General features: G+C 48.5%; 50 protein-coding genes, 1 tRNA gene, 1 rRNA gene and 3 pseudogenes (1 of these 55 running past the window's edge). 48 read left to right on the plus strand and 7 right to left on the minus strand.

What is annotated here, in order from left to right; genetic code table 11:
• The 5 genes from DXA55_RS06680 to DXA55_RS06700 all read left to right on the plus strand — a co-directional run.
• Nucleotides 1–92, plus strand: a 23S ribosomal RNA gene (locus DXA55_RS06680); the annotation flags it as partial.
• Nucleotides 93–174: 82 nt separating this feature from the next.
• A tRNA-Asn gene (locus DXA55_RS06685) sits at nt 175–246 on the plus strand.
• A 108-nt stretch (nt 247–354) separates the two neighbouring features.
• Complete coding sequence (locus DXA55_RS06690) at nt 355–1,122, plus strand: class I SAM-dependent DNA methyltransferase (protein ID WP_022462420.1); 768 nt, start codon at nt 355–357, stop codon at nt 1,120–1,122.
• Between the two features lie 9 nt (nt 1,123–1,131).
• On the plus strand, nt 1,132–2,007 hold the full coding sequence (hslO, locus tag DXA55_RS06695; RefSeq protein WP_022462421.1) for an Hsp33 family molecular chaperone HslO: 876 nt from the start codon (nt 1,132–1,134) through the stop codon (nt 2,005–2,007).
• A gap of 89 nt (nt 2,008–2,096) precedes the next feature.
• Nucleotides 2,097–4,007 carry an NAD(+) synthase gene (locus tag DXA55_RS06700; RefSeq protein WP_117804862.1) on the plus strand — a complete coding sequence of 637 codons (1,911 nt, stop codon included), beginning with the start codon at nt 2,097–2,099 and terminating at the stop codon, nt 4,005–4,007.
• A gap of 131 nt (nt 4,008–4,138) precedes the next feature.
• Here the strand turns inward: DXA55_RS06700 and DXA55_RS06705 are convergent, their stop codons facing one another.
• Nucleotides 4,139–4,612, minus strand: a complete 474-nt coding sequence (locus DXA55_RS06705) for a hypothetical protein (protein WP_022462423.1) — start codon at nt 4,610–4,612, stop codon at nt 4,139–4,141.
• 208 nt (nt 4,613–4,820) lie between these two features.
• Here DXA55_RS06705 and DXA55_RS06710 point away from each other — a divergent pair, with 208 nt between their 5' ends.
• From DXA55_RS06710 to DXA55_RS06790, 18 genes and pseudogenes are all read left to right on the plus strand, one after another.
• Nucleotides 4,821–8,324, plus strand: a complete 3,504-nt coding sequence (locus DXA55_RS06710; protein ID WP_117804853.1) for a PD-(D/E)XK nuclease family protein — start codon at nt 4,821–4,823, stop codon at nt 8,322–8,324.
• Between the two features lie 79 nt (nt 8,325–8,403).
• Nucleotides 8,404–12,090, plus strand: a complete 3,687-nt coding sequence (addA, locus tag DXA55_RS06715; RefSeq protein WP_117813460.1) for a helicase-exonuclease AddAB subunit AddA — start codon at nt 8,404–8,406, stop codon at nt 12,088–12,090.
• Between the two features lie 107 nt (nt 12,091–12,197).
• Nucleotides 12,198–12,899: an ATP-binding protein gene (locus DXA55_RS06720; protein ID WP_117509979.1), complete on the plus strand. Its 702-nt coding sequence runs from the start codon at nt 12,198–12,200 to the stop codon at nt 12,897–12,899.
• 124 nt (nt 12,900–13,023) lie between these two features.
• A complete protein-coding gene (locus DXA55_RS06725) occupies nt 13,024–13,584 on the plus strand; it encodes a hypothetical protein (RefSeq protein ID WP_117813462.1) in 561 nt (186 codons plus the stop codon).
• A 275-nt stretch (nt 13,585–13,859) separates the two neighbouring features.
• Nucleotides 13,860–14,747 (plus strand): ROK family protein, encoded by an 888-nt coding sequence (locus DXA55_RS06730; protein WP_117813556.1) that lies wholly within the window; start codon nt 13,860–13,862, stop codon nt 14,745–14,747.
• 68 nt (nt 14,748–14,815) lie between these two features.
• Nucleotides 14,816–15,532: a GntR family transcriptional regulator gene (locus tag DXA55_RS06735; RefSeq protein WP_022461968.1), complete on the plus strand. Its 717-nt coding sequence runs from the start codon at nt 14,816–14,818 to the stop codon at nt 15,530–15,532.
• Nucleotides 15,533–15,677: 145 nt separating this feature from the next.
• Complete coding sequence (locus DXA55_RS06740) at nt 15,678–17,459, plus strand: class I mannose-6-phosphate isomerase (protein WP_117813558.1); 1,782 nt, start codon at nt 15,678–15,680, stop codon at nt 17,457–17,459.
• 50 nt (nt 17,460–17,509) lie between these two features.
• On the plus strand, nt 17,510–19,906 hold the full coding sequence (locus DXA55_RS06745) for a hypothetical protein (RefSeq protein ID WP_117813464.1): 2,397 nt from the start codon (nt 17,510–17,512) through the stop codon (nt 19,904–19,906).
• 389 nt (nt 19,907–20,295) lie between these two features.
• Entirely contained in the window at nt 20,296–21,051 is a 756-nt protein-coding gene (locus tag DXA55_RS06750) for a LacI family DNA-binding transcriptional regulator (RefSeq protein WP_242998387.1), read from the plus strand.
• Nucleotides 20,988–21,302, plus strand: coding sequence for a substrate-binding domain-containing protein (locus DXA55_RS17635; RefSeq protein WP_330415143.1), 315 nt, complete (start codon nt 20,988–20,990; stop codon nt 21,300–21,302). Before DXA55_RS06750 ends, DXA55_RS17635 begins: the two co-directional genes overlap by 64 nt.
• A 103-nt stretch (nt 21,303–21,405) precedes the next feature.
• Nucleotides 21,406–22,292 (plus strand): annotated as a pseudogene (locus DXA55_RS19210) (ABC transporter permease).
• Nucleotides 22,293–22,304: 12 nt separating this feature from the next.
• On the plus strand, nt 22,305–23,237 hold the full coding sequence (locus tag DXA55_RS06760; protein ID WP_117509975.1) for a carbohydrate ABC transporter permease: 933 nt from the start codon (nt 22,305–22,307) through the stop codon (nt 23,235–23,237).
• 95 nt (nt 23,238–23,332) lie between these two features.
• Nucleotides 23,333–24,784, plus strand: coding sequence for an ABC transporter substrate-binding protein (locus tag DXA55_RS06765; RefSeq protein WP_117509974.1), 1,452 nt, complete (start codon nt 23,333–23,335; stop codon nt 24,782–24,784).
• 110 nt (nt 24,785–24,894) lie between these two features.
• Nucleotides 24,895–26,184: a glycoside hydrolase family 125 protein gene (locus DXA55_RS06770; RefSeq protein WP_055219311.1), complete on the plus strand. Its 1,290-nt coding sequence runs from the start codon at nt 24,895–24,897 to the stop codon at nt 26,182–26,184.
• Nucleotides 26,185–26,579: 395 nt separating this feature from the next.
• The gene (locus DXA55_RS06775) at nt 26,580–27,098 is read left to right on the plus strand and encodes a VanZ family protein (RefSeq protein ID WP_055226594.1); all 519 of its coding nucleotides are present in this window, start codon (nt 26,580–26,582) and stop codon (nt 27,096–27,098) included.
• A gap of 66 nt (nt 27,099–27,164) precedes the next feature.
• Nucleotides 27,165–28,859, plus strand: coding sequence for an AAA family ATPase (locus DXA55_RS06780; RefSeq protein ID WP_117509972.1), 1,695 nt, complete (start codon nt 27,165–27,167; stop codon nt 28,857–28,859).
• A gap of 128 nt (nt 28,860–28,987) precedes the next feature.
• Nucleotides 28,988–29,566, plus strand: coding sequence for an AzlC family ABC transporter permease (locus DXA55_RS06785; RefSeq protein WP_117509971.1), 579 nt, complete (start codon nt 28,988–28,990; stop codon nt 29,564–29,566).
• A complete protein-coding gene (locus DXA55_RS06790) occupies nt 29,521–29,844 on the plus strand; it encodes a branched-chain amino acid transporter permease (RefSeq protein ID WP_117509970.1) in 324 nt (107 codons plus the stop codon). The genes DXA55_RS06785 and DXA55_RS06790 overlap by 46 nt, the downstream gene beginning before the upstream one ends.
• A gap of 87 nt (nt 29,845–29,931) precedes the next feature.
• Here the strand turns inward: DXA55_RS06790 and DXA55_RS06795 are convergent, their stop codons facing one another.
• Together DXA55_RS06795 and DXA55_RS06800 are read right to left on the minus strand one after the other, a co-directional pair.
• Nucleotides 29,932–30,501 (minus strand): phosphoribosyltransferase family protein, encoded by a 570-nt coding sequence (locus DXA55_RS06795; RefSeq protein WP_117813466.1) that lies wholly within the window; start codon nt 30,499–30,501, stop codon nt 29,932–29,934.
• A 26-nt stretch (nt 30,502–30,527) separates the two neighbouring features.
• Nucleotides 30,528–31,586 carry a benzoate/H(+) symporter BenE family transporter gene (locus DXA55_RS06800; RefSeq protein WP_117509968.1) on the minus strand — a complete coding sequence of 353 codons (1,059 nt, stop codon included), beginning with the start codon at nt 31,584–31,586 and terminating at the stop codon, nt 30,528–30,530.
• A gap of 326 nt (nt 31,587–31,912) precedes the next feature.
• On the opposite strand from DXA55_RS06800, the gene DXA55_RS06805 reads away from it, so the two are divergent.
• The gene (locus DXA55_RS06805; RefSeq protein ID WP_117761905.1) at nt 31,913–33,247 is read left to right on the plus strand and encodes a carboxylesterase/lipase family protein; all 1,335 of its coding nucleotides are present in this window, start codon (nt 31,913–31,915) and stop codon (nt 33,245–33,247) included.
• Nucleotides 33,248–33,409: 162 nt separating this feature from the next.
• Here the strand turns inward: DXA55_RS06805 and DXA55_RS06810 are convergent, their stop codons facing one another.
• Nucleotides 33,410–33,670, minus strand: coding sequence for a DUF1292 domain-containing protein (locus DXA55_RS06810; protein WP_022461956.1), 261 nt, complete (start codon nt 33,668–33,670; stop codon nt 33,410–33,412).
• A gap of 207 nt (nt 33,671–33,877) precedes the next feature.
• Between DXA55_RS06810 and DXA55_RS06815 the strand changes: the two genes are divergently transcribed.
• The 16 genes and pseudogenes from DXA55_RS06815 to DXA55_RS06890 all read left to right on the plus strand — a co-directional run bounded on the left by DXA55_RS06815 (nt 33,878) and on the right by DXA55_RS06890 (nt 48,130).
• The gene (locus tag DXA55_RS06815; RefSeq protein ID WP_022461955.1) at nt 33,878–34,699 is read left to right on the plus strand and encodes an alpha/beta hydrolase; all 822 of its coding nucleotides are present in this window, start codon (nt 33,878–33,880) and stop codon (nt 34,697–34,699) included.
• 27 nt (nt 34,700–34,726) lie between these two features.
• Nucleotides 34,727–35,254 (plus strand): cysteine hydrolase family protein, encoded by a 528-nt coding sequence (locus tag DXA55_RS06820; protein ID WP_117813468.1) that lies wholly within the window; start codon nt 34,727–34,729, stop codon nt 35,252–35,254.
• A gap of 19 nt (nt 35,255–35,273) precedes the next feature.
• Complete coding sequence (locus DXA55_RS06825) at nt 35,274–36,146, plus strand: alanyl-tRNA editing protein (protein ID WP_117813470.1); 873 nt, start codon at nt 35,274–35,276, stop codon at nt 36,144–36,146.
• A pseudogene (ybaK, locus tag DXA55_RS06830) lies at nt 36,146–36,627 on the plus strand (Cys-tRNA(Pro) deacylase). The gene DXA55_RS06825 and the pseudogene ybaK overlap by 1 nt, the downstream one beginning before the upstream one ends.
• A 198-nt stretch (nt 36,628–36,825) precedes the next feature.
• Nucleotides 36,826–37,494 carry an A24 family peptidase gene (locus tag DXA55_RS06835; protein ID WP_147341999.1) on the plus strand — a complete coding sequence of 223 codons (669 nt, stop codon included), beginning with the start codon at nt 36,826–36,828 and terminating at the stop codon, nt 37,492–37,494.
• The gene (locus tag DXA55_RS06840) at nt 37,491–38,528 is read left to right on the plus strand and encodes a hypothetical protein (RefSeq protein WP_242998389.1); all 1,038 of its coding nucleotides are present in this window, start codon (nt 37,491–37,493) and stop codon (nt 38,526–38,528) included. Before DXA55_RS06835 ends, DXA55_RS06840 begins: the two co-directional genes overlap by 4 nt.
• Nucleotides 38,525–39,702: pseudogene (locus DXA55_RS06845) on the plus strand (CpaF family protein). The gene DXA55_RS06840 and the pseudogene DXA55_RS06845 overlap by 4 nt, the downstream one beginning before the upstream one ends.
• Complete coding sequence (locus DXA55_RS06850; protein ID WP_055265537.1) at nt 39,699–40,499, plus strand: type II secretion system F family protein; 801 nt, start codon at nt 39,699–39,701, stop codon at nt 40,497–40,499. Before DXA55_RS06845 ends, DXA55_RS06850 begins: the two are co-directional and overlap by 4 nt.
• A 71-nt stretch (nt 40,500–40,570) precedes the next feature.
• Entirely contained in the window at nt 40,571–41,869 is a 1,299-nt protein-coding gene (locus DXA55_RS06855; protein ID WP_117761921.1) for a type II secretion system F family protein, read from the plus strand.
• Between the two features lie 50 nt (nt 41,870–41,919).
• On the plus strand, nt 41,920–42,087 hold the full coding sequence (locus DXA55_RS06860; protein WP_022461946.1) for a Flp1 family type IVb pilin: 168 nt from the start codon (nt 41,920–41,922) through the stop codon (nt 42,085–42,087).
• A 137-nt stretch (nt 42,088–42,224) separates the two neighbouring features.
• Nucleotides 42,225–43,775: a DUF5702 domain-containing protein gene (locus DXA55_RS06865; protein WP_117813472.1), complete on the plus strand. Its 1,551-nt coding sequence runs from the start codon at nt 42,225–42,227 to the stop codon at nt 43,773–43,775.
• A gap of 166 nt (nt 43,776–43,941) precedes the next feature.
• Nucleotides 43,942–44,679, plus strand: coding sequence for a hypothetical protein (locus DXA55_RS06870; RefSeq protein WP_147326115.1), 738 nt, complete (start codon nt 43,942–43,944; stop codon nt 44,677–44,679).
• Nucleotides 44,680–44,779: 100 nt separating this feature from the next.
• On the plus strand, nt 44,780–45,346 hold the full coding sequence (locus tag DXA55_RS06875; RefSeq protein ID WP_117813474.1) for a prepilin peptidase: 567 nt from the start codon (nt 44,780–44,782) through the stop codon (nt 45,344–45,346).
• Nucleotides 45,273–45,638, plus strand: coding sequence for a hypothetical protein (locus tag DXA55_RS06880; protein WP_330427110.1), 366 nt, complete (start codon nt 45,273–45,275; stop codon nt 45,636–45,638). The genes DXA55_RS06875 and DXA55_RS06880 overlap by 74 nt, the downstream gene beginning before the upstream one ends.
• A gap of 16 nt (nt 45,639–45,654) precedes the next feature.
• On the plus strand, nt 45,655–47,148 hold the full coding sequence (locus DXA55_RS06885) for a DUF6382 domain-containing protein (protein ID WP_117761925.1): 1,494 nt from the start codon (nt 45,655–45,657) through the stop codon (nt 47,146–47,148).
• Between the two features lie 307 nt (nt 47,149–47,455).
• A complete protein-coding gene (locus DXA55_RS06890) occupies nt 47,456–48,130 on the plus strand; it encodes a rhomboid family intramembrane serine protease (RefSeq protein WP_226906363.1) in 675 nt (224 codons plus the stop codon).
• Here the strand turns inward: DXA55_RS06890 and DXA55_RS06895 are convergent.
• Entirely contained in the window at nt 48,105–48,788 is a 684-nt protein-coding gene (locus DXA55_RS06895; RefSeq protein ID WP_158565049.1) for a two-component system sensor histidine kinase NtrB, read from the minus strand. The two genes, DXA55_RS06890 and DXA55_RS06895, sit on opposite strands and share 26 nt — an antisense overlap.
• A 203-nt stretch (nt 48,789–48,991) precedes the next feature.
• On the opposite strand from DXA55_RS06895, the gene DXA55_RS06900 reads away from it, so the two are divergent.
• On the plus strand, nt 48,992–49,408 hold the full coding sequence (locus DXA55_RS06900) for an HIT family protein (RefSeq protein WP_172680766.1): 417 nt from the start codon (nt 48,992–48,994) through the stop codon (nt 49,406–49,408).
• Between the two features lie 59 nt (nt 49,409–49,467).
• A complete protein-coding gene (locus tag DXA55_RS06905) occupies nt 49,468–49,992 on the plus strand; it encodes an RNA polymerase sigma factor (RefSeq protein ID WP_158568377.1) in 525 nt (174 codons plus the stop codon).
• A gap of 3 nt (nt 49,993–49,995) precedes the next feature.
• On the opposite strand, the gene DXA55_RS06910 is transcribed toward DXA55_RS06905, so the two are convergent.
• Complete coding sequence (locus tag DXA55_RS06910; RefSeq protein WP_055219136.1) at nt 49,996–51,063, minus strand: undecaprenyldiphospho-muramoylpentapeptide beta-N-acetylglucosaminyltransferase; 1,068 nt, start codon at nt 51,061–51,063, stop codon at nt 49,996–49,998.
• A gap of 83 nt (nt 51,064–51,146) precedes the next feature.
• Between DXA55_RS06910 and DXA55_RS06915 the strand changes: the two genes are divergently transcribed.
• The 3 genes from DXA55_RS06915 (at nt 51,147) to DXA55_RS06925 (ending at nt 54,897) form a co-directional block, all read left to right on the plus strand.
• Complete coding sequence (locus DXA55_RS06915; protein ID WP_117813479.1) at nt 51,147–52,100, plus strand: DUF4367 domain-containing protein; 954 nt, start codon at nt 51,147–51,149, stop codon at nt 52,098–52,100.
• Nucleotides 52,101–52,158: 58 nt separating this feature from the next.
• Complete coding sequence (locus DXA55_RS06920) at nt 52,159–52,656, plus strand: DUF6147 family protein (RefSeq protein ID WP_117813481.1); 498 nt, start codon at nt 52,159–52,161, stop codon at nt 52,654–52,656.
• 618 nt (nt 52,657–53,274) lie between these two features.
• Nucleotides 53,275–54,897: an MBL fold metallo-hydrolase RNA specificity domain-containing protein gene (locus tag DXA55_RS06925; protein ID WP_117813483.1), complete on the plus strand. Its 1,623-nt coding sequence runs from the start codon at nt 53,275–53,277 to the stop codon at nt 54,895–54,897.
• Nucleotides 54,898–55,081: 184 nt separating this feature from the next.
• On the opposite strand, the gene DXA55_RS06930 is transcribed toward DXA55_RS06925, so the two are convergent.
• Nucleotides 55,082–55,324 (minus strand): TIGR03905 family TSCPD domain-containing protein, encoded by a 243-nt coding sequence (locus DXA55_RS06930; protein WP_022461364.1) that lies wholly within the window; start codon nt 55,322–55,324, stop codon nt 55,082–55,084.
• 304 nt (nt 55,325–55,628) lie between these two features.
• On the opposite strand from DXA55_RS06930, the gene DXA55_RS06935 reads away from it, so the two are divergent.
• The 3 genes from DXA55_RS06935 to DXA55_RS06950 form a co-directional block, all read left to right on the plus strand.
• Nucleotides 55,629–56,327 carry a 5'-methylthioadenosine/adenosylhomocysteine nucleosidase gene (locus DXA55_RS06935; protein ID WP_022461363.1) on the plus strand — a complete coding sequence of 233 codons (699 nt, stop codon included), beginning with the start codon at nt 55,629–55,631 and terminating at the stop codon, nt 56,325–56,327.
• 340 nt (nt 56,328–56,667) lie between these two features.
• On the plus strand, nt 56,668–57,453 hold the full coding sequence (locus DXA55_RS06945; RefSeq protein WP_117813487.1) for a hypothetical protein: 786 nt from the start codon (nt 56,668–56,670) through the stop codon (nt 57,451–57,453).
• A 175-nt stretch (nt 57,454–57,628) separates the two neighbouring features.
• Nucleotides 57,629–57,671 carry the 5' end (the start) of a D-2-hydroxyacid dehydrogenase gene (locus DXA55_RS06950; RefSeq protein ID WP_117813489.1) on the plus strand. The gene runs 914 nt beyond the window's last position, so only the first 43 of its 957 coding nucleotides appear in the window; the start codon lies at nt 57,629–57,631; its stop codon lies beyond the right edge, outside the window.

Below are 57,671 nucleotides of genomic sequence, written 5' to 3' on the forward strand. Positions count from 1 at the left end.
ACCCCTTGAAGACGACGAGGTAGATAGGGCAGGGGTGGAAGTGCCGTAAGGCATGGAGCTGACTGTTACTAATCGGTCGAGGGCTTGACCTGAATGGTTGTGTTCACAAGATGGAATGATAGATGTGTAGTGTATGCGGTTTTGAAGGTATATCAAATATCTTCAATTAAATAATCCTCGATAGCTCAATGGTAGAGCATTCGGCTGTTAACCGAAGGGTTGTTGGTTCGAGCCCAACTCGGGGAGTGAATGAGACCTGCAGGGATCCTGCAGGTCTTTTCGTATATTGAGTTGCCCTGTGTGATGTGATACAATAAGGCGTAGCTACTGTAAACGATGAAGGAGAAAAGAAAGATGAATGAAAGTTATACCAGTTTTGCCCAGGTATATGACATGTTCATGGACAACGTGGACTATCCTGCCTGGAGCAAATATCTGATTCAGCTTTTAAAAGAATATCAGGTGGAAGACGGACTGGTGCTCGATCTTGGCTGTGGAACGGGAAACATGACCGAGCTGCTCGCCAAAGAGGGCTACGATATGATCGGCGTGGACAATTCTGAGGATATGCTCGAGATTGCCAGTGAAAAACGCGCCGAGTCCGGCTTAAACATTTTATATCTGCTTCAGGATATGCGGGAATTTGAGCTCTACGGAACCGTGAAGGCGGTTGTGAGCATCTGCGATTCCATCAACTATATTCTGGAGGAAGACGATCTGCGGGAAGTCTTCTCACTCGTCAACAATTATCTGGATCCGAAGGGCATGTTTATTTTTGATTTGAATACCAAGTATAAATATGAACAGATGGGTGAGACTACGATTGCGGAAAACCGCGAAGAGGCAAGCTTCATCTGGGATAATTACTATGACCCGGAGGAAGAGATCAACGAATATGAGCTTGCCATTTTCATCCCGGAGGGAGAAGATTCCGATCTGTACCGTAAATTTGAGGAGGTACATTATCAGAGAGCGTACGATCTTGCGACGATCCGCCGCTTATTGGAAGAGGCAGGCATGGAGTTTGTGACGGCCTACGATGCATTCACAAAGGATGCGCCGAGACCGGAGAGCGAACGTATTTATGTCGTAGCAAGAGAAAAAGGAAAAAGTGAGAAATAGGAGAGAAACATGGATTATATTGTAAGAGCAACAGCGGCAGACGGACAGATTCGTGCGTTTGCAGCGACAACAAGAGAAACCGTAGAGACAGCACGCCAGGATCACAACACGAGCCCGGTTGCAACCGCAGCGCTGGGCCGCCTTCTGACGGCAGGTGCAATGATGGGCGTTATGATGAAGGGAGATAAAGACCTTCTGACCCTGCGCATCCATGCCGGCGGACCGCTGAACGGCATTACCGTAACAGCAGATTCCAAAGGAAATGTAAAAGGTTACGTCGGAAACCCGGACGTCGTGATTCCGGCCAACAAAAAAGGAAAACTTGACGTGGCAGGTGCTGTCGGCGTCGGATTCATGGATGTCATCAAAGACCTGGGACTGAAAGAGCCGTACGTCGGACAGTGCGTTCTGCAGACGAGTGAGATCGCAGAGGATCTGACCTACTATTTTGCAACGAGTGAGCAGGTTCCGTCCAGCGTCGGACTCGGTGTGCTGATGAACAAAGACAATACCGTCCGTCAGGCCGGCGGCTTTATCATTCAGCTGATGCCGTTCTGCGATGAGAAAGTCATTGAAAAACTGGAGCAGCGTCTGGCAGAAGTCAATTCCGTTACCGCATTCCTTGACGAGGGCCTGACTCCGGAGCAGATTCTTGAAAAACTGCTTGGAGACATGGACCTTGTGATCAACGATACCGTGCCGACCCAGTTTTACTGCAACTGCAGCCGTGAGCGTGTATCGAAAGCGCTGATAGCGGTCGGAAGAAAAGAACTGAACGAGATGATTCAGGAAGCAAAACCGGTGGAGCTGAAATGCCATTTCTGCAACAGCGCCTATGAATTTTCTACCGAGGATCTGAAAGAATTATTGCGTAAGAGCAAATAACAGTACTGTTTCAGGCGAAACGGAGGCTGTGAGAGCTTCTGTTTGCAGAAAATCTGTAACAGGGAACCAGATAGTGGAGGAAGAAAGAGATGAAACAGGGATTCGTAAAAGTTGCCGCCGCTTCCTGTGCGGTAGTGGTAGCGGATGTCAGAGAAAATACGAGAGTCATTCTGGAAACGATTCATAAAATGGAGGGCGAGGGAGCAAAGGTGATGGTGCTCCCGGAGCTGGCTCTTACCGGCTACACCTGTAGTGACTTATTCTGGCAGAGTCAGATGATTGATGCGGCGAAAGAAGGATTAAAGGAAATTGCCGATGGCACGAAAGAGACCGATGCGCTGATTTTTGTCGGACTGCCGTGGGAACAGGGCGGAAAGCTGTTCAATGTAGCCGCTGCGCTTTGTCACGGAGAGCTTCTCGGTGTTGTGCCGAAAAAGTATCTGCCGAACTATAATGAATTTTATGAGCTGCGTCATTTTGCGCCGGGAAAAGAAGCGGTGACAACAACGGAATTTTTTGGAAAAGAGGTTCCGTTTGGCATGAATCTGCTCTTCCAGTGTGAAAAAATGCCGCGTCTTAAAGTTGCAGCAGAGCTCTGTGAGGATCTCTGGACTCCAAATCCGCCGAGTGTGGCGCATGCGCTTGCAGGTGCGACAGTGGTCGTAAATCTTTCTGCCAGTGATGAAATGGTTGGAAAAGACAGTTACCGGAGAAGCCTTGTGAGCGCACAGTCGGCGCGTCTGATCTGCGGCTATATATACGCGACAGCAGGCGAGGGCGAGTCGACGACAGATCTTGTCTTTGGCGGACAGCATCTGATTGCTGAAAACGGAACCATTCTTGCCGAGGCAAAACGATTTGAGAATCAGATCATTTGCGCAGATCTCGACGTGGATCGTCTGACAAGTGAGCGCAGAAGGATGACCACGTATCCGGAGCAGAGAACCGATGGATATCAGGTCGTTCGATTTTCATTGGCAATAGAAGAGACAAAGCTGACCCGCTACTTCGATCCGCGACCGTTCGTACCGTCAGACAAGCATAACCGCGATCAGCGATGCGATGAAATTTTAAATATCCAGGCTATGGGACTGAAAAAACGTCTGGCGCATACCCATTGCCAGAGCGCAGTCATCGGTATTTCCGGCGGACTTGATTCGACGCTGGCGCTGCTCGTAACGGCAAGAGCATTTGATCTGCTTGGGATTCCGAGAAAGCAGATTCTGTCTGTGACGATGCCGTGCTTTGGGACGACGGACCGTACGTATCAGAATGCCTGTGAGCTGACAAGATGTCTTGGCGCAACCTTAAAAGAGATCGATATTAAGGAGGCAGTCAATCTTCATTTCCGCGATATCGGACAGAATCCGGAGAAACACGATGTGACGTATGAAAACGGACAGGCGCGTGAGAGAACGCAGATTCTGATGGATCTTGCCAACCAGTCCGGCGGTATGGTTATCGGAACGGGTGATCTTTCCGAGCTGGCACTTGGCTGGGCAACGTACAATGGCGACCATATGTCGATGTATGCCGTCAATGCGTCCGTACCGAAAACCCTGGTGCGCCATCTGGTGCAGTATTATGCGGACACCTGCGGGGAAAAAGCACTTTCCGATATCCTTCTGGATGTGCTCGACACGCCGGTCAGCCCGGAACTGCTGCCGCCGAAAGATGGTGTCATTTCTCAGAAAACAGAAGATCTCGTCGGACCGTACGAGCTTCATGATTTCTTCTTATACTATATGCTGCGTGTGACGTACGAACCGCTCAAGATTTACCGTGTGGCAAAACTTGCATTTGCCGGTGTCTACGATGATGCGACGATCTTAAAATGGCTGAAAACGTTCTACTGGAGATTTTTCGCGCAGCAGTTCAAACGCTCCTGCCTGCCGGATGGCCCGAAGGTCGGAAGCGTTGCGGTATCCCCGCGCGGCGACCTGCGTATGCCGAGTGATGCGTGCGTGAAGCTCTGGAGAGAGGAACTCGACCAGCTGTAAAAAACAAAACAGGAAATACGGAAAGAAACAAAGATAATCCAAATTGGTGCAGGGAATCAAATTTTGAGATGCACGACAGAAAAAAGGCTTCGGAGCAGAAGAATGCTTCGAGGCCTTTTTGCATGGAAAGATCAGGATTCTGCGGAGGAAGGATTTTGAGCCTGTTCGAGCGCCTGATTGATCGCGGAGACGAGCAGTTCGGAGGTGTAGCGGTCGTCCTCTCCGTAGATGAGGCCTTCCGTCGTCTGATTCACATAGATCTGGCTTGCGATGGAATCGAGCGCGGGCTCCATGAGCGGATACATGGCGGCGGTGGTTTCACTTAAGTTATTCAGTGAAATCGCGGTGATGCGGTCCTGCTCAACATTGACCTGCACATCGAAGGTCTGGTCGCCGAGGGAGATCGTGGAGGTGTAGATGCCGGGAATGTAGCGTGCATTTTCGGCGGAAGCAGCAGTGGTGACAGAAGGTTTTTTCGCAGAATCCTTCTTCCCGGAGAACATGATCAGAAACACCACGAGAAGAATCAGCGCGAGAGCAAGAAAAACAGCGGTGTAAACCACTTCTTTCATATGTAGTACAACAATTTTCGTTTTGGAACTCATGGGCGGGCACACTCCTTTTTGAAAAGCCGTCTGCGGGGCGGGAAGCGGGGGCGGAACAGGCGGGCGTTTTTACTATAATGTATGTGGGAAGAATGGTTTTTATGAAGGTTGTTCTACAGCAGGTTGATTGCATCAAAAAAAAGAGTCTGCTATACTGTAGCTATGTTTATTTTGGGGCAGAAATGGATCAGAACAGGAGGAGCAAGGTATGAGTCTGCAGTTTATTATGGGAAATTCGGGGGCCGGAAAATCGCGGTATGCGTATGAAAAAATCCTGGCGGAAGCGGCGCGCCACCCGGAGAAAAATTATCTGATTGTCGTGCCGGAGCAGTTTACAATGCAGACACAGAAAGAACTCGTGTCTCTGCATCCGGCGGGCGGAATTTTAAATATTGATATTTTAAGTTTTCAACGTCTGGCCTACCGTATTTTTGAGGAGACCGGAGGAAGCCTGTATCCGGTGCTTGAAGAGACGGGAAAAAGCCTCGTGGTGAAGCGCGTTGCGCAGGAAAAGAAAAAGGAGCTGACAATTCTTGGCAGCACGTTAAAAAGAACCGGTGCGGTTTCGCAGATGAAATCGCTGATTTCCGAGCTGAAGCAGTATCAGATTGCGCCGTCCGAGCTTGATACGTGGGCGGAAGAGACGGGAGAGAAAAAGCTGCTGGCGGCAAAGCTGAAGGACACCGGTGTGATCTACCGTGCGTTTGAGGAATATCTGGAAAACCGTTACGTGACGGCGGAGGATGTGCTGGAAGTTCTGGCGGGAAAGCTGGAAGAATCGGAGCTGATTAAAAACAGTGAGGTACTGGTGGATGGGTTTACCGGATTTACGCCGGTGCAGATCGGTGTGCTTGGAAAGCTGTTCCGGCTCTGTGCGAAGGTTTATGTGACGATTATTATGGATGAGCGGGAGGACCCGTATAAAAAGGCGATTCCGCATCAGCTTTTTGCGATGAGCCGCCAGCTTGTCCAGCAGCTCATGAAAGCGGCAGATGAAGCAGGGTGCCCGGTGGAGCCGGAAATCTGGGTCAGACGCTCGGGACATGGCCGTTTTCAGCCGGGAAGCACGATGGATCAGCTGGAGCAGAGACTGTTCCGGTATGGGAAGAGAGGATTTTCCGGAAATGGAATAGAAAAAAGACCGGAATCAGGAACGGAAGCAAAGACGGGAAATCCGGCAGCAGGACACGAGGCGAACCAGCAGGGAATCTATATCAGCGTAGCGCCGAATCCGCGTGCCGAGCTGGAAGAGACGGTGCGTCTGATCCGCCGCATGGTGCGCGAGGAGGGCATGCGCTACCAGGATTTCGCCGTTCTGACCGGAGATCTCTCCGTTTACGGTACGTATGCGCGGGAAATCTTTGAAAAATGCGGTGTTCCGTACTTCGTTGATGAAAAACATTCCGTCCTGATGAACCCGTTCGTCGAATTTCTGCGCGCGGCGATTGAGATGGTCGTGCAGAGCTTTTCCTACGAGAGTGTCTTCCGCTATCTGCGCTGCGGTCTTTCGAGTCTGAACCGTGAGGAGACAGATGCGATGGAAAACTATGTCCTGGCACTTGGCATCCGTGGGCTGAAAGCGTATGGGGAGACGTGGACGAGGGGTTACCGCGGCATCAAGCCGGATGAAGTGCCGCAGCGCAATCTTCTGCGGGAGAAGTTCTATGCCGAAGTGCAGCCGTTTGCGGAGCAGATGAAAAAGAAAGATGCCACTGTGCGGGAGCGGACCGAGGCGCTGTATGCACTGGCAGTGCAGAATCAGATGCAGCAAAAGCTCGAGGAGCGGCGGCAGCAGTTTGAGCAGCAGGGACAGGAGGCGTTCGCAAAAGAATACAGCCAGATTTACGGCATTGTCATGGAGCTGCTGGACAAAATTGTCGAGGTGCTGGGCGATGAGAAGATGACGCTGGCAGAGTATCAGGAAATTCTGGAAGCGGGATTTGCGGAGGCATCTGTCGGTATTATTCCGCCGACGGCGGACCAGGTACTGATCGGTGATAATGAACGGTCGCGTCTGAAGGACATCCGCGTGCTGTTTTTCGTCGGCGTGAATGACGGGCTGATTCCGCGCCACGACGCGGGCGGCGGCATTCTCTCGGAATATGACCGCGAGGAGCTGGAACGGGCGGATGCGAAGCTGTCCCCGACGGCGCGGGAGACGATGTATCAGCAGAAATTCCATCTCTACCGAAATCTGACAAAACCGTCGGAGCGGCTGTACCTTTCCTTTGCGAAAGCGGGCGCGTCCGGCGAGGCGCAGAATCCGTCGTATCTGATCAACGAAATACGAAAACTCTTCCCGGAGATTCCAGTGCGGGATATTGAAAAAGAGGAAAAACCGGAGGAAAAACTGGAAATGCCGCGTTCCGGCGAGGCACTGTTTCTGGAGGAGCTTGGCAGAGCGGCGGAGGGAGAGATCGATCCGCTGTTTGAGGAGCTTTACCGCTGGTATGCGGCGCACCCGGAGGCTGGAATTCCGGCGGAGACGTATCGAAAAGCGGCGTTTCTGCGGTGTGCGGACGGCGTAATCGGAAGGAGTGCGGCATCGGCACTGTACGGAGATACGTTAAAAAACAGTGCAACGCGGCTGGAAAAGTATGCGGCGTGTGCGTTTGCCCACTTTATGGAGTTCGGCCTTCAGATCCGCGAGCGGGATCAGTATGAGCTGAAAGCGGCGGATATGGGAACGGTCATGCATGAGGCGCTTGAGAAGTTTTCGAAAAAACTGCAGGAGAACGGTGAGACCTGGAAGACGGTGACCGATGACACGCGTGACCGTCTGATTGAGGAGTGTGTCGAGGAGACGATGGCGGACTATGGAAACACAATTTTTCAGAGTTCAAGCCGGAATCAGTACCGCATTATCCGCGTGAAGCGGATCCTGAAACGAACTGTCTGGGCACTGCAGCAGCAGATCCGGCAGGGAGAATTTGAGCCAGGGGAATTCGAGGTTTCGTTCTCGATGGAGGACTCGCTGTCGGCGATCAACATCGATCTGTCGGAGCATGAGAAAATGCGTCTGCGCGGACGGATTGACCGCGTGGATCTCTGCGAGACGGACGATAAGGTCTATGTGAAAATTATCGATTACAAGACGGGAAATACGTCGCTCGACCTGGTGGCGCTCTATTATGGACTGCAGCTGCAGCTTGCTGTTTATCTCGATGCGGCGGTGGAACTGGAGCAGAAAAAGCATCCCGGCAAGCAGGTGGAGCCGGCGGGCGTGTTCTATTATCATATTGATGATCCGATGCTCGATCAGGAGGAGGATGAGACCGACGAGGCGTGGGGCCGGCGGATGCTGAAAGCGCTGCGGATGGACGGTCTTGTGAATGCGGACCGGAAAGTTGTGGAGCTTCTCGACCGCGTGCTTGAGGACGGAACGACATCCGATGTGATTCCGGTTGGAAAGAAGAAGGATGGAAGTTATACGAGCTATTCGAAAGTAGCATCGCCGGAGCAGTTTGATGTGATCCGTACGTACACCAGAAAGAAGGTGCGTGAGATCGGCGAGGGCATTTTTTCGGGCAATGTAAAAATTTCCCCGTATCAGCGGGACGGTGCGACGGCGTGTGCGTACTGTGAATATCAGGGAATCTGCGGTTTTGACCAGAAAATTCAGGGATACGAGTACCGCAAACTGAAGGGCATGGACACGGAACTGCTGATGAAGGCGATGCAGGAGATAACACAAAGTGATCAAAAGGAGTGACTGCCTTCCGGAAAGGAAAGAGAAATGCAGTTTTCCATGTATGAGAAAGTAATCAGCCAGAAAGAAGAGGGAGAGATAAATGGCAGTAAAATGGACAGCGGAACAGCAGAAAGTCATTGATACGAGAGACCGGAATCTTCTGGTCAGCGCGGCGGCAGGTTCCGGAAAGACGGCGGTTCTGGTAGAGCGGATCCTTGCGATGGTAAAGGATCCTGTGCGTCCGATCGATGTTGACCAGCTGCTCGTTGTGACTTTTACGCGGGCAGCGGCAGGTGAGATGAAAGAGCGAATCGGCCGTGCGCTGCAGCAGAGTCTCGAGGAAGATCCTGAGGATGAGCATCTGCAGAGGCAGCAGACCCTGCTTCACCATGCGCAGATCAGCACGATTCACGGATTCTGTTCGTACGTTATCAAAAATTATTTTCAGATGATCGATCTTGATCCGGTGTACCGCATGGCGGATGAAGGGGAGATCCGTCTGATGAAAAGCGATGTGATCCAGAAGGTCATGGAAGAACGCTTTACGGAAAAGGAGTCTGCATTTACACGGTTTGTGGAGAGCTACGCGGCGGGAAAGCAGGATGACGGGCTCGATGCACTTGTGCTGAAACTGTATGAGTTTTCCATGAGCTATCCGTGGCCGGAGCAGTGGCTCGAAGAGTGCCGGGCGGCGTACCAGATGGATTCACCGGAAGCAGTGCAGGAGAGTATCTGGGTACAGGAGCTGATGAGCGAGGCGAAAAAGCGGCTCTCGAGTATTCTGGAAGGGATTCAGGAAAACCGGAAAACAGCAGTAAGCTCTGGAGGACCGTATTTATATGATGAGGCGCTGGCTTCTGACCAGCAGATGGTGGAAGAACTGCTGGAAACAGAATCGTTTGATGAACTGGTGCGCGCGATGGCCGGAATGAAGTTTAAAGCACTTTCGCGGAAAAAGGCAGACGATGTGAGTGAAACGCTGAAAGATCAGGTAAAGGCGGAGCGCGATGCATGCAAAAAGGAGCTGCAGAAGTTAAAAGAGCAGTTCTTTGAGAAGGACAGCGCTGCGATTGCGGAGGAGATTGCCGACTGCCGGGAGCCCATCGGGGTGCTGATTGATCTGACGGAGCAGTTTGCAAAAGCGTTTGCGGAGAAAAAACGGAGCAAAAATATTCTCGATTATGCCGATCTGGAACACTTTGCGCTTGAAATTCTCGTGCAGCAAAAAGACGGCTGCCTGGTGCGGACCGATGCGGCGCGGGAGCTGTCGGAGCAATTCCGGGAAATTATGATCGATGAGTACCAGGACAGCAACTTTATCCAGGAGGCACTGCTCTCTGCGGTGTCCGGTGAGGAGGACGGCAGGTGGAACCGGTTTATGGTCGGCGATATCAAGCAGAGTATCTACGGATTTCGTCTGGCGCGGCCGGAGCTGTTTCTGGAAAAATATCGCACGTATCAAAAAGACGGAGAAAGCCAGCAGAGGATTGATCTCGATAAAAACTTTCGAAGCCGGCCGGAGGTGCTTGCAGGGGCGAACTATGTGTTCCGTAAGCTCATGAGTCCGGAGCTTGGCGGCATTGCGTATGATGAGGCGGCGAGCCTCCATGCGGGTGCGGCGTTCCCGAAGAAAGAAGAGGGAAATACGGATCCGTGGCAGAGGGCATACGAAACGGAGCTTCTGCTGCTGGACGACCAGGCGCCGGAGCTGGAAGATGATAAATCCCGCGAGACGAAGATGGAAACGGAGGCGGCTGCCGTTGCGGCGCGCATCCGGGAAATGGTTGGAAATGAGGAAGTTGTGGATAAGGAGACCGGGGAATACCGGAAAATCCAGTACCGGGATATCGTCATTTTGCTCCGTGCGGTCAGCGGCTGGTCGGAGACGTTTTCGCGTGTGCTCCAGGCGGCTGGAATTCCGGCTTACAGTACATCAAAAACAGGGTACTTTTCCACGCAGGAAATTGTTACGGTGCTGAATTATCTGCATCTGTGTGATAATCCATGTCAGGAGATTCCATTTACGGCCATTCTGCGTTCCCCCATCTGCGGATGCACAGACACGGAGCTTGTAGCGGTGCGTTGTGTGGATAAAGACGTGAAAATTTACGAGGCATGTGGAAAATATGCGGCGATGGGGGATGATGAAGCACTCCGGGAGAAGCTGAGGAGGTTCCTTGCACAGCTCGAAACGCTGCGAAGCCGCGTGCCGTATACGCCGATCCATGAGCTGATCACACAGATTCTCGAGGAGACGGGCTACGGCGGCTATGCATCTGCAATGCCGGGTGGTGTGCAGCGGCGGGCAAATCTGGAGATGCTGGTGGAAAAGGCGGTGGAATTTGAGGCGACGAGTTACCGTGGACTGTTCAACTTTATCCGTTATATCGAGCAGCTTCAGAAGTATGAAGTCGATTTCGGCGAGGTGAATATTTACGGGGAGAGCGCAGACACGGTGCGTATCATGAGTATTCACAAGAGTAAAGGACTGGAATTCCCGGTTGTATTCCTCTCGGGCATGGGCAAATCGTTTAACCAGATGGACAGCCGTGCGGCGCTTGTACTCCATTCCCGGATGGGCATCGGCGCGGATGCGATCGATCCGGAGCACCGCGTCCGTCAGGCGACACTGCCGCGGCAGATCATCCGGCAGAGCATGAAGCTGGAAAATCTGGCGGAGGAGCTGCGGGTGCTTTACGTTGCCATGACGCGCCCGAAGGAGAAGCTGATTATGACGGGCATGGCGTCGAAGCTGGAGAGCCGCGTGAAGCAGTGCGCGGCACATGCGGGGCGGCAGGAGGAGCTGCTGTCATATCAGACATTGAGCAGTGCATCCGGGTATCTCGACTGGATTTTGCCGGCATTTTCGAGAAACCGGTGTTTCGACGGGCTGTATGAACAATTCGGTCTGGCAGGGAATGCGGACAATCCGCTGTATGCAGAGAAAATTCCGGTAACGATCCGCCTTGTATCACCGGCAGGACTTGTTGAGGGAGAGGTGCTGCATCAGATGGAGCGCGCGGTGAATGAGCAGAAAATCATGGAAATTCCGAAGCAGCCGCCGAGAGAAGCGGCGCTGAAGGAACTTGTGGAGGAGCGGTTTGCCTACCAGTATCCGTATGAGAAGGAAAAACAGATTCCGGTAAAGGTTACCGTTTCACAGCTGAAGAAGGCCGGGATGGAGGAATCCGAGATCGGAAAAGAGCTGTTCGCGCAGGAAGAACTCGTACCAATTGTGCCGGGCTTTCTGAAAAAGGATCATGTTGCGGCTCTGACGGGCTCTGACCGCGGAACGGCGTACCACCGCCTGCTGGAATGTCTCGATTACCGCAGAGCGTACAGCATCACAGAGCTGATGGCACAGACGGAGGAATTGATTGCAGAAGGAAAGATGACGAAAGAAGCAGCGGAATGCATTTATTTCAAATCAATCCTCGCTTTCGCAAAAAGTCCGGTTGGAATGCGGATGCGGAATGCCTTTTTGAATGAAACCCTGAAACGGGAGCAGCCGTTTGTGATGTCCGTTCCGGCAAGTGAGGCAGATCCGTCCTATCCGGAAGATGAAACCATTCTCGTGCAGGGAATCATTGACGCATGGTTCCCGGAGGGGGATGAGATTGTTCTTGTGGACTACAAAACGGACCGTGTGAAAGAAGTCGGGGAGCTGAAAAAGCGGTATGAAAAACAGCTCGCCTATTACCAGCAGGCACTGGAGCGGACGACAGGGAAGAAAGTGAAAGAGAAAATTATTTATTCGCTGGCACTGGATGAAGAGTTGGTATTGTAGGAAAAAACTACTAGAAAAAACAACTGTCAAAACAGGGATAAAGTATGATATCATAGTTGAGAAACAAACAGGTATTGAGAAATAAAGAGAAAAAAGGAGATTCAGCGATGATTCGAAAAATTGTTCAGATAGAGGAAGACAGATGTACAGGATGCGGGCTTTGTGCGCATGCCTGTCATGAAAGTGCGATTGCGATGGTTGACGGGAAGGCAAAGCTGATCCGGGATGACTACTGCGACGGATTCGGTGACTGCCTGCCGGTCTGTCCGGCAGATGCGATTTCGTTTGTGGAGCGGGAGGCGCTGCCGTATGATGAGGAGGCGGTAAAAGAGAACCAGCGGAAGGCAAAAGAGGCGGCCGGACAGGAGAATACCGGAGCAGGAAAAGCAGGTGAAAACAGCTGGGCGATTGACCGTGCAGATGCGCAGGAAAATTCTGCAGCAGTTCCGTCCCGGCTCCGCCAGTGGCCGGTGCAGATCAAGCTGGTGCAGGAGCGGGCTTCGATGTTTGCAGGAGCAGACCTTCTCGTTGCGGCGGATTGTACAGCGTATGCGTATGGAAACTTCCACCAGGATTTTATTCGGGATCATGTCGTTCTCGTAGGCTGTACAAAACTTGACGATATCGATTATTCCGAGAAACTTGCGCGGATTTTCATGCGGAATGATATTAAGAGTATCACGGTTGCACGCATGGAGGTTCCGTGCTGCGCAGGAATGGAGCGTGCCGTGAAGATGGCGCTGAAAGAGAGTGGAAAGAAGATTCCGGTGAAAACCGTGGTGATTTCTACGGAGGGGGAAATTTTGTAGAAAATCAGATATAGTAATTAGCGTGTGCCCTTAAAAGTATTTTTACAATTGGTACATTCTGCTTTGTGGAATATGTAAGACGAAAAAAATGAAAAGCTCGGTAAGAGGTATTAGAAAAATAAGTATGACGAAGATACAAAAGGAGCTTCTTGGTGCGCTGATCGGTCTGGCCCGGTCGGTAGATGGAAGAGGAGAAGCAGCAAAAGGTGAATCGCAGGAGTTTTCCAGCGGTGACAGCAATGGTCACCGCCCGGACAAAGCCACGCATGAGATTCTGCTTGGCGGAATTTGTGCGGCAAATCCGGAAAAAGAGCTGAGGGAAGAAGAGGGGAAATCCTGGATTGTACGCGTGGAGGCAGAAAAGAACCGTCTGAATCCGGATTGCGCAGTGTGCAAGGGAAAATGCGGCAGAACAGATAACTATGATCTCGAAGAAATGGAGACAGATGAACCGTCGGATCGGGCACGAAAAGAGCAGATTCTTGCGGAATTGTTTCCGATGGCAGAAAAACTGCAGCAGCTTCGGAAAGAAACAAAAGAGCAAAACGAAGAATTGCAGGGGGCGGTTAATTTTTTGTATAAGGCATTGTTTGCGATTGGAAACTATGTCGGGGAAAAGAGTCTGCAGAGCGTGGTGCAGGAGATGAATAACCTTTTTGTTAAATTGGAAAATGTATTGAAATAAGTAGAAAATAAGAAAAATCCTCTGTCCGGAGTGTATAAAAAACCCCGGAAACAGGGGATTTTTTGCGTTCTGCGCCAAGTGCATAAAACGTATTATCGCGTTTTCACAAAGTTTTGCAAAAGCAGACAAAATTGCAGACAGGCGCTTGCAACAGAAAAATGAATAGGTTATAACATTATAACAAGGTGGCAGGAGAACCAATACAAAGAAATGAGATCCTAGTGGCATATAAACAGAAAGAATACAGGGAAAAGATGAAAAGGGACGGAAGCGGGATGGAGAAGAAAAAATATATCCTTCTGGATGTTGGCGGAACGGAAATCAAAGGAAGTGTGTCGGACAGAAATGGAGTAAGAACAAAAATCCGGAAATTTCCAGCACAGGCGCAGAAGAGCACAGAGAAGATTCTGGACAATTTTGCAAAGATCTGCCGGGAACTGATGAGAGAAGCAGACGGAAGTGTTGTCGGAGTTGGGATGGCGATTCCGGGTCCGTTTGATTATGAAAATGGAATCAGCCGGATGCAGGGACTGAATAAGTACGATGCCATTTACGGGATTCCACTGGAAAGAGAAATCAAGGCGCGCGTGCCGGAACTTGGATCAGCACGATTTTTGTTTTTACATGACATTGAAGCATTTGCACTGGGAGAAAGCTGGTACGGAAACTGTCGTGATGCGGATAAAATTCTGTGCGTCTGCATCGGAACCGGCGCCGGGTCGGCTTTTGTAGAAAACGGGAAAACGGTGAAAACAGGAAAAGGTGTGCCGGAAAATGGATGGATTTATCAACAGCCGTTTGGAGATTCCATTTTGGACGATTATCTTTCTGTGCGCGGGCTGGAGCAGATTAGCCTGGCTGTGACAGGAAAAGTGTGGAGTGGAAAAGAATTGTATGGTCTGGTAAAAGCGGGAAACATGGAGGCAGAAGAAGTCTGGAGAAGATTTGGAGCAGATGTGGCGGCTGGCCTTCTTCCTGTGCTGGAGGAATATCAGCCGGATCTGCTGCTTCTGGGCGGACAGATTGCAAAAAGTTTTTCCTGGTTTGGAAAAGAACTGGAAAGAGAGTGCGAGAAAAGAAAGATTCGGATTCAGATAGAAACGGAAACATCCGGCCGTGCCATGGAAGGCCTGTTGTCACAGTTTCCTGAAAAAACACAATAGAGCAAAAATATTTTCAGAAACAAAAATACAATGCTATGGAGAGAAAAGAAGAAGGAGAAACTGCAAAAATGGATAGAAATCCGGGAGCACCGCCGCTGTATGCGCAGCTGGAACAGATTCTGAAACAGCAGATCGAATGCGGCACGTACAAAAAAGGAGATTTTCTGCCAACAGAAAAAGAGCTGATGGAAAAGTACGAGCTTTCGCGTGTGACAGTACGCCAGGCGATGACGAATCTGGTACAGAGCGGTTACGCCCGTGCACGGCGCGGCATCGGAACAGATGTTGTCTACGAGAAAGTCGAAGAGCAGATGGAAGGTGTCATCAGCTTCACGGAAGAAATGAAAAAGCATCACATCGAAATGCAGACAACATACTGCAAGATGGAACTGATAAGTCCCGGGGAAACGGTAGCAAGAAGTTTGCAGATTCCATTGACGGAGCCATGTTATTGCCTGAAACGTGTGAGGAATGCTGTGGGAAAACCCATGGTCTATACCATTACGTATCTGAAAAAAATCTGCGAACTGCCAACAGAGCCGGAGCCATACATGGAATCGCTGTATCAGTATCTGCGGGAGGAACATGGAATCTATATTGAATCCGGCCGGGATACGCTTGAGGCGGCACTTCCATCGGAAGAGGTGCAGAAAGCACTGAAAATTGATGCGCAGATGCCTATTTTTATCCGGACACGGCAGACATTTCGGAAGGGCGGCGAGGTTTTTGAATATTCGATCTGCTATTATCCGGGAAATCGTTATAAGTACACGGTGGAACTGTAAACATATGACATATAAAAAAACAAAACTGGACAGAAGTGCGAAATCCGCCAGATGCGAAAGCGTTGAAACAAAGATGATAGGTCTGATCGGCGCAGGAAACAACCCAATGGATGGAAGAAAAATTAAGAAAAGGAAAAGAATCCAAATGAATTTAAAAAAGAAATATGGAAACTACGAATTACATCCGCAAATGAAGATCACAGGATACGAAAATGAAATCTGGGATGAAAAAAAGGAGATCATCGAAGAATTAAAACGGGCGGTTCAGGAAAAACAGAAAGAAAAGAAAACCTGTATTCTTTCCTTTGATCTGTACCCGGGTGTACGAAAAGAAGAAATGATGGAACTGGCCAATGCGCTGCAGCCGGACCGGATTTTTGATATCGAAGACTGCGCAAAAGACGAAGAAACGCTGTTAAGAGAATTTAACGATTACATCACCGATGACCGTGTTTTCGGCATTATGTGTCATAAAACCATAGACACCTGGTTTGAGAGCGAAAAGCTGGAAACCATGAAAAAAGCAATTGAGACAGAATGTGCGGAAGAAAAAGATACAAACGGTGGTCTGATCGTGATCGTTGGTACAGCGACAGAGCTTCTGGCCGAGGCAGATCTACTTGTTTACTGCGATCTGACCCGCTGGGAAATTCAGCTCCGCTACCGGAGCGGCATGCCAAACTGGCACAGTACCAATTATAATGATCCGATCCTGACGAAATATAAACGGGGATTTTTCATTGAATGGCGTCTGGCGGACCGCTATAAAAAAGAGCGGTATGAAAAATTCACGTATCTTCTGGATACGGAGAAAGAAAATGCACCGGTTCTTACAACGGGAAATGCCTTCCGAGGCGCACTGCAGCAGCTTGCCAGAAAGCCATTTCGTATGGAGCCGTATTTCGACCCTGGCGTATGGGGCGGTCAGTGGATGAAGGAAAACTTTGGTCTGGATGCATCGAAGGAAAATTTCGCGTGGAGCTTTGACGGAGTTCCGGAGGAAAACAGCCTGAATCTGGAAATCGGCGGAAAAGTCTTAAAAGTACCGGCACAGGATCTTGTCTTCTATGCGCCGCATGAACTGCTGGGTGAAAGAGTCCACGGCCGGTTCGGCGCAGAATTCCCGATCCGTTTTGACCTGCTGGATACGATGGGCGGTCAGAACCTTTCCCTGCAGGTACATCCGCTGACCGAATATATCTATGAAAAATTCGGCATGCCATATACGCAGGATGAGAGCTACTATCTTCTGGATGCCGATGAAGATGAGGAAACGTATGTATACCTCGGCCTCAAAGAAGGTGTGGATAAAAAAGAGATGGGGCGGGAACTTTGTGCAGCAGAAAAAGGAGAAGAACTTTTCCCTGCGGAAAAATATGTCAACAAAATTCCGGTCAAAAAACACGATCATGTGCTGATCCCGGCAGGAACGGTGCACTGTTCCGGAAAAAACACGATGGTGCTGGAAATCAGTGCGACACCGTATATCTTTACCTTCAAACTCTGGGACTGGGGCCGCCTTGGCATGGATGGACTGCCGCGTCCGATCCATCTCGACCACGGTATGAAAAGTATCCAGTGGAACCGCGATACCAAATGGGTGTACGACAATATTGTCGGCCAGACCAGAACGCTGGAAAAAACAGAAAACTGTGAAGTAGAGCGCACCGGACTGCACAGCCGCGAGTTTATCGACACAATCCGCTATACACTTTCCGGGCCGCACACCGTCTCGATGGATGACACGGTTCATGTGATGAATCTCGTGGAGGGACGAAGTGCCCGCATCGAGAGCATGGATGGCAGCTTTGCACCGTTCACGGTACATTACGCAGAAACCGCCATCGTTCCGGCAGCGGTCGGAACATACCGGATTGTACCGGAAGAGGGCGAAATGATTAAAATGCTGGTAGCATCTGTGGGGTAAAGAGAGATAAAAATTTTGAACAACATAGAACAGGAAAAGGAGAAATTATCATGACACACAAAATCAGAGAAGTCTACATTGTACATCATTCCCATACCGATGTGGGTTACACCGATCTGCAGGAACAGGTTATTTATAACCAGGCAAACAACATCCGCCGGGCAGTCGAACTGATTGAAAATGGAATCAAAAACAACACAACCCAGAAAGATCTGAAATGGAACTGTGAGACATGGTACTGCGTGGAGCAGTTTTTCAAAATGGCAACGGAGGAAGAAAAAGAAAAGTTTTTCGATCTGGTAAAAAAAGGAAACATCGGTCTGTCTGCCAATTATCTGAACTTTAATGATCTTGCCGACTGCAAATATCTGAAAGAAAAAATCCATACGATGCAGGAAATCTGCGGCGAAAAAGGAATCCAGATCAAAACAGCCATGATTGCAGATATTAATGGTATCTCCATGGGACAGCGCGATGCCCTGATCGAAAACGGAGTAGAATTTTTGTATACCAATATCCATACCCATCACGGCATGTATCCGCTGTATCAGAACCAGAAACCGTATTTCTGGGAAAATGAGAACGGACAGCGTCTGCTGGTATGGAATGGTGAGCATTATAACCTGGGAAATGCCCTCGGCATCGTCCTGAATAAAAATGTTAACTTTATGACAGAAAATTACTTCGGCAAAAAGAATGGTGATGTGACAGGACTTCTGGAAAATCTGCACACGAATCTGGCTGCGAGCATAAAGGAATATGAAGAAAACGGTTATCCGTACGATTTCTATATCACCAGTGTTTCCGGCGTTTTTTCGGATAATGCGCCGATCAACCCGGCCATTGCAGATACGGTTGCGCTGTTTAATGAAAAATATGGCGAAGAAGTCACCATGCATATGGTGACGCTTCAGGAATTGTATGACAAAATCCGGGATAAAGTGCAGGATGCACCAGTGTATCGGGGTGCCATCAATGACTGGTGGGGCAATGGCGTTGGAAGTACACCATATGCGGTAAAACATTACAAAGAAGCCGTACGACTGAACCATATCTGCGACCGACTGGAAGAAAAAACAGGGGTACATAACGAAGAACTGATCCAGGCTTATGGCGACAATTCTCTTTTGTATGCAGAGCATACCTGGGGTCATTCTGCTACGGTAACGAATCCGTACGATACCATGGTAACAAATCTGGATATGCGGAAAAACAGTTATGCATCCAAAGCACATGAGGCAGCAGCGATGCGTAAAAATGAGCAGTGCCATAAACTGGGTGATATTCTGCGCTATTATAATCTGTCCGGTAAAGTGAAGGCGGTCTCCACAAGCCATCAAAAGAGAGTATTTCCGGTAGAATTTTACGTAGAAACTTTAAGTCTTTCTGCAGTTAAAGTAACCGATGACAAAACAAAACAGGAGATGGAAGTGCAGCTGTCGGCGCATCCGCGCGGAGTGCTGGTGAGCTTTCTGGCCGAATTCGAGCCGATGGAAGAAAAAACATTTACCTATGAAGAGCAGCCGGCTCCATCCCAGACGCTGTTTACCAGAACGGCCTGGGTGGGCGCAGAGCGGGTACGTGATATTGTGAACACGTACGATCCGGAAAGTTACAAACTGCCTTACGGTCTGGAAAATGATTTCTTCCAGATCAAATGGAGAGTCGGAGAAGGCATCACATCCTTCTATAATAAAAAAGCAGGAATAGAAATGTGCAAATCCGGTCTGGAAACATTCTTCACGCCGGTTTATGAACGCACCGAAATACGGAAGGGTGTTTATGCGGAACGCAGTCTGATCGGAAGAAATATCCGCGGACTTCACGCAGAGCAGTATCAGGGTGACCTTACGGATGTGAAAATTCTGGATCACGGACCGGTGTTTACCAAAGTAGAACTGATCTTTACCCTGGAGGGAACGTATCACAGCAGTGTTGTGATCAAAATGTACCGTCATCTTCCGAAAATTGAGTTTTCTTACCGGGTAGCCAAAACATTAAGCGAGGATATCGAAAGCCTGTACCTTCCGTTATCGTTAAATCTTCCGGATGCGGAAGTGATGATCCAGAACGGAGGTGTTACCATGCGCCCTGGTATTGATCAGCTTCCTGGCACCAATATGGAATACTATATTGCGGATGAAGGGCTCGTTTACCGGACAAAAGATCAGACGATTCTGGTTAATACTTTTGACACACCGTTACTTTACATGGGGGAGATGGAATCCCACCCAATCCTTCTGTGCGATAACAAAGAGGAGAATAATAAACGGCCGGTTTACAGCTGGATTATGAATAACACATGGGAAACAAACTTCAAGATGGACCTGTCCGGATTCAGTGAGTTCCGTTATGGAGTGGAGATTGTGGAGCAGGGAACCGCAGAGAAAGATATGGAAAGCCTGTCAGATAATGACAAGGGTGTGGTTACCTTTATTTGCGGGTAATCATTGTTCCGCGGTTTTACGGCGGTGTCAGGCAATGAGGCCATGGCTGTCTGGCGGTAGTATGAAAAACAGCAGAAGATGAAAAAAGACAGCGGGGAGTATGACAATTAGACGAAAAAATCAGACTTTCCGCTGCTTTTTCGTTAAAAATGAAAACAGGCGAAAAAGTACTGCGTTAATATTAAGATGTTATGTGACTTAACACAAGAACACAGATTTTCTGTCTAAAAAATCAAAAGAAACAGAAGAATACTCCTCGATCTATACAAATTAGGACTGGAAAATAAGAATTTTAATATACAAAATAACGAAAAGGCTATTGACAATCTTTCTAAAAGATGTTAACATCTAAACACAAGTTAAGAAACAAATAGAGGGCTGTTGGTAACATGGCAGAGAGAAAATCAGTATCCATGCAGGATCTGGCAGATAAGCTGGGCATCAGTAAAGTAACAGTTTCCAAGGCGCTGAACGGAAAAGACGGCGTGGGAGAAGAACTGAAAGAAAAGATTTTTGCGCTTGCGAGAGAATCCGGTTATGTCCTTCCGGACTACGGAAAACGGAAGAGCAAAAAAGTCGGTATCATCATGAGTCCGCGGTTCAGCTCCGGAGACGAAGGAAAATTTTATATGGCAATGTACGAGCGGATCATCTACGAGCTGCAGAGAGCATCCTGCTCGAGTATCATGATTTCTCCGACAACAGCAACACTCCCGTCGGACATGAACACGATACAGACCAGAGGGCTGTTCGACGGCCTGATCTTTCTTGGTATTCTCGATAAGGGTGTCCGGGAGCAGATTGCACAGATTGATCTCCCGAAAGTGTATGTGGACATCTACGATCGAACCCACAAATCCGATTCCGTCATCACCGAGAATATTTACAGCTCCTATGAGCTGACCAATTACCTGATCCAGCAGGGCCACACAGACATCGGATTTGTCGGAACCGTAGGAAGTACAACCAGTATTTCCGACCGATATCTCGGATATCTGCGGAGAATGCTGGAGGAGGGAATTTCCCCGAAAAATGAGTGGAGAATCCCGGACCGAAGCGATGAAGCATTGCCATTCCGCTTTTGCTACCGGAGAAGCTGCCCACCGCATTTGTCTGTAACTGCGATGCCACCGCATTCAAATTAGTGCAGGCATTAAAAGAGCGTGGAATCTGCGTACCGGAGGATGTTTCCGTGACCGGTTTTGATGATTCCATTTATGCACAACTGTGCAGTCCGCCGCTCACCACGGTTGCGGTTGACACCGACGCGATTGCACGTCTTGCGGCAAAACGTATGATCAAACATATGAATGAACCGCAGAAAAAGAGCGGCGAGGTATACCGCATTCCCGGAAAGATTATTTACCGGGATTCCGTTTGTAAGATAAACGGATAAAGTGATAAGCCCGAGCAATCGGGAGAAGGAGGAAAAAATCTTGAGTAAACCAAGCAAAAAGAAAAAAGGACGCTGGACCAAGAATGACACGGAGCTGACCGTCATGGCGCTGCCGACCACCATCTGGTATATTCTGTTCTGCTTCCTGCCTATGTTCGGTCTGATCATTGCGTTCAAGAATTACAAAATCACCGGCGGAAAGAGTTTCATTTATAACCTGCTCCACAGTGACTGGGCCGGCTTCAAAAACTTTTCGTTCCTGATCAGATCCAACGACCTGTTCGTCATCCTGAGAAACACAATCCTGTATAACCTTGCATTTATCGTTCTTGGTATGGTATTTTCCGTAGGACTGGCTATCATGATCAGCCTGCTGCACAACAAAAGAGCGTCGAAGGTATATCAGACGATGATGTTCTTCCCATATTTCATGTCATGGGTTGTAGCTTCCTACTTCCTGGATGCATTCCTGAACCAGGACAACGGTCTGATCAACAGTATAATGAGAAATGCAGGCAAGGAACCGATTCAGTGTACATGAGTGCCGGTGTATGGCCATTTATCCTGATCTTCATGTATCTGTGGAAATCTACCGGATACAACATGGTTATCTACCTGTCCAGCATTTCCGGTATTGATACCACACTGTACGAGGCAGCCGTTATGGACGGCGCCAATAAGAGACAGCAGGTATGGCACATTACCCTGCCTTGCTTAAAGAGTGTCATCATCATGATGTTCATCCTGAATGTCGGAAAGGTCTTCTACTCCGACTTCGGACTGTTCTTCCAGCTTTCTCAGGGAGCAAGCGGTTCGATCTTCAAAACGACAGCAACTATCGACACATATGTATACAACGCACTGCAGTCTTCCACTCCGATCGGAATGACTTCTGCGGCAACATTCTTCCAGTCTGTTGCATGCTGCATCACCATCCTTCTTGCCAATGCCATTGTGAAGAAGATTGATGAAGACAGCGCGATTATTTAAGGAGGTACAAAAATGGCAAAAAAGAAAAAAGATCTTGATCTGGCTTCCTCTTCACATTTAAATCAGATCCAGGGATCTACAAATGCAATTTTCAATGTTATTTTTGTGATCCTTGCCCTGGCCTGCATTATCCCGGTGGTATTCATCTTCATGATCTCGATTTCTTCCGAGCATTCGATCAAGATGAATGGCTACCAGTTTATCCCGAGTGCATACTCGCTGGATTCCTACAAATTCCTTCTTCGGGAAGGACAGATGATTGTGACTGCACTTGGCGTTTCCGTTGCGGTAACGGTTATCGGTACGGTAATCGGAGTTGCCCTTACGATGCTGATGGGTTACGTTCTTTCCAGAAGCACCTACAAACTGAACGGATTCTTCACCATGGTCGTTTTTATTCCAATGATCTTCAATGGTGGTATGATTTCTTCTTATGTAGTTAACACACAGTTCCTCAACCTGAAAAACAGTATCTGGGCGCTGATCCTTCCGCTTTGTGTTTCTTCGTTCAACGTTGTTATCTGTAAAACGTTCTTCAAGACCAACATTCCGGAATCCATCATTGAGTCGGCACAGATCGACGGAGCAACCCAGTTCCAGATTTTCGGAAAGATCGCCCTGCCGCTGTCGAAACCGCTGATGGCAACGATCGCCCTGTTCCTCACCTTCGGTTACTGGAACGACTGGTTCCAGTCTTCCCTGTACATCAGCGATACCAAGCTGTATTCCCTGCAGGCTCTGCTGGATCACGTACAGAGAAATATTGAGGTGATGGCAAACAACCCGTCTCTTGGCGTTACCACGGCACAGTACATGAACTCGATGCCAAAAGAGGGCGCCCGTATGGCGATGGCAATCATCATCATCATCCCGATCGCATGCTGCTATCCGTTCTTCCAGAAATACTTCATTTCCGGTCTGACGGTCGGTGCGGTAAAAGGCTGATCGACCATTTACCTTTATGGATCTCATACTGAAGCAAAAGGCTTCGGTTAAGGATAATTTCAACATTCTATATTTTATATCAGGAGGATGCTACAATGAAAAAGAAACAGTTTTTAGCTCTTGCACTTTCTGCTGTTATGGCCGGTGGCATGCTGGCAGGCTGCGGAAGCAGCAACGGAAGCAGCAGCTCTTCAAAGAGTGATGCAAAAGATGAAGTTGTTACACTGAAATGGATTCAGGTTGGTAACGGAATGCCGAAGGATTATGATGAGTGGCTTGCACAGATCAACCCATATCTGGAGGAGAAAATCGGCGTTAATGTAGACATGGAAATCGTTCCGTGGGGTGACTGGGATAACAGAAGAAGCGTTATCACAAACTCCGGCGAGTATTTCGATATCCTGTTCACCGACCAGAACCGTTACTCTTCTGAGGTGAACACCGGCGCACTGATGGACATTACAGATCTGCTCAAAGACAACGCTTCCGAGCTGTATGACATGATTCCGGAAGATTACTGGAAAGCAGTAGAAGTAAATGGAAAAATCTACGGCGTACCGACCTACAAAGACAGCTCCCTTTCCGAGTACTTTGTATGGGATCAGGATATTGCAGACAAATATAACATTGATGTAAATTCTGTAACAGATTTCAATACTCTGTACGATGCTCTGAAGACAGTAAAAGAGGGCGAAGGCGGATCTCCGTACTTCATGTCCAAAAATGGTGCAAACTTCCTGCTGAACCTGAACTACGATGATTTAAGCTCCGGACTTCCGGCAATCGGCGTTAAATACGGCGATGACAGCAAGACCGTTGTCAATCCGCTGGATGACGAAGAAATCCTTTCCAACCTGGATATCGTTCGTAAAATGTATCAGGAGGGCATCATCAACGGAGACGCTCCGACAGCAGATGATTCCAGCAAATACGCAATGTTCTTTGTTGCACAGGGATGGAGCGGCGCTGCAAAAACAACATGGGGTCCGAACAATGGTATCGCCAATTGTTCAGCAGTACAGTATGGCAACACAGTCGTTTCCAACACAACTGTACGTGGTTCCATCAATGGTATTTACTCCGGATGCAAGCACCCGGACAAAGCACTTCAGCTTCTGAACCTGGTAAATACGGATTCCAAAGTACGTGACTGGTTCTACTATGGAGCAGAAGGAAAAGACTTCGAGTACACCGATGACAATAAGGTACACCGCCTGACCACTGACTGGGGTATGGCCGGATATACCCAGGGTACTTTCTTCAACGTAACTCAGACAGACGATGTTGACTTCAACCAGTGGGATGAAGTAGAAGAGCTGAACGAGAAAGCAACTCCGTCTGAGATGCTTGGATTCAACCTGGATACCTCCAACATCGAAACAGAGCTTGCAAACTGCCGTGCCGTATATGAGAAATACTATTCTGAGTTATTCACCGGCGCACAGGATCCGAGAGAGCTTGTAAAAACAATCGATGCAGAGCTTGAGACCGCAGGCTGGGAGACCATCCGCGAAGAAGCTCAGAAACAGATTGACGCACAGAAATAAGTCTGATACATTAATTTTATAAGAACTACAACAGGGCATTTTCGATTGCGGAGATGCCTGTTGTAGAATAACGGGAAATGAGAAAAATTGAGCGAAAGGATGAAAAAAGAATGAAAGAGACCTTACCAAAGTCCATTCAGGAGCTGATTTTAAGCCTGAGAGAAAAACTGAAAGACGAGCCGGAAATCGTTGATATGTTTGAACGATGCTACTCCAATACCCTCGACACAACCGTAAAGAAAATGGAGGACGGCAGCACCTACGTCATCACCGGAGATATCCCGGCCATGTGGCTGCGTGACTCGGTAGCACAGCTGCGCCCGTACCTTGTTCCGGCGCAGAACGACCCGGAGCTGGCTGACCTGATCGCAGGCCTGATCCGCCGCCAGTTTATGTGCATCAACATTGATCCATACGCAAACGCATTCAACGAAGGACCGAACGGCAACTGCTGGGAGAAGGACGAGACCGATATGGGACCGTGGATCTGGGAGAGAAAGTATGAGATCGATTCTCTCTGCTATCCGCTGCAGTTCTCCTATCTGTTCTGGAAGAACACCGGAAGAACGGATCAGTTTGACGAGGTTTTCTGGGAAGGTGTTGACAAAATCCTGACTGTATTTGAGACTGAAATGAACCACGAGGAGAAATCCCCGTACAGCTTCATCCGTAAAAACTGCTCCTACACCGATACGCTTTCCCGCGATGGAAAAGGTGCGCAGGTAAAATCCGGCATCGGCCTGATCTGGTCCGGCTTCCGTCCAAGCGATGATTCCTGCCGTTACGGTTATCTGATTCCGTCCAACATGTTTGCGGTTGTCGTTCTGAATTATCTGAAGGAGATCGCAGATTTCGTCGGCGGAAAAGAGGAGATTGCGAAGAAAGCAGAAGAGATGGCAAAGACCGTAAAACAGGCCATTGAGACTTACGGTACCACCCATATCTGGGGACTTGGCGATGTTTATGCTTACGAGGTAGACGGCTTTGGCCAGTATAATCTGATGGACGATGCCAATGTACCGAGTCTTCTGGCTATGAGCTATCTCGGCTACGAGCCGGAAAGCCAGGAAGTGGCTGACAACACAAGAAAGCTGATCTTAAGCGAGGCAAACCCGTTCTATTATGCAGGAACGAAGCTTTCCGGTATCGGAAGCCCGCACACACCGGTCCGCTACGTATGGCACATCTCCAAAGCCATCGAGGGACTGACCGCACCGACAAAAGAGGAGAAACATCAGATGATCCACGAACTGATGGCAACCGACGGCGGTACAGGACTGATGCACGAGGGTGTTTTCGTAGATGATCCGACCGTTTACACCAGAGAGTGGTTCTCCTGGGCAAACGCAATGTTCTGTGAGCTGGTGATGCAGTATTGCGGATATGAGATTAAGAAATAAAGATGAAAAAATAAAGATGAAAAACACGAAAAGAGGAGGCTGTGCTCAGTGCACGGCCTCCTCTTTTACCTACACCACAGAAAACTGTCTGCGACAGCCTTCACTGAAAGGAGAGACAGCAGTGGGGAGAATACTGCTGTCCCAGGGGAATATGGGATTTTCATCCCGCTTCTTTTCTCTGCCCACGGGGTATTATACACAGTTTTTTGCGATATGTAAAAGATATAATTGATATGAAAGATATAATAAATTGGCATGATGAAGAAATGTAAAAGAATCTGAGCATCAGAAAATCTTAGGAAATTTATTGGGATTTCTTTGGAAAAGAAGAAGCGGAATCCTAAGAATGTTTTGGTAGAATCCTCTTATCAAGTGAAGATGAGAGAGGAAAGAACATGACCTGGAAAAACGAGAAAAAATCAAAAGCATTACTTGTGGTATTCGGCATTTACCTGGCGCTACTTGTCTGGTGCATTTTATTCAAATTCGCTCTGCGCCCGGAAGAAATTCCGCACCTGCGGGGGATTAATCTGATTCCGTATGCGGCGTCGGTTGTGGTGAACGGGAAAGTGCAGATTAGTGAAATTATCGAAAATATGCTGGTCTTTCTGCCGTTCGGCCTCTGCATCTCAGCCTTCTATCCGGACAGCGAAATCCAGAACCGCATTCTCCTTGCATCGGGACTGAGCCTGTTTTTTGAGGTGACGCAGTATATTTTTGCGATCGGCGCGAGTGATATTACGGATGTGATCGATAATACGCTTGGCGCGGTGATCGGAATTCTATTGTATCTGGGGATGAAAAAAATCTGGAAAGAGAAGACGGGAAAGATCATTACCATTCTGGGAGCGGTGCTGGAAGTGCTGTTTCTGGCGTTATTGTTTTTTACGTTTGCGGCGAATAGGATGTTTTAGATTGGAATTCAGGAAAGGATAGTGTATAATCGAGAAAAGGACAAATTCCGAAAGCAGGTGTGATGGATGGAAAAAGTAATCAGTATAGGAAAACAGAATTTTGCATCCTTAAGGGAAAACCATTATTTCTTTGTGGATAAATCTCACTTCATCAAGGACTGGTGGGAAAACGGGGATGAAATCACCTTGATCACCCGCCCCCGCCGCTTTGGCAAGACACTGAATATGAGCATGCTGGACTGCTTTTTCTCTAATAAATATGCCGTCCGGGGCGATCTGTTTGAAGGACTTGGCGTTTGGGAAGAAGGAAAATATCGGGAACTTCAGGGAACATATCCGGTGATCTTTTTGAGTTTTGCAGCCGTGAAAGCAGATCAGCTTTCGGAAGCGAAAATCCAGATCAAACAGCAGATTGCGAGAGTATATGAAGAAAACCGGTATCTTCTGGATGGGGATCTGCTGAGCGGAAATGAGAAGAAAGCATACAACGAGGTCAATCTGCATATGGGCGATGCGGAGGCCGCAGCGGCACTCAATAATATGAGTATGTATCTGGCGCGGTATTACGGCAGAAGAGTGATTATTCTGTTGGATGAGTACGACACGCCGATGCAGGAAGCGTATGTCCATGGCTACTGGGCGGAATTTACAACGTTTGTGCGGAGTCTGTTTAATGCGACGTTTAAAACGAATCCTTATCTGGAACGTGCGATGATGACCGGAATCACGAGGGTTTCGAAAGAAAGTATTTTTTCTGACTTAAATAATCTGCGTGTGGTGACGACGACATCGGATCTGTATGCGGACTGTTTTGGATTTACCGAAAAGGAAGTTTTTGCATCTCTGGACGAGTTCGGAATGGGAGACAAAAAGGACGTTGTGAAGCAGTGGTATGATGGATTTATCTTTGGCGGACACCGCGATATCTACAATCCATGGTCGATTACCAATTATTTAAAAGAAAAGAAACTGCGCCCGTACTGGGCAGATACGAGTTCGAACGGTCTGGCAGGAAAGCTGATCCGCACCGCCTCGCCGGAAATCAAAGAGTATATGGAAGATCTACTGAACGGACAGGCAGTCACGGTGAACTTTGATGAGCAGATGGTGTTTGAACAGCTGGATTACAATGAAAATGCAATCTGGAGTCTGCTTCTCGCGAGCGGTTATCTGAAAGCGGAAGAGGTGGAGTATCGCGGAATTACTTTGAAGCCGTGGTATCAGCTCCGTATCACCAATCTGGAAACGGTGAGCATGTTTGATGATATGTTCCGCGGATGGTTTGAAGCATCGGAAGCTGGGTACAGCAGCTTTGTGAAAGCACTGATGCAGGGCGATCTGGAAGCGATGAATTATTATATGAATAAAGTGTCACTTGCAACCTTCAGCCATTTTGACGTTGGCGGAGAGAACAGTGAAAGTCTGGAGCCGGAACGATTCTATCATGGCTTCGTCCTGGGACTGATGGCAGAGCGTGCGGAGTGTTATCAGATCCGGTCGAATCGGGAAAGTGGATTTGGACGGTATGATGTGATGATGATTCCGAAGAATAGAGAAAAAGATCCGGCGATTATTATTGAATTTAAAGTCTGCAGCCGGGTAAAAAAGGAGACACTGGAAGATGCGGTGCAGGAGGCTTTAAAACAGATCGTGGATAAAAAATACGACGCAGAACTGGTGGCCCTTGGCGTGCCGCAGGAAAGGATCCGGCATTATGGGTTTGCATTTGCGGGGAAGAATGTATTGATTGGAGCAGAATGAGAGAAACGGGTGATGAAGGTCATCCGTTTCTTTTGGCGTAAAATGGTATTCCTATTGACTCACTATGATATAGATAGTATGATAAATTTAATTTTTAAAATTTATTTTTACGTGAGGATATTTTATCTATGAAACGATTTTCTTCCACTACCTTAAAAACTGCTTTCGTAAAATCCATCCCGATTTTCTGCAGCTACGTTTTCGTCAGCATGGCCTACGGCATGATGATGGCATCCGCCGGCTTTCCCTGGTATGATTCACTGTTGGTAAGTCTGACGGTCTATACGGGCGCGTTCCAGTTCGTTCTGATTACGTTTCTTTCTAGCGGCGCTTCCCTCATCACCATTGCGCTCACTGCACTTCTGATGAACAGCCGCCAGAGTTTTTACAGCATTACCTTCCTGAAGGAATTCAAACAGATGGGGCGCCGCAAGCTGTACATGATTCACACGATGACCGATGAGACATACGCCGTAAACTGTACCTTAGATCTTCCGAAAAAAGAAAAAGAGGACACCATGTTCCTCGTCGCTCTGTTCAGCCGCTGCTATTGGATAGTTGGTTCGGTTCTTGGCGGCATTTTAGGCCAGATCGTTCCATTTGACCTGACGGGCCTTGATTTCTGTATGACAGCCCTGTTTCTCATTATCTTCATTGACCAATGGGAAAAAGCAGAGAAGCACACGCTGTCGCTGTCTCCGCTCTGATCACCTTCGGACTCCGTGCACTCCCGTTTCTTGCATTTTCCGGCAGCCGTAAAATGCCCGCATCACTCGAACGACTCGGCCAGGCACTGCCGTCTGCCATCATGGCGGTACTGATCATTTACTGTATGAAAGATATTCCCACCGGCGGTATCTCTGCCGCAGTACCGAAACTGCTCGCAGCAGCGGTCGTTTTTATCACCTACAAATGGAAACACCAGACCCTCGTCTCCATCCTTCTTGGAACCATTTCGTATATGATGCTTCTGCGTCTCTTTTAAAAAGAAACGGTGCAGTTCTGAATTCATGGCAGAAATTCAGAACTGCACCGTTTTTCTATTCTCTATATGCATTAGAAGGATTGGCAATTATTCGATGACTTCGTACTCTCCGTCGCCCGTCTTTTTGAATAACGGAAGCTTCTGCAGAAATACAATATCTTTTCGATCAGCAGCATCGCCCTCAGCAAGGATCGCTGCTTTTTTTACAACCTCTGCACTGGCATTCGCCATCAGGCATTCCAGTGCGTGCAGGGACTCGCCGGTGGAAATGACATCATCCAGCAGGCAGACACGTTTGCCGCGGATTTTATCTGCGTCTTTTCCATCCAGATAAAGATGCTGCTCACCCGCTGTTGTAATCGAATGAACGGATGCGGAAACCACATCTTTCATGTAGGATTTTGTGCTTTTTCGTGCAACGATAAATTCTTTATGGCCCAGCTCTTTGCTTACTTCATACGCTAGGGCAATACCTTTCGCTTCTGCGGTGACAATGGCATCGACTTCTCCGATTTTTGCGACCAGCTCCGGCGCACATGCACTTACCAGCTCGGTGTCACCAAGGACAACAAAGCTTGCAAACGCCATCTCCTCACTGATCGGGATAAATGGAAGTGTTCTTTTCACTCCGCAGAGCTCCATGCTGTATTCTTTCATACGATTTTCCTCTTATGTTACTGAATTTATAATCCAAGCAGTTTTGCAGCAACACCGGCCAGCATTCCGAGGAACGGGTTTGTTACTGCAGTGACAACCATTGTGGTTCCGCCGACGGCTGCATTGACAGCGAAGGCAGACGGCGCATCCAGTACAACGGTTTTGAAGATACCGAGTACAAACAGGAAACCTGCGATCGAAGAAGACGGAACAAATTTTCCGATTTTCGGAAGCAGTTTCAGAAGCAGAATTACACCGATCACAACCATCATGATGACACCAGCCCATACAGCGTGCGGTGCATTGGCAGTTGCGGAAATGATTGCCTCAACCGGGGCTCCTCCGAAAAAGGAAGAAAACATATCGGCCAGGGAAGAAATCACGGTCAGGTTATCGACGTTGTAATTTCCACCGGTTGCCATTCCTGCGGTAATTCCGCCGAAGGAAATGTTGGAACCAATGTTCAGGCAGACCATACCGAGTGCGCCGAGAATTACGTTGGCATTGATTGTAAATTTCTGGCGGACAAATTTATCATCCTCTACGACAATGCTGGATTTCTCTTTGTTGAAAAATGCATTGGCAATGCAGGATGCTACAACGGAAATGACGATGGTATAAACCAGGGTATTGGCACTGTCTTTGGTAAAGTAATAGGTGATCAGTGCTGCGGCCAGGGAAACACCGCCGGAAATGGCATCACTCTTGATCATATCGATCGCGGCCTTTACCAGAATGATACCGACACCGGCCATCATTCCATAGGCAACATCCTCACCTACAAAGTTTACGATTTTTGTCAGCAGTCCAAACACTCCGATCAGAGCCATAATCACACCGCCGATAAAAATCATCGTACAGCGTTCCGAACGGTCTTTTCCAGCCGTTCCGGCGTAAGTGATCGTCTCCGCCTGGAAGGAAATTGGTGCGACACTCTGCGTAATCGTATTGCCCACCGCACCAACAAAGAATGCCAGCGCCGTCGGAACCGATGCAAATCCAAACGTCAGAGCAAGAAGACCCTGCGGCAGACCATTCAGCACAACGCCGATGATTGCCAGAAGATCTGTTAAAATGGCTTTCATACTAAATACTCCTCCTCACTATGAAATATGTCGTTTTGAAGCAAAGAAAAGTGTAGCACCAAAACCGGTCAAAGTAAACCAGATCAGTCATGAAAGGTTTTTGTCAGTGATAATAAGTCAATCTTATATACAAAATATTATTATTTCTGTGTGCTAATAAATCAAGAGGATTTTTAAATGTCTGCATAACCAATAATCAATAGTTACAAAACTGGGTGCCATTATTTGGAATTGTGCATATAGAAGCGAAGAAAAAGATTTGCTATACTAAATCTGTATGAGGGTTTTTATCACAGTTATAAGAAATGGAAAGGGGATTTTTACTTATGGCAATTACAGAGACAAAAACAAAATATGGACAGATTCATGGTGTGCAAAAAGACGGCTACACGGTATTCCGCGGCGTTCCGTACGCAAAGCCGCCGGTAGGCGAAAAACGATTCTGCCCGCCGGAAGAGCCGGCGTGCTGGGAGGGCGTTTATAAGGCGGATCATTTCGGATGCGTCTGCCCGCAGACCGAGCATGAGCCGGACTCCTTCTATGGAAAAGAGTTTTATCTCGACCCGGAATTCGGCATGAAGCAGAGTGAGGACTGTCTGTACTTAAATATCTGGACACCGGCAAATACAGTGGATGAAAAACTGCCGGTTGCTTTCTGGATTCACGGCGGCGCGTTTATGCACGGCTTCAGCCACGAATCCGAATTTGATGGATCTGCTTACTGCGAACGCGGCGTGATTCTCGTTACGATCAATTACCGTCTCGGTGCTTTCGGATTTCTGGCACATCCGTGGCTGTCCGAGGAGAGCGGTGTCGGAAGAAGCGGAAACTACGCGATTCTCGACCAGATCGCAGCACTGAAATGGGTAAAAGAAAATATCGCAGCATTCGGCGGCGACCCGGAAAATATCACCGTATTCGGCCAGTCCGCGGGATGCATGAGCGTACAGACACTCGTCAGTTCTCCGCTGACTGAAAACTGGATCAGCAAAGCCATTTTCCAGAGCGCCGGCGGCTACGACACCGGACTGAACCGCGATATGCCGCTTTCCGAGGCAGAAACCATCGGCCAGGAATTTATAGAGCTTAGCGGAGCAAAATCGCTGGAAGAACTGCGTGCGATTCCGGCTGAGAAAATTGTGGAGCTGCAGGAGGAGTTTGGCCGCGTAAATCCATCGAGAATGCTGAGCTTCGTACCGAACATCGACAATCATCTGCTGACCTGCGGCTATAACGATGCCGTAACCGAAGGAAAAATCAAGGACATCCCATATATGCTCGGATCAACCGCAGACGACATCGGCGTGTTCCCGGAGATGAAAGAAAAAGGCGAGCACGGCGGCATCTATAAGGGATGCATCAACTGGAGCATTGCGCTGGAAAAACTCGGAAGAAAACCGGCTTACGTTTACTACTTCACCCGTGCCCTGTTAGGTGACGACGCCGGAGCGTTCCATTCCTCCGAACTCTGGTACATGTTCGGAACCCTGGGCCGAAGCTGGCGCCCGAAAACCGAAGGCGACTATGCCCTCAGCAAAGAAATGATGGACGACTGGACCAATTTCATGAAAACCGGAAACCCGAACGCAGAGGGAAAAGACGACTGGAAACCATGCACAAAGGACGACCCGTATGTGCAGGTGCTGGATGTGAGAAAATAAGCAGAAGGAAATAAAAATGGCAATCGAATATCAAATACTTATCCCAGAGGAACTTGATGCAGTATAAACTGTAGATAGCAACTGGAAAGTCAGGAACACAAACAGAGCAGCATTTTACCGGCGTGTGAAAGGTAAAAATGCTGCTCTTTTTGCGTGGCAGAATCAGTCGTCCAGATCGTTGCGCTCGCGGAAGATCTGATAAATGGTGTCGATCAGTTCATCGTCATCGAGGCCTTCGAACTCGGCTTCGTTGACATCGAGATTCTCGGAAATGATGCGCAGAATGTGTACCGGTTCGTCATCGCCGCCGTCGGCCGGATAGAGAACTGCGTACTCATCCTCCTTGTATTCTACGATATCCAGAAGCTCAAAACGGACAGAATTTCCGTCCTGATCGGTAAGGACAATAAGATTGGAATCCATAATTGCAATATACTCCTTTATGTGTTATTTTTGCCGCTCAAAAACATGCAAATATAAATTTATTATACTATGAGCAATTGGATTTGAAAAGAAAAAAGTGTCTGGTGCGATACGCTTGATATTTTGCGCCGATACGGTATAATGACAACAGAGTAAAAACTGGCGGCTGTGGCCGTACCCGGAAAAATTGGGTGAAAGGAAGAACTTATGAATTATCAGGTATTAGATGTCAAAGTAAAAGATACAGAAGAAACTGCAAAATTATATACGTATTTTCTGGACAACTCGCGTGAGATTGCTCCGGAACGCGTGCGTCCGGTCATCGTGATCTGCCCGGGCGGCGGTTATGAATGGGTGTCCGAGCGTGAGGCAGAGCCGATTGCGCTGAAGTTTGTCGGAGCCGGTTACCACGCTGTTGTTCTGCATTACAGTGTTGCTCCGGCAGCTCACTATCCGACGGCACTCCGCCAGCTTGCCTGGACCGTTGCACATCTGCGGGAGCATGCGGCAGAATATCATATTGATCCGAACAAAGTAGTAGTAGCGGGATTTTCCGCAGGCGGCCATCTGGCAGCATCGTACGGTGTGTTCTGGAAAAAGAAAACATTCCTTGCAGAAGAACTTGGCGTAGACGCAGAGCAGCTTCGTCCGAACGGTCTGCTGTTATCCTACCCGGTTATCACATCCGGTCCGAAAGCGCACCGCGGATCCTTCACCAATCTGCTGGGAGACCGGTACGATGAGCTGGTAGACGAGATGTCTCTCGAGAATCAGGTCAGCCTCGATACGCCGAAGACCTTCCTGTGGCATACCGCGCCGGACGACTGCGTGCCGGTAGAAAACTCCATTCTGTTCTTTACAGCACTGCATGCACTGGAGATTCCGGTAGAAATGCATATTTATCCGGTCGGCGGCCACGGCCTTGGCCTTGCAAGCGAGGAGACACAGAGCTATGAATACCAGAACGCAGTACGCGAAGAGTGCCAGAGCTGGATTTCACTGGCACTGAGCTGGATGCAGCATTTATAAAAAAATGTCCCAGAAGGGAGAACAAAGATGAAAGTATTAATTGTAGTAGATATGCAGAATGATTTTATCGACGGAAGTCTCGGCACGAAAGAGGCGGTCGGGATTGTTGACCGCGTTGCAGAGGTGATGGATTCGTTTGACGGAGCTGTTATCTGCACCAGAGATACCCATTTTGCGGATTATCTGGAAACGTCCGAGGGCAGAAAACTTCCGGTAGAGCATTGTATCGAAGGAACGAAGGGTCATGCACTGCAGGATACAATTCAGAAAATGGCGGAGAAAAAACAGGCCGTGGTGATGAATAAAATCACCTTCGGTGCAAAAAATCTGCCGGAGGAGATCGAAAAACTGGCAGGCGGCGTGCTGGAATTCATTGAACTCGTGGGACTCTGCACCGACATCTGCGTGATTTCCAATGCCATGCTGCTGAAAGCATTTTATCCGGAAGTGCCGATTTCTGTCGATGCATCCGCGTGCGCGGGCGTAACGCCGCAGAGTCATAAAAATGCATTGGAAGCTATGAAAATGTGCCAGATTGACATTGTAAACGAATAGACGGAAAAGAGGAAAAATTATGAGCACAACAAGATTATTTGATCAGGATGCGTACCTGGGTGAATTTGAGGCAACCGTAGGACGGAGCGTCTGCGAGGGCGGCATGTACCGCGTGCTGCTGGATCAGACCGCATTTTTCCCGGAGGGCGGCGGCCAGCCGGCAGATGAGGGAACGCTGGATGGAATTTTTGTAACGGATGTACAGGAAATCGACGGCGAAATTTGGCATACCGTGGAAGCACCGCTCGAGCCGGGCAAAACGGTAGTTGGAAAAATTGACTTTGAAAAACGTTTTTCCAATATGCAGAATCACTGCGGAGAGCATATCGTGTCAGGTATCGTGCATCGGATTTACGGTTTCAACAACGTTGGATTCCATATGGGAAGTGATGTCATTACCGTTGATTTTGACGGCGTTCTGACCGAGGAGCAGCTCTACGATGTGGAGCAGGAGGCAAACGAAGCCGTGCTTCGAAATGTTCCGGTTACGATCAGTTATCCGTCAAAGGAAGAGCTGGAAACCATGGATTACCGGAGCAAAAAAGAGATCGAGGGCCAGGTGCGGATTGTGACGATCGAAGGCTGCGACAGCTGTGCGTGCTGCGGAACCCACGTTGCAAAAACAGGGGAAATCCGTCTGATCAAAATCTTAAGTGCCCAGAAATACAAAGGCGGCGTCCGCGTGACCATGCTTTCCGGTGAAAAAGCGTATGCGGATTACTGCTTAAAACACATCAATACCCTCGGCATTGCACGTTTACTTTCTGTAAAACCGGAAGAAGCCGGGGATGCTGTCGTACGGCTGAAACAGAAAAATATTGAGATGAAAAAAGAAATCAAACAGCTCAAAAAAGAACTGTATGCACTGCAGGGAGCACCGGAGAGAAAATAATGGCAAAAGAAAAAGAAATCAAAACAAATGCAATGCGGATTCTGGACCGCCAGAAAATCAAATACGAAGTTCTTCAATATGAATGCGATGAATTTATCGACGGGCTTCACACAGCAGAGAAAACCGGCGCGCGGTCGAGCAGTCGTTTAAAACGCTTGTGGCACAGGGAAAAAGCAAGCAGTATTATGTGCTGGTGCTTCCGATCGCAGAGGAAGTGGATCTGAAAAAAGCGGCGAAAGCGGTGGGGGAGAAATCCATCGAGATGATCCATGTCAAAGATATCACTGCAGTCAGCGGATACGTCCGCGGCGGATGCAGCCCGATCGGAATGAAAAAACAGTATCCGACCGTGATTCAGGAATGTGCGGCACAATTTGATAAAGTTTACGTGAGCGGGGGAAGAATCGGAACCACGCTGTGCATGGCGCCGGAGGATCTGAAGAAGGTCAGCAGAGCGGAGTATGCGGATTTTATTCAGTAAAAACAGAAAAAACTGTATGGAAGCAGACCAGAACGAAGAAAAAAGTTCTGGTCTGTTTCTTTTTGCTGTGATGCGGCTGGAAAATTTCTTTCAAAAAAGGATCATAAAATAATAGCCAAAAAGCAGCGGCGAAATTGCGATACGATTCTACGAATCCGCGAAAAACGGAAAACCTTTCACACGATTTTTCTTTTTGGTGTGAGAAATTTTCATCCCGTTTTTGGAGGCAATTCACAAACCGGAAAAAGTTGCCGAAAACCGCTGGACAAATCGAAAAGAGGCAACTATAATGACCTCACAATCAAGTTGACCCAAACGAAACGGGAGGTGAGAGACAAAATGTCTTTGCAGCACTGTCTGGTACTGACAGTTGCGACAGGGGCGGTATGGATGGATTTAAGAACACGCAGAATTGCAAATGAATGGATTATCACCGCATGGATCGCCGGGCTGGTTACACAGCTCATCCGCTATGGCGCCGCGGGAGCGGGTATTTTTCTTTTTGGGATGCTTTTCCCGATACTCGCACTTTACATTCTGTTCTATTTTCATATGCTGGGCGCGGGAGATATCAAACTCCTATCCGCTGTTGGAGGCTTTCTCGGTGTGCCAGCGATCCTGAAATGTATGATTGTGTCGTTCCTGTCTGGAGCGGTCTTATCTATCGGAATTATTCTCGTCTGCGGAAATTTACCGCAGCGTCTTACCAAATTTTTCAATTATTTCCAAACTTATTTTACCAAAAGAAAATACCAGAAAAAAACAGAGCCGGTTCCCTATTACGATGGGAAGTGGGGCATGGAGTGCATCCATTTTTCCGTTCCCGTGCTGATGGGAGTGCTGCTCTGGATTGGGGGATTTTATTGAATACTGCAAAGAAAAAGAGTGTTTTTGCAGTCTGTGACACGGAAATGGAATATGCACGCAATTTTATGGAATATCTGAACCAGAAGAGAAATATTCCGTTCGAAGTGCATGCATTTTCCAGTGCGGAGATGTTTCTGGAGTTCGCAAAGAATAACGAAACAGAGATTCTTCTGATTTCGGATAAAGCGATGAAAGAAGAGATCCGCCGGTATCCGATCCGTCAGATTATCATTCTGTCTGAGGGCGTACACAGTCCGGCGCTGGATCAGTATCCGGCGGTCTACAAATACCAGTCGTCGGAAAAGGTGATCCGCGAGGTCATGGCGTGCTACGGCGTAGAAAACGGTGTCGATACATCGCCTGCACTGCTGCCGAAAAAGGAAATGCGCATCATCGGCATTTATTCGCCGGTCGGACGGACGCAGAAGACCTCGTTTGCCCTGACGATGGGGCAGATTCTGGCGAAGGAGCGGGCAGTGCTGTATCTCAACATGGAGAGCTATTCCGGATTTGAACGGCTGCTGGAATGCAGTTACGACAGGGGGATGAGCGATATTCTGTATTATGCGAGACAGGAAAATCAGGGCATCATCTACAAACTGGGCGGAATGGTCCAGTCGATGCAGAACCTGGATTATCTGCCGCCCGCCGCATCGCCGATGGACATTCAGACTGCAAAATACGAAGAATGGAAATGGCTGTTTCAGGAGATTGAGAAGAACAGCAGCTATGAAGTGCTGATTCTCGACCTCGGGGATGGCGTGGCGGATCTGTATCAGATCCTGGATTTTTGCAATGAAATTTACGTTCCGACAAGGAATGATGTGATTTCTGCAGCAAAAATGGAGCAGTTTGAAAATTTGCTGCGCCGGTGGGACTGCCAGTCGGTGCTGGACAAGATGCGGAAAATCCACGTTCCGTTCCACACGGCAAACCGGACGGGAAAAGCCTACTTTGAGGAGCTTGTCTGGAGTGAGCTGGGCGACTATGTGCGTCAGATTCTGCGGGACGGCAGAAGAGGAGAAGAAACATGACAATGCCGGAAATTCTGCGGAGAAAACTGATGGAGCGGATCGATATCGCATCCGAACCGGATGACGGAGAGGTTCTCGAAGAGATTGACGGTCTGATTTTAGGGGAAGAAGAAACACGGTATCTTCCGGTGGCACAGAAGGCGGAGCTGCGCAGACAGCTGTTCTACAGTGTGCGGAGGCTCGATGTCCTGCAGGAGCTGCTGGAAGATGCGGGAATTACCGAAATTATGGTAAACGGTTATCAGCATATCTTCGTGGAACGGAACGGCAGAATCGAGAGATACGGCAAAAGCTTTACCTCCGCGGAAAAGCTGGAGGATGTGATTCAGCAGATTGTAGGCCGGTGCAACCGCGTGGTGAATGAACAGAATCCGATTGTGGATGCACGGCTGGAAAATGGAGACCGCGTCAACGTTGTCATGAAACCGGTCGCATTAAACGGACCGATTCTGACCATCCGCCGCTTTCCGGAGCAGGCGGTGACGATGGAATTTCTGGTCTCCATCGGGAGTATTACAAAAGAGGCGGCAGAGTTTCTGCAGGCCCTCGTCCGGACCCGCTACAGCATGATGATCGGCGGGGCGACTGGATCTGGCAAAACAACATTTCTGAATGCGCTTTCCGCCTACATTCCAAAGGGCGAGCGCATCATAACCATCGAGACAATGCAGAGCTGCAGATCCAGGGTGTGGAGAATCTGGTGCGGCTGGAAGCAAAAGAGGCAAATCTGGAATCAGGAACAGAAATTACGATCCGCGATCTGATCCGCGCAGCTTTGCGTATGCGGCCGAACCGCGTAATTATCGGCGAAGTGCGCGGAGCGGAAACGTTTGAATTATTATCCGCACTCAATACCGGGCATGCGGGATCTTTGAGCACGGCACATGCAAACAGCGTGAAAGATATGATCTCCCGTCTGGAAACGATGGTGCTGATGGGAGTGCAGCTCCCGTTGGAAGCAATCCGCCGCCAGATTGCATCGGGAATCGAAATTCTCGTGCATTTAGGACGCGGAGAGGATGGAAGCCGTCGGGTGGAGGAGATCGCAGAGATCACAGGGATGGAGGAGGACGAAATCAAAACGGTTTCTTTGTTTCGAAGAGAATATGGGAGAGGCCTGCAAAAGACAGGCGAACTGGTACACAGAGAAAAACTGGAGGGGAAAACAGGATGAGAATACGTGCGGGAAGCCAGGCAAAGACGGGCATGGCAGAGGAGAAGGAGACGAAAGGGATCGACTATCAGACCTGGGAATTTACCGGTCGGGAATATCTCGAAATAGCGGGAATCAGTCTTGGGATTGCCGCCGCTGTGAACCTACTCTGTTACCGGGCGTGGTGGGCATGCATTGCTGTGGTTCCGGTTGGAATCGTATGTTTTCACACGTATCGGAAAAACCGGATTCAGAGACGGAAAGAGGAGCTGTACGACAGCTTCCGGGATCTGATTGCGTGGATGCACACGGCACTGCGTTCCGGCTATTCCATGGAAAATGCAGTGCTGGAGGCGGCAGGACAGCTGGAACAGTCGCTGGGAAAAGAAAACATTCTGGTACAGGAACTGCGCCGGATGCGTCATAAAATGATGATTTCCGTGCCGGTGGAACAACTGTTTCAGGATCTTGCGGTGCGAAGCCGCATTGACGATATTGCGACGTTTGCAAGTGTACTGGTGATTGCGAAGCGGACAGGAGGAAATGTCTGCGAGATCTTTCAGAATACGTGGGATATTTTCTGTACGAGAATTGACACGATGCGGGAAATCCGTGCGGGCGTTTCTTCCCGGCGGTTCGAGCAGAATATTATGAGTGTTGTGCCGTTTGGAATTCTGGGATATGTACAGCTTTCCTTTCCGGAATTCTTAAGTGTGATGTATGGGAATGTAATCGGGGTTTTCTTCATGAGCGGATGCCTAGCCGTGTATCTGGCGGCATGGGTGCTTGGAAAGAAGATTCTGGATATTGAGTTTTAAGAAGCAATTGAAGTTTAAAAAGTAAGACTGCGAATCATAACGATTCGTCCGCAAAAAAGGGGAGGAATCAAATGTTGTGGATTTGTCTGACCGCATGGGCGGGGCTGTTCATCTGGTATTTCCGGATGAGAAAAAAGGCGGAAGATCACAAATTGGTGAGACGGATTTTCTGCCTTGCAGCGACAGGGTTTATAGCGGGCACTGCACTCTGCCTTCCGATCGGAGTGCGAAAAGTTTCAGGAGATGAAAAAGCGGAACTTCAACTGGAACGGGGTGCCTTAGGCAGCCAACCGACAGAGGAAAAACTTGAGGTTTCTGTTGGAAATCAGAAACCGGAAAGAATTACACTGTCTGTACCTGCAAGAGCTTACAGCGCAGAAGAGATAGAAGAGGCGTTCAGTGCGGCGATAGAGGCGCTGGATGAAATCATCTTAGGTGAGAATCTGTCTTTTCATACGGTAAACAGAAACATGGATCTGGTTACGGAAATACCGGGAAGCCCGGTGGCGCTTAGCTGGGAAACAGACAGGCCGTTGTTGATTGACAGCCGGGGTTTGCTGTCAGACGAGATTCCCGAAGAAGGAGTGGAGGTTACGCTGAAAGCGGAACTGGAACTTCAGGGGGAAACAACAGAATATATACGGAAGGTTCAGGTCTATCCACCGGAGATAAAAGGGCGGGATGCGGTTCTTAGGGCACTGAAAAAAGCAGTGGAAAAAGAAAACGAAGCGCATCCCGAAGAAACAGCCTATTATCTGCCGGAGACACTGAACGGAGAAACTGTAACATGGTCAAAAGTGCCGGATCTGACAGGTCTGGAACTTATGGCACTTGCCGCGGCGGCAGGAGCAGTCTGCTGGGCGGCAAAAGGAAAGGAACAAGAAAAAGAAAGGCAGAAAAGAGAAGAACAGATGCTGCGGGATTATCCCGAAATTGTCAGCAAAATGGTTCTTCTTCTGGGTGCTGGGCTTGGGATGCGGAAAGTACTCGAGCGGATTGCAGTGGATTACCGGAAAAATCTGGCGCTTGGCGGGCAGAAACGTTTTGCCTATGAAGAGATTGTATTTACCTGCCAGGAGATGGAAAACGGTGTTTCCGAGCAGGAAGCGTACCAGCGCATGGGAATGCGTATGGGAACCGGAGCGTATCGTTCCCTTGCTGTTCTGCTGACGCAGAATCTGAAAAAAGGCAGTAAAGGACTGCTGGAATTATTGAAACAGGAATCGCAGGAGGCCTTTGAGGAGAGAAGAAGGCAGGCGAAAACAACAGGAGAAAAGGCATCGACAAAGCTTCTTCTTCCGATGGGCATGATGCTTGCGGTTGTATTGGTCATACTCACGGTTCCGGCATTTTTGTCCTTTTATGCATAGGGGATGTTTTTATCCCCACAACAGCTGGTAAAGAGAGGGAGGTGGGAATTATGAAGCTGATATCGGAGTTCTGGAAAGAGGAAGATGCGGTGGGTGTTGTGGAAGTGATTCTGATTCTCGTTGTGCTGATCGGACTCGTACTAATCTTTAAAAAGCAGCTTGTGAGTCTGGTCAACAGTCTGATGGAGAAGGTCACAAACCAGAGCAACACCGTATAAACGGGAAAATGTCCAATACGGAACTCCAAAGAAAAATTTAGAAGCCGGTACGGACCTATATGTCATTTGCATATCTGTGTCTCGGTATATCCTTTATCCGATCCACGGCATCTAAAGTTCGAAAAAGTAAAAGTAAAGTGGAAGGAGCTGTATCCCATGAGGGAAACAGAAAGACAGAAAGATGGGCAGCCGGAAGCATAACAGCATATTTGTGTCTCGTTCTGATACTGATGCTTTCCCTGATTTCCGGGACAATTGCGTCGGTGCGAAATGCCCATGCACGGGTGATGACGGCCTGCGCAATGGAACAGGGACTGTATTCTCTGTTTGCCGGGTATGACAGAACACTGCTGGGACAGTACGAGCTGTTTTTTTATAACGGCGGGGATAAGAGCGGTGTCTGGAAACCTGAAACCATGAGCAGAAAAGTCGCAGAAACTGCGGGAGAAGTTCTGTCCCCCACTGCATCGGGGATGGGAATTCTATCAGGCAGTTTATCTGGCGGACAGGTTACAGAAGTTTATCTCGGCGGCTATCGTCTTGCGACAGACGAGGAGGGAAGTGCTTTCTCCCGTCAGATCTGTGAGGCAATGAAAGCCAGCCTTGGAACTTATGGAATACAGCAGCTTTCCCAGAAATTAAGAGGAGAACAGGAAACCTTGAAACGTCAGGAGGACGGACAGAGCGGTTACGAGGAAGAGGAGGTTTTAAAACAGTATGAAGAATCCAAACAGCCAGAAGAGGGAACAGAAAAAACAGAAGGTGAAGGAGAATCTGGAAACGGCACGCCTTCGGAACCGGATCAGAAGCAGCCGGTACCGGAAGATTTTGTGAATCCGATTGAGGTCATTCAAAAAGTAATGAAAATGGGAATTTTAGGACTGGTCCTCCCGGAAGGGCAGGCACTGTCGCAGGGGGAAACGGGTGTATCGTTTCTTGCATCAAAACGGGAGCTGCAGAGCGGGTTTGGCATGGCAGAGTGTGGAAAAGAACTGAGCTTTGTGGATAAGATGCTTTCGTCCGAATATATTCTGTGGAAATTTCCGTGCTTTACCAGCAAGGAGAAGAAGGAAGGGCTGCAGTGCCAGGTGGAATATGTGCTCTGCGGAAAAAACAGTGACCAGGATAATCTGGCGGGAACCGTGAACCGTCTGCTGGCGCTGCGGGAGGCGGCAAATCTGGTGTATCTGGCGAAAGATGCGCAGAAGCAGGGCGAGATGGAAGCAATGGCGGGGGTAATTGCCGCGTCATTTGGAGTTCCGGCGGCGATGCCGGTTGTGAAAATGGCACTTGCCGTGTGCTGGGCATTTGCAGAAAGCATTCTGGATCTGCGGGAACTGCTGGATGGTGGAAAAGTAGCACTGTTCAAAACGGCAGAATCGTGGCAGCTTTCTCTGGAACAGCTTCCGAAACTGCTGGAAACAGGGGATCAGAGCAGAAAAAATGCACCGGGCGGCATGGAGTATTCCGATTATCTGCGGCTGCTTTTGATGCAGAAATCGGGAAAAGCGGTAACGTTTGGAGCGATGGATCTGGTGGAATACAATATGCGGACAGAACAGCAGCAGCCGGGTTTCCGACTGGATTGCTGTGTCGATGAACTGGAAGCCGGTTTTACGGCGGTAATTGGGAAACGAGAGTATGAGATTACGAGAAATTATGGATATGAGATGCAGGGAGCAGCCTGAAAAATGGGATGACTCCGGCAGGGATACAAAAGGGTGTTCTTCTGAACGGCACATTTATTTCTGGAACCTTATCAAAAAACTTATCCACTCTTCCGGGAATTTTTATAAATCCGGATCAGGAGAGCAGCCTTTTGTAAAACGAAAATGGAACAGGGCAAGCCTGACGGTGGAAGCTTCACTGGCACTTCCTGTCTTTCTGATCGCGGTTCTTGTGTTATTAAAAATCGTGGATCTTTACCGGCTGCATGGAATGCTGACGGTATCTCTGCAGGAGTCCGCGCGGTATCTTTCCGTCTGTGCCTACGCGGTGGATGAGACGGGAAAAGAAACGTATGAAATACCGGAAACGGCCGCGTGCATTGCTTATGCAGAAGCAAAGATTCCAAAAGAAATCCGCGAAAATGGAATGGTGACACTGGCAGGAAGCCGTGTGAAAAATGGATGGCTGGAACTGAAAGCGATTTACTGGCCGAAAATGGGAAACCGCCTCGTTCCGGTGCGGAACCGGGGAATTGCAGCGTGTGCGAAAGTGCATCTGTTCTGCGGAAAGACAGAAGAGGAGGCGGATGAAGAAGAGGGCGAAGCAAAACAGATGGTGTGGGTGACTGAGAACGGCAGTGTGTATCATACCGATTCGTCGTGCAGTCATATCAATCTTTCGATCCAGGTTTCCTCACCGGGTGCGCTTGCGTGGAAACGGAATCAGGATGGAGAAAAATATAAGGAATGCGAACAGTGCGTGGGAAATGGCGCTGCGGGTGCGGAAGTTTACTATACGAAATACGGAAACCGGTATCATAACAGTCTTTCCTGCAAAGGGCTGAAACGTAAAGTAAAACTTGTAGCACTGGAACAGACGGATGGACTGCCGCAGTGCTCGAAATGCGCGAAAAAGGCGGCGTAAGAAAGCCGGATATGAGCAGAGCAGGTGTCTTCTTTCCGGGTGAGACCGGAAAGAAGGACGGTAAACAGAAACTCGGATTTGCGGAAAGGAGGCCGCGGCTGTGTATCAGGAAGAAGTAAAGAGTGCAATTATATTGCTGTATCTTGGGATTCTTGCCGGGATGGATGTGAGGAAACGGCAGATCAGCCTTGTCCTGACCGGTGTTTTATTCCTTGCAGGCATTGGATGGCAGATTCTGGTGGAACAGACATCGTGGCTGGAATGGCTGCTGTCCCTGCTGCCGGGAGCAGGATTTCTGACGCTCAGTTATATATCACGGGAACAGGTGGGATACGGGGACGGCCTTCTGCTTCTGACGGTTGGAATCTGGCTGGGATTTGGGCAGACGTTCGGCGTTCTGACGCTGGGACTCATTCTCTGTTCGGTACTCTGCGGAGTTCTTCTGATGCGGAAGAAAATACGGAAACAGGATTCTATACGCTGGTGCCGTTTCTGCTGCTTGGATTTGTGGGGAGGTGCGGAATGCTTTGAAAGTGAAAATGAGAAAAGCAAGTATTACGGTAGAGGCAGTTCTGGTCGTGCCGCTTGTTCTGATGGTGATTTTTCTTCTGCTGTCGCTGACATTTTTTGTGCACGCACGGAGCTGGTATACATTTGCGGCATATGAAAGCACAATGCTTGCCGCCAGTGAAGGCCGCCTGTCTGTGGAAAAAGGAGAGGCAGCCGCCCAAAGCCGGATGGAATGGTGGATTTCCCAGATACCGCTTCCGGCTGAACCGGTGACCGTACAGACGGTGTGCAGAGAAAAAGAGATTCAGATAAAAGCAGAAGGAAACATTCTGCCAATCTGGAGCCGGAACGCGTGGGAATATTCGGTTTTGAGTGAAATCAGGAGAAACAATCCGGTGAAAACGATCCGGAAGATACGGGCAGTAAAACAGATCTGGAACCAGAAGTAAGGACGGAAGCGGAGAAATGCAGATTGATTATAAAAGAGATTTGAACCATACGTATGTTATTTTACAGGAGGAAAAAGAGCCGGACACGGCGTCGTATCAGATCCGTATGCTGCTGACAAACGCAATCCCAGGGCTTTTGGACTGCAAAATCGGGAAAATGGATGATAAAACATTGTTTTACTATGAGGTGACATCAAGGCAGTCACTTCAGAGTGTGTTTGAACAGCGCTCGATTGGGGCGGAGGCGCTGCGGAAACTGTTTGAACAGCTGCTGGATCTTCTCGAAGAACTGGGGCAGTACCTGCTTGCACCGGACGGCCTCGTTCTGCAGCCGGAGCTGGTTTTTGCAGATGCAAATCTGGAGAACTTTTCCTTCTGTTATCTGCCGGGAAAGCAGGGACACACAGGCTGTTTTCAGAAGCAGATCCGGGAGCTGATGGAATATCTGCTGCCGAAGCTGGATCACCAGGAGCAGGATGCGGTGGTACTCGGGTATGGACTGTATCGGGAGATTTCGGCGGAGATCTTTTCGGTTGAGATGATTCAGGCACTCTTATATCAGACAGGGAAAGAGAAGAAAGAAACGACGGAGCAGGAGGGAAAAGAGCGTCCCAGGGAAGAAAATCCGCCTGTACAGATGGAGGAAACACTTTGGGAAGAACAAGAAGTGGAAGCGGCGGAAAATTTTTTTGTGGAAGCGGAGGAAGAAAAGGATGAGGGACGCTGGAAAAATATTGTGGAAGCAGTGATCTGCATCGGATTTCTGGGAGGTGTGCTGGCACTGCGGTGGACACAGGCCGAAACTGTTTGGTATCTGGTGCTGGGAGGAGCGGCGGCTGTTGTGGGAATTGTAAGTCTGGCATTGGAACTTGCCAGCCGATGGAAAAAGCGGCAGTCGGGAACAGAAACAGGAAGCTATGGGAAGGCCGCAGGAATCCGGAAACAAGGAGAAACAGGAGATGTATTTTCGGAATATCAGAATCGGAAGGGCTTAAAACAGAAAGATGGAACATGGAATCCGCAAAGCGATACAGAACAGCAGGGATGGAGAAGGGATTCCTCAGTCGAAAAAGAGAAAACATGGGAAAAGAATGAAGAACAGGAAAACAGAAAGATGCACAGCCTGATGGAATTGGAGGGGCATGAAGAGGATCTGTTTGGAAAAACGGAACTGCTGACCAGCCCGGAGGATGAGGGAAGGGCATATCTGATTCCGATAGATCCGATTGATCTTCCGCTGATTCCGATTGAACGCGGAAGCACATTGATTGGAAAACTGTCAGCGGCGGCAGATGTAATTCTGCCATACCGTACGGTAAGCCGCCTTCACGCAAAGCTGGTCAGTACAGAAGAGGGAGATTATCTGCTGGATCTGAATTCGCGGAACGGAACAACGGTGAATGGCGTTCCATTGATGGGCGAGACAAAAAAGAAGCTGGAGGATGGAGACGATATCTCATTTGCCGGGAAGAAATACCGGTATAAGGCGGGAGAGAAAAACAGAAATTAGAGAAAAATGACGCATTACACTTTTTCGATTTGGAGAAAGTGCTGGATGCGTTATTTTTAATATGCCAGAATGATCGAAGAAAAAAGTTATGCGAATGAAACAAAAATATTATAGAAAAGAAAATTATGCATAAAATTAAAAAAAGAAATAATGTAAAAAATAATGTCATAAAACGTCGAAAGCCGTCGTGAAGCGTCAATAATTGTCGAAAAACGTTTATCAAAAAAGAAAAAAATTTGACGATTTCTTGCATTTACAAGTGAATTAAATTATAATAAAAAAATAGCACAGATAAGGAAATGATGTAATGGAAGAACAAAGGAAAAACAGTTACGATCCGAACGAAGATATCGTGGACCGTATGTGGAAGAGGTCAAAAAACAGCATCAATCTGGTCATCGTCGTATGCAATATTCTGGTATTCCTTGCAGTCACACTGACCGGAGGGACAGAGAGCTCCAGACATATGATGGACTGCGGTGCGGCGTATGCGCCGCTGATTGAGAGCGGAGAATACTATCGCCTGTTTACGAGTATGTTTCTTCACTTTGGCATCCAGCATCTGATCAACAACATGCTGCTTCTTTTGTTCCTTGGGGATTACCTGGAACGCGCAGTTGGAAAGATCCGTTATCTGGTCATCTATCTGGGCGGCGGACTCGTCGGAAATCTGTGCTCGTATCTGCATGAACTGTCCCTGATGAAAACAGGGGAAGCACCGGCAGTTTCCGCCGGCGCTTCGGGAGCGATTTTTTCTGCTGTCGGAGCGATGCTTGTTCTTCTGGCATTTCGGAAAGGAAGGCTGGAGGATCTCACCTTCCGGAGGATGGCCGTCATGGCTGTCCTTTCGCTGCTGGTCGGATTCCAGTCTTCAAATGTGGACAACTTCGCACACATCGGCGGTTTTCTGGCAGGTGCAGTCCTGATGGCGGTTCTCTATCCGGGAATGGCAAGGATCAGGAAAAGGGGAAAACGACCGTAAAGGTGCTTCCTTCCCCGGGAACGGAAGAAACGGAAATCATGCCGTCGTGTGCGGTTACAATTTCCTTGCAGATGGCAAGTCCAAGGCCGGTTCCGTTTTTCTTATGTGTGACAAAAAGGTCAAAGAGAGTCGGCAGATCCTCGGCGGGGATTCCGCAGCCAGTGTCCTGCACACGGATGGTCAGAAAGTCACCGTCGAAACAGAGAGAGATTTTGATCGTTCCGCCGGAAGGCATTGCTTCCGCCGCATTTCGGATCAGGTTCAGAAAAAGCTGACGAAATTGCGTGGTATCAAGGGCAAAGCGCGGAATGGCAGATTCCTTGACAAGTTCAATGGAAACCTGTTGTTTTTCGAGGAGAACGCCGGTATCGGCACAGAGATTCTGGAGCAGAAGATAAGGATTCACGTAAGCGCGTACCGCCCGATATGAATGATTATAGCAGGAGAGCTCATCGAGCAGGGAGTTCAGAAAAGCCATATTTTCCTGGATTTTCTGAAAATAGAGATCGTTGGAAAGCTCCGGATGCGCTAAAAGAAGAAGCTGATGAAAGCTGTGGATAACCGCAACAGGATTTCGAACCTCATGTGAAATCCGGGAAATCATAGCGTGACATTCTTCCGATAAGCCCTGTGAATTGGTTGTTGGTTCTTTTGACATAGCCGTATCCTCCTTATGATGCGTAGGTAATGATTTTTGATTAGGCAAAAGTTTAGCATTGAAAAGGGGGAGCGCGCAACAAAAAGCGTTCTGCATTATTTGACATTTTTCGACAAATAGTGAGAAAATAGAGTTGTTCGGAACCGTGCAGAACGGGATTCGGAACAACAGAAGAATTAAAAAAAGTAAAGGAGAAAAAGATCATGGATTGTATTTTTTGTAAATTAGCAAACGGAGAAATTCCAACCGCGACATTGTATGAGGACGATGAGTTCCGTGTCATTCTGGATCAGGGACCGGCAACGAAAGGACATGCGCTGATTCTTCCAAAACAGCATTTTGCAAACATTTATGAAATTCCGGATGAAACCGCAGCGAAAGCAATGATTCTCGGCAAAAAAATGGCGACGGCCATGACGAAAGCGCTTCATTCTGATGGCTTCAATCTGGTACAGAACAATGGTGAGGCAGCAGGACAGACGGTATTCCACTTCCATATGCATCTGATTCCAAGATATGAAGGTGACAATGCCGGTATTGCTGCATGGAAGCAGGGAACTCTCGAGGATGCGGTAAAAGAGCAGATCATTGAGAGCGTGACGGCAGAGCTGAAGGCCTGAGAAAAGGCTGGCAGCAGCCAGAAAAAGAATCAATGACAGACGAACAGGGGCGGAGAACAATGGACAAAAATAACTTTTCAGAAATATATAAAAAGTATGTAATGACAGCCTATTCAGCCGCAATGCAGGTGGTGCACAATGAAGCCGATGCGGATGATATCGCACAGGAAACGATGGTGAAACTGTACCTGAATATTGATGCGCTGGATGAAGACAGAGTAGAAGGCTGGGTCCGTGTCGCTGCAAAGAATCTGGGAATTGATTATCAAAGAAAAACACAACGTTTTGACTGGAACGAACTGGATGAGGATCTTCGGGCGGAAGAGATGGAACTTCCGACGCTTGCAGAGGAAGAAAAGCAGGAGAGAAATCATTTTTTTCAGGAAGTGATGGATGCACTGAAAGATCATGATGAATCGGGTTATTATATTACGCGTGAAATCAAGGTGCATGAGCGTTCGGAAAAGGAAGTAGCATCCGAAATGGGTATCACCATCGGAAATCTGCGGGTGAAAATGACCCGGACGAAAAAATGGCTTTGCCAGCACTTTGCTGACAAAGCCAGAGAAAGGGGATTTCTGTAGTTACTATTTGCGTTCGCATTCCTGGATCAGGGAAAGGATGCGGCCGATGGAATCGGTGTGGCTGCTCTTCTTCATCGCATTGATGTAGGTCTGACGGTTTTCGTAAACCTCACGGATTGCGGACTGAAGAGTCTGCGCATTCACGGATTCTTCTTCCAGAACTTTACTGTAACCCTGACGCTCAAAGGAACGCGCATTTAAAATCTGGTCTCCGCGGCTGGCATTGGCAGAAAGCGGAATCAGAATGTTTGGTTTTGCCAGAGCACTGATTTCGCAGATCGCATTTGCGCCGGCGCGGGAGATGATCAGATCTGCTGCGGCGAAGAGATCCGGGAGCTCATCTTTGATGTACTCGAACTGAACGTAACCTTCGGTACCATTTAAGGATGCATCCAGTTTATCTTTACCGCAGAGATGAATCACCTGGAAATCTTTCAGAAGTTCTGGTAAAATAGAACGGACCGCATGATTGACAGCGACGGAACCGAGGCTTCCTCCGATGACGAGAATAACCGGTTTTGCGGCATTGAATCCGCAGAACTTCAGGCCTTCCCGTGCATCGCCGGACAGCAGTTCCTGGCGGATTGGCGTTCCGGTCAGAACGGCTTTGTTTTCCGGGAGACATTTAACGGTTTCCGGGAAATTACAGCAGACCTTTGCAGCGGACGGAATACACAGCTTATTTGCCAAGCCAGGCGTCATATCCGATTCATGGATGAGCGCCGGGACTTTACATGCTTTGGCGGCAAGGACAACCGGTACCGAAACGAAGCCGCCTTTGGAGAAGACAACGTTTGGTTTCAGCTTTTTGAGCAGTTTTTTTGCTTCAAAGTAGCCTTTTACGACGCGGAATGGATCGGAAAAGTTTTTCGGATCGAAGTAGCGGCGCAGCTTTCCGGATGAAATTCCGTAATACGGAATGCCGAGATCTTCGATCAGCTTGCGCTCCATACCGTCGTAGGAACCGATATAAGAGATTTTATAACCTGCTTCCTTTAATTTTGGAATCAGGGCAATATTCGGGGTAACATGGCCGGCGGTACCTCCGCCTGTCAGAACAATATGCTTCATGAGAATTCCTCCCTGGAATTTGATAATATCATTTGGCTTTTATTATCCCCTCAAGAAGAAAAAAAGTCAAGAGCGGTTACAACATGGAAAATGCCGAGGAACGGAAGAAGATGAAAAAGATAGAAAAAGAAGAACAGCTGAAAAAGAAACTGGAGCAGACGATGGAAGAAAAAATGGCTGCGGATTCGAAAACGGTGGAAGGGGAATCGGCAGTTGTAAAGGCAGAGGAAGGAAACACAGCAACAGAACAGGAGGCTGCGCCTGCGCTTTCAGAGGAAGAACTGAACGCAATGTACGAGCGCTTCCAGCAGCGCCTCCAGAAGGAAGGACTCGCGGACGCAGATGGAAAGCCGACAGAAAAAACACTGGAGATCCGCCGCCAGATCGTGGAGAGAAAGGTGGAACGCGAGAAGCAGGCGGAGAGACAGAAGAAGAGTGCAAAGAGAGCGAAAACAACAAAACACTGGGTACGGACGGCAAAGGCGGCGGGTGTTGTGTTGGTTGTGGGGGCTTGCGTTTTTGGAGCTAGTATGACGAGCGAGGCGAATCGGATTCGGTTGGTGGAGACAGTGCATGGCGTTTGGAATGCTGGAGATGCAACTGGAATAAATAATGGTGAAGATAGAGAATATTCTGCGGGAAGTTTGGATGAAGCACAGAAACAGATTCGAGATACATTGCATATTGCGGTTCCAGAATTTTATTATATTCCAACTGGAATGAAATATAGTAATGCAGTAGTATCAAAAGAAACACAAATGGCTGTGATTAAGTATAAGTATAATGGATATTCAGTATATTTTCATTTGGCAGCAAACGAAAAAGATTTATCGCAAGGAAGCTGGAAAGATAGTCAACAGATAAAAGTTGAAACGTTGGATGAAGAGATTAATGTTGAGATGGGAAACTTATTAGAAAATAATGAAGAATATCATTATGCAACATGGAAATATAAGGACGCGTATTATCAATTAGGTGGAAATATTGAAACAGAGGAAATAGTAAAAATTTTAAATGAAATGCAGTATAACATGTAATTTTTCCTAAATATGTGCGTATATAGTATAAGTGATGAAGACGAGAGAAAGAGGGTATATGAAAAGACGTATTAGTTTAAAGAGTATGTTTCTCTGCGCTATAATGATTTTTACAATGACATTTAATATGGTAAATGTGCAGGCGGAATCGTTAGATTATTTGGGAAGTACTGTAGATGGGTCTTTGTTAACAAATGATAATGAATCCTTAGGAACGTATAAAAGTATTGCAAGAAGTACATATTTGTTAGAAGGATTTGTAAGAATTACGAATAATGGAAATGGCTATGTTGGAATATTTGGCGGAACAGAATGTAATGTTACTTGCAATACAGTAAAGCTGAATATTTATTTGGAGCGTTCAAGCGGTGATGGAAATTTTTATAGTTACAAAAAATGGGAAAATGTAGATTACAATACGGACTCTTTATATATGAGTAAGGAAGTAAAGGTAGAAAAAGGTTATTATTATCGTTTAAGAGGCTATCATTCGTGTAAGAAAAATGGTGTTACTGAGAATGGGGGAAGTAGAACTGACGGTATTTACATTGGCTAATTAAATCTTTACAAAACCTTTGCAGTTGTAACTGAAAAAACAGAAATGATTTTTAACCTAGTAGTTTGCAACTCCCTCACCCCTTAAAAATTTCGGGGCCAGTCCCCTATAGAAACCTTATAACAATGAATATATTAAGACGAAAACGCAGATCTTTCAGGATTTTCAACGCGTCGAAATTCCTTTTTCCAACCACAACACAGATCTGAGTCATCATGTGTTACTATGTTCAGCGTGTGAGTGATCATACGGAACATCGGCTGGCCCCGATAAGTGAGGCATCGGTATTACTGCAGGAATACCGGTGCCTCTTTTCTATGCACTTCCGGCGGCCGATGCCCATAATTGAACAAAAATATCAAGATTGTTGTGCAATCTGCCTTAAAATTCCGTTGGAATCTGCCAGGTATTATGCTATAATAATCAAAAAAGAGAGAATAAGCATAAAATACAAAAGGAATTTCAGATTATTTTCGCGGACAACGCGTCAAAGACCATGCTGGCATGGGAACTTGACGACTGCTGGCCGCGATAACGGGCCAAACGCATAACGCGTGATTTGACCCGCAGTGACAACATTTTGTCCCCGAACAAACACGGGAGAACAGGAGGCATCTTATGCGTCTTACATTTCTTGGAGCAACACATGAAGTGACGGGCAGTTGTTATTATCTGGAGGCTGCCGGGAAGAAGTTTTTAGTGGACTGCGGTATGGAGCAGGGACCGAATATTTATGAAAACAAGCCGATTCCGGTTCCGGCATCCCAGCTTGATTTTGTATTGATCACGCACGCGCACATCGATCACACCGGAAATCTGCCGCTGCTGTATGCGCATGGCTTCCGCGGCCCAATCTATATGACTCCGGCGACGGTAGCGCTTTCGGACATCATGCTCCGTGACAGCGCACACATTCAGCTTGCCGAGGCCGAGTGGCGGAACCGCAAGAACCGCCGGGCGGGAAAAGAAGATTACGTCACACCATACACAATGGAGGACGCCCTCGGCGTGATCCGTCTGCTGGAAGGCATTCCGTATCATCAGCGTGTGACACTATCGGACGGCATTCAGATCCGTTTTCTCGATGCCGGTCATCTGCTCGGCTCCGCATCCATTGAGCTGTGGCTGACAGAGGACGGTGTGACGAAAAAACTGCTCTTCTCCGGCGATATCGGAAATATCCATCAGCCGCTGATCAACGACCCGGAGTACCCGGAGAGCGCCGATTACGTGATTATGGAATCCACCTACGGCGATCGCAGCCACGGACCGAAACCGGATTACGTGCCGGAACTGGCAAAAATCATTCAGGAAACGCTCGACCGCGGCGGCAACCTCGTGATCCCGTCGTTCGCTGTCGGCAGAACGCAGGAGATGCTGTACTTTATTCGTGAAATTAAGGCAGAACATCTGGTTCACGGTCACGGCGAATTCCCGGTTTACGTGGACAGTCCGCTTGCCGTTGAGGCAACCAATATTTTCCGCGATCACCAGAAAGAGTGCTACGATTCCGATGCTGCAGCGCTCCTTGCGCAGGGCATTAACCCGATTCTGTTTCCGGGCTTAAAGCTCTCGATTACATCCGATGAATCGAAAGCCATCAACTTCAACGAAACCCCGAAGGTCATTATCTCCGCGAGCGGCATGTGCGATGCGGGACGAATCAAGCATCATCTGAAACACAACCTCTGGCGGCAGGAGAGCACGGTTCTTTTCGTCGGCTATCAGGCCGTCGGCACACTGGGACGGGCGCTGATCGGAGGCGCGAAGGAAGTGAAATTGTTCCAGGAAGAGGTTCATGTGAACGCGCACATCATCCAGTTCCCGGGTATGAGCGGCCACGCAGATCAGGAAGGACTGCTCAAATGGGCGGGCAGTCTGCAGGCAAAACCGGACCGCGTTTTCGTAACGCACGGCGAAGATAAAGTGACGGAAATTTTTGCAGAAAAACTGTGGGACGAATTCCGCTACCAGGCGATGGCTCCGTTCTCCGGCACGGTATTTGACCTGAAAGAAAATGAATTCATCGAAAAAACCGTCGGCATTCCGATCCAGAAGGAAACAACGGCAAACGCAGGAACACTGCGCACGAGAAGCAGCGGAAATGCCGTCTTCGATCGTCTCGTTGCGGCTGGTCAGCGGCTGCTCACCGTCATTACAAGAAACAAAGGCGGTGCTAACAAAGACCTTTCGAAATTTGCCGATCAGATCAACAGTCTCTGCGACAAATGGGACAGATAAAGCAGTCCGGTGGCTGGAAGAAAGACTGTGCTATTAATATAGAAGAAAAACTGGAAGAAAGCAGACGGCAGGGAAGCTGTGCTGCATCAGAAAAGAAAAAACAGAAGTGGATAAATTACAAACTCCCCGGGGTGAGCATTCCCCGGGGAGGTATTATAATAAAAAAGAGCAAGCGTAAAAAAAGTTATTTCTGGATAGCCTGTTCCAGTGCTTTTGCAAGCTGGTCTGGACATGATGTTCCGCGTCCGTTGCAGTCGATGCCTTTCATGCGGGAGATGGCTTCGTTTACGTCCATGCCCTCAACGAGTCTTGCAACACCCTGTGTGTTTCCGTTGCATCCGCCTACGAACTGTACGTTGTGTACTTTACCGTCTTCTACCTCAAACAGAATTTTTCTGGAACAGGTACCTTTTGTTGTATATTCCATCGATAAGATCCTCCTTTGTGAATAAAAAATTAGAACATTATCGTGAACTTCAGCCACGATAATTCTTCGGTTCCTGCTATTATACCATAGATTACGAAAACAGCAAAGAAAAAAGATACCACAGATCCAAAATTTATTGTATACTGTAACAGGAATTACAAAGAAACCAGAAGGAAAAGAAAATGGACTCCCGGAGTTTTCCGTTCTTACTTTAGCGGCTGACCGCTGACAAAAATGATTTCATAAAAGCAAGAACAGAAAGAATCGGAGAGTACATGTAAAGTTATTGGAGGATATCATAAACATGAAGTTAATTGGAATTATCGGTGCAATGGAAGTTGAAGTTGCAAGCTTAAAGGAAATGATGACGGACGTTACAATCCGCACGAAGGCATCCATGGAGTTCAACCACGGTTACCTGAACGGAAAAGAAGTGGTTGTTGTGCGCAGCGGAATCGGTAAAGTAAACGCCGGTATCTGCACGCAGATTCTTGTGGATGATTACGGCGTGGACTGTGTCATCAACACCGGAATTGCAGGCTCCCTGCGGAATGAAATTAACATCGGCGATATCGTCATCTCGACCGATGCTGTTCAGCACGACATGGATGTGCGCATCTTCGGATACCCGCTCGGCGAGATTCCGCAGATGGGCGTTTTGAGCTTCCCGGCAGACGAGCACCTCGCAGAGGTGGCAGAGGAAGTCTGCAAGGAAGTCAATCCGGAAATCCAGGTATTCCGCGGACGCGTGGTCAGCGGTGACCAGTTTATTTCCAGCAAAGAAGTGAAAAACCATCTGATCGAGGAATTCAACGGTTCCTGCGCCGAGATGGAGGGCGCTGCGATTGCGCAGGGCGCTTATCTGAACAAGATTCCATACGTCGTACTCCGCGCCATCTCCGACAAAGCAGACGACAGCGCAACAATGGACTACCCGACCTTTGAGAGCGAGGCAGCCCGCCACTGTGTTAACCTGCTGCAGGAAATGGTAAAACGCCTGTAATCTAAAAAAAGCAAGAAGAAAAAATCGACAAACGAGTAGGCGAAAACCAGCGAAACCACGCGAACCGGCACGAAAGCAGTCCCCTGAAAGAACGAAAAATAAAAATTCACGCGAAAAAGCACAGAATCACAAAGAATTTGACGAACGTTTTTTGTTTCCAAAATTTTCCGGCGGTGCTATACTGTGGCACATCGGAGGAGGAGACGTCCTTCTGTCCGATATGCCAGCGGAAGAATCCTGTGCGCGCAAATTCTGCCGCGGCATCCGCCGATGCACCGCAACGGAAGCACCGGCATATGATCATGACAGGCAAATTCAAAAATCATCAGGGGGAATAAGAATGCTGGAGTTTTGTGTGAAACAAAATGTGTTCTTATACGCAATGATAGCAGCAGGAATCGCCGGTGTGTGGTGCCTGTTCTGGAATAACCGTTTCTACACCCGGGCCATCCGCGATCTCGGAAGGCTGAAGGAACCAAAGTCGAAATGGACCAGGTCGGTGCTGGAAACGTGTCAGAGAAAAGCGCATCCCTTTTCGAATGCCGGGGCGTTTATGCGCAGCCAGATTGCACAGGGCAGGTCAGCGGGAATGGCAGTCCCGACGCTTCTGCGCGGAAGCCAGAATATGATCCTCACGGTTCTGGCGCTGTCGATTCTTTCGCTGTGGGCGATCTACCGATACCGTTATGGAGAGGCGGAGCTGATGCGCTACCTCGGAACGGGCACCGCGCTCGCCGGAGGCCTTGTCTTTTTCCGGCTCTGTCTGGATTTCGGCGGAAAAGAGGAAATTCTGCTGAACGGCTGGACAGACTATCTGGAAAATGAGTTTGCAGCGACGAAACAGAGTGCGGTGCTGGAAACCGTACAGCAGACCGAACGGCAGCCGGTGCAGGCGGAAGCCATGGCACAGGCGGGAACCGGAGCGGCGAAAACAAAAGCGCAGACTGCGGGAAGCGAGTCCGCCAAAGAGCGGAACGAACTGTTCGCAGATCCGGAAAAAGAAGCGAGGATTTCGAAAGTCAGGGAGGGCATCCGCCAGACCGCCGCGGCCGAGAGCAGGTTTGCCGGAATGCTGACGCCCGAGGAAGAGAAGCTGATGAGGGAGATTATCAGCGAATACGTGTAAATACCAGGGGATCAGGCCGGGTAGCATGGCATATCGACATGACCATATTTCCGAATCGGCAGTCCGCAGGTATCTAAGATAAAAATATTTCAGGCAGTGCCGTCTTTCAAAACAGACAGGCGGCACTGCTTTCCCGGATAAAGCAGAATCATCATCTGCAAAAGGAGGAACCAACATGAGACTTGTAATTCTTGAGGCAGAGTCACTGGGAAAGGACA

The organism is Blautia sp. OF03-13, from assembly GCF_003460685.1.
In the GTDB taxonomy this organism is placed as follows: Bacteria; Bacillota; Clostridia; order Lachnospirales; family Lachnospiraceae; genus Fusicatenibacter; species Fusicatenibacter saccharivorans.

Coding starts and splice junctions, on each gene's coding strand:
- DXA55_RS06765 (WP_117509974.1), top strand. CDS start 23,333: ATGAAAAAGAAACAGTTTTTAGCTCTTGCACTTTCTGCTGTTATGGCC.
- DXA55_RS06945 (WP_117813487.1), top strand. CDS start 56,668: ATGCTGGAGTTTTGTGTGAAACAAAATGTGTTCTTATACGCAATGATA.
- DXA55_RS06705 (WP_022462423.1), bottom strand. CDS start 4,612: ATGAGTTCCAAAACGAAAATTGTTGTACTACATATGAAAGAAGTGGTT.
- DXA55_RS06700 (WP_117804862.1), top strand. CDS start 2,097: ATGAAACAGGGATTCGTAAAAGTTGCCGCCGCTTCCTGTGCGGTAGTG.
- DXA55_RS06885 (WP_117761925.1), top strand. CDS start 45,655: ATGCAGATTGATTATAAAAGAGATTTGAACCATACGTATGTTATTTTA.
- DXA55_RS06805 (WP_117761905.1), top strand. CDS start 31,913: ATGGCAATTACAGAGACAAAAACAAAATATGGACAGATTCATGGTGTG.
- DXA55_RS06895 (WP_158565049.1), bottom strand. CDS start 48,788: ATGTCAAAAGAACCAACAACCAATTCACAGGGCTTATCGGAAGAATGT.
- DXA55_RS06800 (WP_117509968.1), bottom strand. CDS start 31,586: ATGAAAGCCATTTTAACAGATCTTCTGGCAATCATCGGCGTTGTGCTG.
- DXA55_RS06930 (WP_022461364.1), bottom strand. CDS start 55,324: ATGGAATATACAACAAAAGGTACCTGTTCCAGAAAAATTCTGTTTGAG.
- DXA55_RS06860 (WP_022461946.1), top strand. CDS start 41,920: ATGAAGCTGATATCGGAGTTCTGGAAAGAGGAAGATGCGGTGGGTGTT.
- DXA55_RS06780 (WP_117509972.1), top strand. CDS start 27,165: ATGGAAAAAGTAATCAGTATAGGAAAACAGAATTTTGCATCCTTAAGG.
- DXA55_RS06905 (WP_158568377.1), top strand. CDS start 49,468: ATGGACAAAAATAACTTTTCAGAAATATATAAAAAGTATGTAATGACA.
- DXA55_RS06740 (WP_117813558.1), top strand. CDS start 15,678: ATGAATTTAAAAAAGAAATATGGAAACTACGAATTACATCCGCAAATG.
- DXA55_RS06795 (WP_117813466.1), bottom strand. CDS start 30,501: ATGAAAGAATACAGCATGGAGCTCTGCGGAGTGAAAAGAACACTTCCA.
- DXA55_RS06775 (WP_055226594.1), top strand. CDS start 26,580: ATGACCTGGAAAAACGAGAAAAAATCAAAAGCATTACTTGTGGTATTC.
- DXA55_RS06745 (WP_117813464.1), top strand. CDS start 17,510: ATGACACACAAAATCAGAGAAGTCTACATTGTACATCATTCCCATACC.
- DXA55_RS06725 (WP_117813462.1), top strand. CDS start 13,024: ATGACGAAGATACAAAAGGAGCTTCTTGGTGCGCTGATCGGTCTGGCC.
- DXA55_RS06750 (WP_242998387.1), top strand. CDS start 20,296: ATGGCAGAGAGAAAATCAGTATCCATGCAGGATCTGGCAGATAAGCTG.
- DXA55_RS06690 (WP_022462420.1), top strand. CDS start 355: ATGAATGAAAGTTATACCAGTTTTGCCCAGGTATATGACATGTTCATG.
- DXA55_RS06810 (WP_022461956.1), bottom strand. CDS start 33,670: ATGGATTCCAATCTTATTGTCCTTACCGATCAGGACGGAAATTCTGTC.
- DXA55_RS06770 (WP_055219311.1), top strand. CDS start 24,895: ATGAAAGAGACCTTACCAAAGTCCATTCAGGAGCTGATTTTAAGCCTG.
- DXA55_RS06910 (WP_055219136.1), bottom strand. CDS start 51,063: ATGAAGCATATTGTTCTGACAGGCGGAGGTACCGCCGGCCATGTTACC.
- DXA55_RS06935 (WP_022461363.1), top strand. CDS start 55,629: ATGAAGTTAATTGGAATTATCGGTGCAATGGAAGTTGAAGTTGCAAGC.
- DXA55_RS06920 (WP_117813481.1), top strand. CDS start 52,159: ATGAAAAGACGTATTAGTTTAAAGAGTATGTTTCTCTGCGCTATAATG.
- DXA55_RS06915 (WP_117813479.1), top strand. CDS start 51,147: ATGGAAAATGCCGAGGAACGGAAGAAGATGAAAAAGATAGAAAAAGAA.
- DXA55_RS06850 (WP_055265537.1), top strand. CDS start 39,699: ATGAGAATACGTGCGGGAAGCCAGGCAAAGACGGGCATGGCAGAGGAG.
- DXA55_RS06785 (WP_117509971.1), top strand. CDS start 28,988: ATGAAACGATTTTCTTCCACTACCTTAAAAACTGCTTTCGTAAAATCC.
- DXA55_RS06900 (WP_172680766.1), top strand. CDS start 48,992: ATGGATTGTATTTTTTGTAAATTAGCAAACGGAGAAATTCCAACCGCG.
- DXA55_RS06890 (WP_226906363.1), top strand. CDS start 47,456: ATGGAAGAACAAAGGAAAAACAGTTACGATCCGAACGAAGATATCGTG.
- DXA55_RS06720 (WP_117509979.1), top strand. CDS start 12,198: ATGATTCGAAAAATTGTTCAGATAGAGGAAGACAGATGTACAGGATGC.
- DXA55_RS06880 (WP_330427110.1), top strand. CDS start 45,273: ATGGTGATTTTTCTTCTGCTGTCGCTGACATTTTTTGTGCACGCACGG.
- DXA55_RS06735 (WP_022461968.1), top strand. CDS start 14,816: ATGGATAGAAATCCGGGAGCACCGCCGCTGTATGCGCAGCTGGAACAG.
- DXA55_RS06815 (WP_022461955.1), top strand. CDS start 33,878: ATGAATTATCAGGTATTAGATGTCAAAGTAAAAGATACAGAAGAAACT.
- DXA55_RS06730 (WP_117813556.1), top strand. CDS start 13,860: ATGGAGAAGAAAAAATATATCCTTCTGGATGTTGGCGGAACGGAAATC.
- DXA55_RS06825 (WP_117813470.1), top strand. CDS start 35,274: ATGAGCACAACAAGATTATTTGATCAGGATGCGTACCTGGGTGAATTT.
- DXA55_RS06790 (WP_117509970.1), top strand. CDS start 29,521: ATGGGAAAAAGCAGAGAAGCACACGCTGTCGCTGTCTCCGCTCTGATC.
- DXA55_RS06820 (WP_117813468.1), top strand. CDS start 34,727: ATGAAAGTATTAATTGTAGTAGATATGCAGAATGATTTTATCGACGGA.
- addA (WP_117813460.1), top strand. CDS start 8,404: ATGGCAGTAAAATGGACAGCGGAACAGCAGAAAGTCATTGATACGAGA.
- DXA55_RS06760 (WP_117509975.1), top strand. CDS start 22,305: ATGGCAAAAAAGAAAAAAGATCTTGATCTGGCTTCCTCTTCACATTTA.
- DXA55_RS06710 (WP_117804853.1), top strand. CDS start 4,821: ATGAGTCTGCAGTTTATTATGGGAAATTCGGGGGCCGGAAAATCGCGG.
- DXA55_RS06925 (WP_117813483.1), top strand. CDS start 53,275: ATGCGTCTTACATTTCTTGGAGCAACACATGAAGTGACGGGCAGTTGT.
- DXA55_RS06855 (WP_117761921.1), top strand. CDS start 40,571: ATGTTGTGGATTTGTCTGACCGCATGGGCGGGGCTGTTCATCTGGTAT.
- hslO (WP_022462421.1), top strand. CDS start 1,132: ATGGATTATATTGTAAGAGCAACAGCGGCAGACGGACAGATTCGTGCG.